The 57,671-nt window shown below is 41.6% G+C and carries 53 protein-coding genes (2 of these 53 only partly in view); 31 read left to right on the plus strand and 22 right to left on the minus strand.

Features of this window, described 5'->3' with window-relative positions; all coding sequences use genetic code 11:
- Positions 1-150 carry the 5' end (the start) of a transglutaminase domain-containing protein gene (locus R2S08_RS08750; protein WP_316834801.1) on the minus strand. The gene continues 1,833 nt to the left of window position 1, outside the view, so the window shows 150 of its 1,983 coding nt (coding positions 1-150); its start codon is at positions 148-150; its stop codon lies off the left edge, out of view.
- A 151-nt stretch (positions 151-301) separates the two neighbouring features.
- Between R2S08_RS08750 and R2S08_RS08755 the strand changes: the two genes are divergently transcribed.
- Both R2S08_RS08755 and R2S08_RS08760 read left to right on the plus strand, forming a co-directional pair.
- Positions 302-1,273 carry an exonuclease domain-containing protein gene (locus tag R2S08_RS08755; protein ID WP_316834802.1) on the plus strand — a complete coding sequence of 324 codons (972 nt, stop codon included), beginning with the start codon at positions 302-304 and terminating at the stop codon, positions 1,271-1,273.
- A 6-nt stretch (positions 1,274-1,279) separates the two neighbouring features.
- Entirely contained in the window at positions 1,280-3,154 is a 1,875-nt protein-coding gene (locus tag R2S08_RS08760) for a M1 family metallopeptidase (RefSeq protein ID WP_316834803.1), read from the plus strand.
- A 13-nt stretch (positions 3,155-3,167) separates the two neighbouring features.
- Here the strand turns inward: R2S08_RS08760 and queG are convergent, their stop codons facing one another.
- Positions 3,168-4,106: a tRNA epoxyqueuosine(34) reductase QueG gene (queG, locus tag R2S08_RS08765; RefSeq protein ID WP_316834957.1), complete on the minus strand. Its 939-nt coding sequence runs from the start codon at positions 4,104-4,106 to the stop codon at positions 3,168-3,170.
- Between the two features lie 82 nt (positions 4,107-4,188).
- On the opposite strand from queG, the gene R2S08_RS08770 reads away from it, so the two are divergent.
- Positions 4,189-4,395 carry a hypothetical protein gene (locus R2S08_RS08770; RefSeq protein ID WP_316834804.1) on the plus strand — a complete coding sequence of 69 codons (207 nt, stop codon included), beginning with the start codon at positions 4,189-4,191 and terminating at the stop codon, positions 4,393-4,395.
- Between the two features lie 4 nt (positions 4,396-4,399).
- On the opposite strand, the gene R2S08_RS08775 is transcribed toward R2S08_RS08770, so the two are convergent.
- From R2S08_RS08775 to pdxH, 4 genes are read right to left on the minus strand one after another with little or no spacing between them, the layout of a single operon-like run.
- Positions 4,400-5,908 (minus strand): bifunctional GNAT family N-acetyltransferase/carbon-nitrogen hydrolase family protein, encoded by a 1,509-nt coding sequence (locus R2S08_RS08775; protein WP_316834805.1) that lies wholly within the window; start codon positions 5,906-5,908, stop codon positions 4,400-4,402.
- Positions 5,909-5,958: 50 nt separating this feature from the next.
- Entirely contained in the window at positions 5,959-6,981 is a 1,023-nt protein-coding gene (gene ruvB, locus R2S08_RS08780) for a Holliday junction branch migration DNA helicase RuvB (RefSeq protein ID WP_133779777.1), read from the minus strand.
- Between the two features lie 30 nt (positions 6,982-7,011).
- Positions 7,012-7,902, minus strand: coding sequence for a 3-hydroxybutyryl-CoA dehydrogenase (locus R2S08_RS08785; RefSeq protein WP_316834806.1), 891 nt, complete (start codon positions 7,900-7,902; stop codon positions 7,012-7,014).
- A 25-nt stretch (positions 7,903-7,927) separates the two neighbouring features.
- Entirely contained in the window at positions 7,928-8,578 is a 651-nt protein-coding gene (pdxH, locus tag R2S08_RS08790) for a pyridoxamine 5'-phosphate oxidase (protein WP_316834807.1), read from the minus strand.
- A gap of 50 nt (positions 8,579-8,628) precedes the next feature.
- Here pdxH and R2S08_RS08795 point away from each other — a divergent pair, with 50 nt between their 5' ends.
- Positions 8,629-9,192: a YqgE/AlgH family protein gene (locus tag R2S08_RS08795; protein ID WP_316834808.1), complete on the plus strand. Its 564-nt coding sequence runs from the start codon at positions 8,629-8,631 to the stop codon at positions 9,190-9,192.
- Positions 9,193-9,201: 9 nt separating this feature from the next.
- On the opposite strand, the gene purE is transcribed toward R2S08_RS08795, so the two are convergent.
- Both purE and R2S08_RS08805 read right to left on the minus strand, forming a co-directional pair.
- On the minus strand, positions 9,202-9,690 hold the full coding sequence (gene purE, locus R2S08_RS08800) for a 5-(carboxyamino)imidazole ribonucleotide mutase (RefSeq protein WP_133779773.1): 489 nt from the start codon (positions 9,688-9,690) through the stop codon (positions 9,202-9,204).
- A complete protein-coding gene (locus tag R2S08_RS08805; protein ID WP_133779772.1) occupies positions 9,690-10,829 on the minus strand; it encodes a 5-(carboxyamino)imidazole ribonucleotide synthase in 1,140 nt (379 codons plus the stop codon). The genes purE and R2S08_RS08805 overlap by 1 nt, the downstream gene beginning before the upstream one ends.
- Positions 10,830-10,846: 17 nt before the next feature.
- Between R2S08_RS08805 and R2S08_RS08810 the strand changes: the two genes are divergently transcribed.
- The 6 genes from R2S08_RS08810 (at position 10,847) to R2S08_RS08835 (ending at position 20,152) form a co-directional block, all read left to right on the plus strand.
- Positions 10,847-12,076, plus strand: coding sequence for an NAD(P)/FAD-dependent oxidoreductase (locus R2S08_RS08810; RefSeq protein ID WP_316834809.1), 1,230 nt, complete (start codon positions 10,847-10,849; stop codon positions 12,074-12,076).
- Between the two features lie 57 nt (positions 12,077-12,133).
- Entirely contained in the window at positions 12,134-12,688 is a 555-nt protein-coding gene (locus R2S08_RS08815) for an RNA polymerase sigma-70 factor (RefSeq protein WP_316834810.1), read from the plus strand.
- 93 nt (positions 12,689-12,781) lie between these two features.
- The gene (locus tag R2S08_RS08820) at positions 12,782-13,801 is read left to right on the plus strand and encodes a FecR family protein (RefSeq protein ID WP_316834811.1); all 1,020 of its coding nucleotides are present in this window, start codon (positions 12,782-12,784) and stop codon (positions 13,799-13,801) included.
- A gap of 132 nt (positions 13,802-13,933) precedes the next feature.
- Positions 13,934-17,386, plus strand: a complete 3,453-nt coding sequence (locus R2S08_RS08825; protein WP_316834812.1) for a SusC/RagA family TonB-linked outer membrane protein — start codon at positions 13,934-13,936, stop codon at positions 17,384-17,386.
- A gap of 12 nt (positions 17,387-17,398) precedes the next feature.
- Positions 17,399-18,871 carry a SusD/RagB family nutrient-binding outer membrane lipoprotein gene (locus R2S08_RS08830; protein ID WP_316834813.1) on the plus strand — a complete coding sequence of 491 codons (1,473 nt, stop codon included), beginning with the start codon at positions 17,399-17,401 and terminating at the stop codon, positions 18,869-18,871.
- A 6-nt stretch (positions 18,872-18,877) separates the two neighbouring features.
- Positions 18,878-20,152, plus strand: coding sequence for a metallophosphoesterase family protein (locus R2S08_RS08835; protein WP_316834814.1), 1,275 nt, complete (start codon positions 18,878-18,880; stop codon positions 20,150-20,152).
- A gap of 210 nt (positions 20,153-20,362) precedes the next feature.
- On the opposite strand, the gene R2S08_RS08840 is transcribed toward R2S08_RS08835, so the two are convergent.
- Positions 20,363-21,481 (minus strand): AI-2E family transporter, encoded by a 1,119-nt coding sequence (locus R2S08_RS08840; RefSeq protein ID WP_316834815.1) that lies wholly within the window; start codon positions 21,479-21,481, stop codon positions 20,363-20,365.
- An 87-nt stretch (positions 21,482-21,568) separates the two neighbouring features.
- Between R2S08_RS08840 and mnmE the strand changes: the two genes are divergently transcribed.
- On the plus strand, positions 21,569-22,939 hold the full coding sequence (gene mnmE / locus R2S08_RS08845; RefSeq protein ID WP_316834816.1) for a tRNA uridine-5-carboxymethylaminomethyl(34) synthesis GTPase MnmE: 1,371 nt from the start codon (positions 21,569-21,571) through the stop codon (positions 22,937-22,939).
- Between the two features lie 19 nt (positions 22,940-22,958).
- Here mnmE and R2S08_RS08850 read toward each other — a convergent pair whose 3' ends face one another.
- Positions 22,959-23,885 (minus strand): AraC family transcriptional regulator, encoded by a 927-nt coding sequence (locus tag R2S08_RS08850; protein ID WP_316834817.1) that lies wholly within the window; start codon positions 23,883-23,885, stop codon positions 22,959-22,961.
- Positions 23,886-23,981: 96 nt separating this feature from the next.
- Between R2S08_RS08850 and R2S08_RS08855 the strand changes: the two genes are divergently transcribed.
- The 6 genes from R2S08_RS08855 to R2S08_RS08880 all read left to right on the plus strand — a co-directional run bounded on the left by R2S08_RS08855 (position 23,982) and on the right by R2S08_RS08880 (position 35,279).
- Positions 23,982-24,347: a nuclear transport factor 2 family protein gene (locus tag R2S08_RS08855; RefSeq protein WP_316834818.1), complete on the plus strand. Its 366-nt coding sequence runs from the start codon at positions 23,982-23,984 to the stop codon at positions 24,345-24,347.
- Positions 24,348-24,649: 302 nt separating this feature from the next.
- Positions 24,650-28,846 (plus strand): two-component regulator propeller domain-containing protein, encoded by a 4,197-nt coding sequence (locus R2S08_RS08860; RefSeq protein WP_316834819.1) that lies wholly within the window; start codon positions 24,650-24,652, stop codon positions 28,844-28,846.
- A 206-nt stretch (positions 28,847-29,052) separates the two neighbouring features.
- On the plus strand, positions 29,053-32,160 hold the full coding sequence (locus R2S08_RS08865) for a TonB-dependent receptor (RefSeq protein WP_316834820.1): 3,108 nt from the start codon (positions 29,053-29,055) through the stop codon (positions 32,158-32,160).
- Positions 32,161-32,181: 21 nt separating this feature from the next.
- Positions 32,182-33,633, plus strand: a complete 1,452-nt coding sequence (locus R2S08_RS08870; protein ID WP_316834821.1) for a RagB/SusD family nutrient uptake outer membrane protein — start codon at positions 32,182-32,184, stop codon at positions 33,631-33,633.
- Positions 33,634-33,787: 154 nt separating this feature from the next.
- Positions 33,788-34,723: a glycoside hydrolase family 43 protein gene (locus R2S08_RS08875; RefSeq protein WP_316834822.1), complete on the plus strand. Its 936-nt coding sequence runs from the start codon at positions 33,788-33,790 to the stop codon at positions 34,721-34,723.
- A 277-nt stretch (positions 34,724-35,000) separates the two neighbouring features.
- A complete protein-coding gene (locus R2S08_RS08880; protein ID WP_316834823.1) occupies positions 35,001-35,279 on the plus strand; it encodes a hypothetical protein in 279 nt (92 codons plus the stop codon).
- Between the two features lie 14 nt (positions 35,280-35,293).
- Here R2S08_RS08880 and R2S08_RS08885 read toward each other — a convergent pair whose 3' ends face one another.
- On the minus strand, positions 35,294-36,145 hold the full coding sequence (locus tag R2S08_RS08885; protein ID WP_316834824.1) for a class I SAM-dependent methyltransferase: 852 nt from the start codon (positions 36,143-36,145) through the stop codon (positions 35,294-35,296).
- Positions 36,146-36,811: 666 nt separating this feature from the next.
- Between R2S08_RS08885 and R2S08_RS08890 the strand changes: the two genes are divergently transcribed.
- The 5 genes from R2S08_RS08890 to R2S08_RS08910 all read left to right on the plus strand — a co-directional run bounded on the left by R2S08_RS08890 (position 36,812) and on the right by R2S08_RS08910 (position 42,970).
- Positions 36,812-37,609, plus strand: a complete 798-nt coding sequence (locus tag R2S08_RS08890; RefSeq protein WP_316834825.1) for an endonuclease/exonuclease/phosphatase family protein — start codon at positions 36,812-36,814, stop codon at positions 37,607-37,609.
- Between the two features lie 123 nt (positions 37,610-37,732).
- Positions 37,733-38,617 (plus strand): GLPGLI family protein, encoded by an 885-nt coding sequence (locus R2S08_RS08895; RefSeq protein ID WP_316834826.1) that lies wholly within the window; start codon positions 37,733-37,735, stop codon positions 38,615-38,617.
- Positions 38,614-41,247 (plus strand): carboxypeptidase-like regulatory domain-containing protein, encoded by a 2,634-nt coding sequence (locus R2S08_RS08900; RefSeq protein WP_316834827.1) that lies wholly within the window; start codon positions 38,614-38,616, stop codon positions 41,245-41,247. Before R2S08_RS08895 ends, R2S08_RS08900 begins: the two co-directional genes overlap by 4 nt.
- Positions 41,248-41,289: 42 nt before the next feature.
- A complete protein-coding gene (locus tag R2S08_RS08905) occupies positions 41,290-41,673 on the plus strand; it encodes a BlaI/MecI/CopY family transcriptional regulator (RefSeq protein ID WP_316834828.1) in 384 nt (127 codons plus the stop codon).
- A gap of 4 nt (positions 41,674-41,677) precedes the next feature.
- Positions 41,678-42,970: a M56 family metallopeptidase gene (locus R2S08_RS08910; RefSeq protein WP_316834829.1), complete on the plus strand. Its 1,293-nt coding sequence runs from the start codon at positions 41,678-41,680 to the stop codon at positions 42,968-42,970.
- Here R2S08_RS08910 and R2S08_RS08915 read toward each other — a convergent pair.
- Complete coding sequence (locus R2S08_RS08915) at positions 42,962-43,327, minus strand: iron chaperone (protein WP_316834830.1); 366 nt, start codon at positions 43,325-43,327, stop codon at positions 42,962-42,964. The genes R2S08_RS08910 and R2S08_RS08915 overlap by 9 nt on opposite strands.
- Positions 43,328-43,437: 110 nt before the next feature.
- Positions 43,438-43,653, minus strand: a complete 216-nt coding sequence (locus R2S08_RS08920; RefSeq protein WP_316834831.1) for a DUF6266 family protein — start codon at positions 43,651-43,653, stop codon at positions 43,438-43,440.
- Between the two features lie 289 nt (positions 43,654-43,942).
- On the opposite strand from R2S08_RS08920, the gene R2S08_RS08925 reads away from it, so the two are divergent.
- The 7 genes from R2S08_RS08925 to R2S08_RS08955 all read left to right on the plus strand — a co-directional run bounded on the left by R2S08_RS08925 (position 43,943) and on the right by R2S08_RS08955 (position 47,543).
- Entirely contained in the window at positions 43,943-44,641 is a 699-nt protein-coding gene (locus R2S08_RS08925; protein ID WP_316834832.1) for a hypothetical protein, read from the plus strand.
- A gap of 110 nt (positions 44,642-44,751) precedes the next feature.
- Positions 44,752-45,582: a glycoside hydrolase family 16 protein gene (locus tag R2S08_RS08930; protein ID WP_316834833.1), complete on the plus strand. Its 831-nt coding sequence runs from the start codon at positions 44,752-44,754 to the stop codon at positions 45,580-45,582.
- 85 nt (positions 45,583-45,667) lie between these two features.
- Entirely contained in the window at positions 45,668-46,219 is a 552-nt protein-coding gene (locus tag R2S08_RS08935; protein ID WP_316834834.1) for an RNA polymerase sigma factor, read from the plus strand.
- An 11-nt stretch (positions 46,220-46,230) separates the two neighbouring features.
- A complete protein-coding gene (locus R2S08_RS08940; RefSeq protein ID WP_316834835.1) occupies positions 46,231-46,551 on the plus strand; it encodes a hypothetical protein in 321 nt (106 codons plus the stop codon).
- A gap of 121 nt (positions 46,552-46,672) precedes the next feature.
- Positions 46,673-46,942: a hypothetical protein gene (locus tag R2S08_RS08945; RefSeq protein WP_316834836.1), complete on the plus strand. Its 270-nt coding sequence runs from the start codon at positions 46,673-46,675 to the stop codon at positions 46,940-46,942.
- 2 nt (positions 46,943-46,944) lie between these two features.
- Positions 46,945-47,079 carry a hypothetical protein gene (locus R2S08_RS08950; RefSeq protein WP_316834837.1) on the plus strand — a complete coding sequence of 45 codons (135 nt, stop codon included), beginning with the start codon at positions 46,945-46,947 and terminating at the stop codon, positions 47,077-47,079.
- 11 nt (positions 47,080-47,090) lie between these two features.
- Positions 47,091-47,543 (plus strand): Hsp20/alpha crystallin family protein, encoded by a 453-nt coding sequence (locus R2S08_RS08955; RefSeq protein ID WP_316834838.1) that lies wholly within the window; start codon positions 47,091-47,093, stop codon positions 47,541-47,543.
- 54 nt (positions 47,544-47,597) lie between these two features.
- On the opposite strand, the gene R2S08_RS08960 is transcribed toward R2S08_RS08955, so the two are convergent.
- The 7 genes from R2S08_RS08960 to R2S08_RS08990 form a co-directional block, all read right to left on the minus strand.
- Entirely contained in the window at positions 47,598-48,509 is a 912-nt protein-coding gene (locus R2S08_RS08960; protein ID WP_316834839.1) for a metallophosphoesterase family protein, read from the minus strand.
- 108 nt (positions 48,510-48,617) lie between these two features.
- Positions 48,618-48,914 carry a hypothetical protein gene (locus R2S08_RS08965; RefSeq protein WP_316834840.1) on the minus strand — a complete coding sequence of 99 codons (297 nt, stop codon included), beginning with the start codon at positions 48,912-48,914 and terminating at the stop codon, positions 48,618-48,620.
- Positions 48,915-48,917: 3 nt separating this feature from the next.
- Positions 48,918-49,358, minus strand: coding sequence for a DUF3592 domain-containing protein (locus R2S08_RS08970; protein WP_316834841.1), 441 nt, complete (start codon positions 49,356-49,358; stop codon positions 48,918-48,920).
- Positions 49,359-49,377: 19 nt separating this feature from the next.
- Entirely contained in the window at positions 49,378-49,617 is a 240-nt protein-coding gene (locus R2S08_RS08975; RefSeq protein ID WP_133779739.1) for a hypothetical protein, read from the minus strand.
- Between the two features lie 160 nt (positions 49,618-49,777).
- A complete protein-coding gene (locus R2S08_RS08980) occupies positions 49,778-52,075 on the minus strand; it encodes a GH92 family glycosyl hydrolase (protein ID WP_316834842.1) in 2,298 nt (765 codons plus the stop codon).
- 18 nt (positions 52,076-52,093) lie between these two features.
- Complete coding sequence (locus R2S08_RS08985) at positions 52,094-52,768, minus strand: basic secretory protein-like protein (protein WP_316834843.1); 675 nt, start codon at positions 52,766-52,768, stop codon at positions 52,094-52,096.
- 153 nt (positions 52,769-52,921) lie between these two features.
- Positions 52,922-53,947: a LacI family DNA-binding transcriptional regulator gene (locus R2S08_RS08990; protein WP_316834844.1), complete on the minus strand. Its 1,026-nt coding sequence runs from the start codon at positions 53,945-53,947 to the stop codon at positions 52,922-52,924.
- A gap of 96 nt (positions 53,948-54,043) precedes the next feature.
- On the opposite strand from R2S08_RS08990, the gene R2S08_RS08995 reads away from it, so the two are divergent.
- Together R2S08_RS08995 and R2S08_RS09000 are read left to right on the plus strand one after the other, a co-directional pair.
- Positions 54,044-55,360, plus strand: a complete 1,317-nt coding sequence (locus R2S08_RS08995) for a gluconate:H+ symporter (RefSeq protein ID WP_316834845.1) — start codon at positions 54,044-54,046, stop codon at positions 55,358-55,360.
- Positions 55,357-55,839, plus strand: a complete 483-nt coding sequence (locus R2S08_RS09000; RefSeq protein WP_316834846.1) for a gluconokinase — start codon at positions 55,357-55,359, stop codon at positions 55,837-55,839. Before R2S08_RS08995 ends, R2S08_RS09000 begins: the two co-directional genes overlap by 4 nt.
- Here the strand turns inward: R2S08_RS09000 and R2S08_RS09005 are convergent.
- Positions 55,836-57,149, minus strand: coding sequence for a BamA/TamA family outer membrane protein (locus tag R2S08_RS09005; RefSeq protein WP_316834847.1), 1,314 nt, complete (start codon positions 57,147-57,149; stop codon positions 55,836-55,838). The two genes, R2S08_RS09000 and R2S08_RS09005, sit on opposite strands and share 4 nt — an antisense overlap.
- Positions 57,150-57,304: 155 nt before the next feature.
- Positions 57,305-57,671: the 3' portion of a CHRD domain-containing protein gene (locus R2S08_RS09010; RefSeq protein WP_316834848.1), read on the minus strand. 173 nt of this gene lie beyond the right edge of the window; only the last 367 of its 540 coding nucleotides appear in the window; the start codon falls outside the window, past its right edge — the gene reads right to left on this strand; it ends in the stop codon at positions 57,305-57,307.

Genomic DNA, 57,671 nt, shown 5'->3' on the forward strand with positions numbered 1-57,671 from the left:
AATCACAATGGCATTAGCATTGCTATCTATGGGTGTGTTTTTTAGGTTGAGGTCATCGCCGTTAGGTTTACCGAAATCAAAATCCTGGGCAAACGCGGCAGGAAGGCCAAATACTGTACAGATCAGAAGGACTAAGAAAGGTGTTTTCATTGCTGAGCGTGGAATAAAGCTGCAATTTATAATTTTCTTGAAGATCCACGCTAAATAAAGTAGAAATTACTGAATGATTTTTACGACTTTTGGGAACTACTAAAACTGATCATCAAATGATCATATCTTTAAAATTGCAGTATTAATACCCATGAAATTAAATTTAAAACGCCCGCTTGCTTTTTTTGACCTGGAAACTACAGGTGTAAATGTTGGATCAGACCGTATAGTGGAAATAGCTATATTGAAAGCAATGCCGGATGGTACCGAGGAGATCAAAACACTGAGAGTCAATCCGGAGATGCCCATTCCACTTCAGTCTTCGCTTATTCATGGTATATACGATGAACATATTGCCCAGGAACGTACTTTTAAAGAAGTAGCACAGGAACTGGCCGATTTTATCGGAGATGCAGACCTTGCCGGTTATAACTCTAACCGTTTTGATATTCCTGTATTGCTGGAGGAGTTTCTAAAGGCCGGAATAGATTTTGATATGACAGACAGAAAATTCGTAGATGTTCAGAATATCTTTCATCAGATGGAACAGCGTACCCTTCGTGCAGCCTACAAATTCTATTGCGACAAAGATATTGTCAACGCACATTCAGCAGAAGCAGATATTACCGCAACATATCATGTACTTCTTGCTCAGATAGAGCGTTACAAAGACGCGGATTTTGAAGACAAACAAGGAAACATCAGTAAGCCTGTCCAAAACGATGTCGAAGCGCTGCATCTGTTCACGAATATGAATAAACCTGTAGACTTTGCGGGAAGAATGGTTTTCAATGAAGAAGGACAGGAAACGTTCAACTTTGGAAAACACAAAGGCAAAACCGTAGAACAGGTATTTGATATTGAACCAAGTTATTACGCCTGGATGAAACAAGGAGACTTTCCTTTATATACCAAGAAGAAACTTGAAGAAATCTGGACAAGATGGAATAAAAAGAAAGAACAGAATAAGGCACCCAAGCCACCGGTTGCTCCAAAAACACCAGTTGCTCCAAGGCCCAATTTTATCAATAACAACACCCAGCCAGCAGCAAAAAAAGATAAGCCAGCAGCAGAGGTGACCAACGATATGCTGGAACAATTAAAAATGAAGTTCGGAAAATAAGGAGTTATGAATAAACTTTCTCTTTCTGCATTTCTGTTCGTTCTGGCCTCTTTTGGCGCATTTGCCCAGCAAGGACTTCCTTTAAGACCGGAAATTCAGGCCGCCTATACCAAAGGTACCCGTTCATCAACAGGTAAACCAGGCCCCAGGTACTGGCAAAATACGGCGGGTTATGATCTTAAGGTCAATTTTGATCCGCAGAGCCGTTTGGTCAAAGGAACAGAAGAGATTACCTATGTAAACAACAGCCCAGATACCTTAAAGCAGATCTGGTTTAAGCTTTATCCCAATTTGTATAAAAAAGGGGTTGAACGCAAAACCAAATTTAACGAATCTGATTTAGGCGAAGGGGTACAGATATCGGCATTGAAGATTGGAAACCAGGTGATCGAGAAAAAAGCCATGGTAGAAGAAGGAACCAATATGTATACTGCTATCGCGGCACTCGCTCCGGGCAAAAGCATCAAAGTCAACGTTAGCTATAGTTACGTGCTGAATAAGGGATCACATATGCGTACCGGTCAGGTAGACGAAGGTTCTTATTTCGTAGCTTATTTCTTCCCAAGAATTGCGGTATATGATGATATTGAGGGCTGGAACAGATATCCTTACACAGGCGAAGAAGAATTTTATAACGATTTTTGCAGTTTTAAAGCAGAAGTGACCGTTCCAAAGGATTTCGTAGTATGGGCTACAGGTGATCTGAGCAATTCCGCAAGTGTTCTCCAGCCAGAGATTGCCGGAAGGCTGAAAAAGGCTGAGCAATCGGATAGTGTGATAGATGTGATCACCAAAGAAAACCTGGATGCAAGAAACGTAACCAAAGACAAGGCGCTGAATACCTGGAAATTTGAAGCTAAAAATGTAACAGATTTTGTGTTTGCGACCAGTGATCATTATTTATGGAAATCTTCAAGCCTTGTGGTTGATCCCAAAACTTCAAGAAGGACCAGGGTGGATGCAGCTTTCAATCCTTCTCACAAAGATTATTATGAAGTAATTGATTTTGCACGTAAAACGGTGCATGCCATGAGTTATGATTTCCCTAAATGGCCTTTTCCATATTCGCACGAAACGGTGTTTGATGGATTGGATCAAATGGAATATCCTATGATGGTGAACGATAACCCATTGGAAAACAGAGAAAATTCGATCACCCTAACCGTTCATGAAATCTTTCATACCTTATTCCCATTTTATATGGGTGTCAACGAAACGAAGTATGGATGGATGGACGAAGGCTGGGCAACCATAGGGGAGTGGCTGATCTCGCCAAGCATAGAGCCCACTATGGTGGACGAATATGGTGTAGCACAAACCGGTGCCACTTCAGGATCCAAAGATGACTCGCCAGTGATGACGCTGACACCGGATCTTAAAGGATCAGGAAGTTTTACAAATTCCTATCCTAAACCAGGTCTGGGTTATCTATTTGTGAAAGACTACCTGGGGGATGAGCTGTTTACCAAAGCACTACACCACTATATCGCACAATGGAATGGTAAGCATCCAATGCCTTATGATTTTTTCTATAGCATGAACGAAGGCTCAGGTAAAAATCTCGATTGGTTCTGGAACCGCTGGTTCTTTAGTGAAGGCGTAACAGACATGGCGATCAAAGATGTTGAGCTGACCAATATGGGTTATCTGATCAAAATTGAAAATAAAAGTGCCAAACCGCTTCCAGTAGATCTGAACCTGGAATATGAAGATGGGTCTCAAGAAAAAGTTCATAGAACCATCGGTGTTTGGGAAAAGGGCGATACCATAGCAGAAATTGATATTCCTACTTCAAAAGTTTTGAAGAAGGTAGTACTGGGGAGCGCACATGTTCCTGATAGAGATGGAAGTGACAATACCTTTCATGTAAAAGTAAAATAATAAAAAAGACCTCTTAGGAGGTCTTTTTTATGAAATCAATATTCCTCGTTAACCCCTTGAATTTGGTTCTTTTCACTGCAGAATTTTTAAATATTGTTTTAAAGACATCTTCAGTGATATCCATCCAGTCTTCCTTTTTCATTTGCAGCAGGTTTTCCTTTGGCTGGAACTGAGGTTCCGCATGAGGAACTGCAAATCGGTTCCATGGGCAAACATCCTGGCAAACGTCACAGCCAAACATCCAGTTGTCCATTTTATCACTGAAGTTTGCAGGAATTTCATCTTTCAGTTCAATGGTCAGGTAAGAAATACATTTTTTTGCGTCAATAATATAGGGAGACAAAATGGCCTCTGTGGGGCAAGCGTCGATGCATTTTGTACAAGTACCGCAATGATCTGTTGAAAAAGGCATATCTTGCTCCAGTTCCAGATCTATGATCAGCTCTGCAAGGAAAAAGAAAGAACCGCTCTTCTTACTGATGATATTGCTGTTTTTTCCCACCCAGCCAATGCCAGATTTTTTTGCCCAGGCCCGATCAAGCACAGGTGCAGAATCTACAAAAGCTCTTCCACTCACTTCTCCAATCTGCTCCCGGATAAACTCCAGTAACTGAAAAAGTTTTACCTTGATCACCTCATGGTAGTCGTTTCCAAAGGCATATTTAGAAATCTTGGGAGCATCCGGATCTGTTTGACTTTGTTCGGGGAAATAATTCAAGGTAAGAGAAACGACCGATTTGGCACCTTCAACCAATAGTCTTGGATCCAGACGCTTGTCAAAATGGTTCTCCATGTAGGCCATTTTTCCATGATGATTTTGGTTGAGCCATTTTTCTAGCCTCGGTGCTTCTTCTTCCAGAAACCCAGCTTTGGAAATACCACATTGCATAAAGCCCAGGCGCAAGGCCTCCTCTTTAATCACTTTGCTGTACCGGGAAGAATTATTTAACATCACAAAGCAAAGATAGGGTTTAGCCAGAAACCTTTTAGAACTTGATTTGTTTCTATATAAGAATCACAAAAAAAATAAAGTTATGGAACCCGACGAAACCAAATTGGGTGAGGGTCAGAATCTTCCTCATAAACCCGTAGAAACTAATTATTCAAAACATCAGGAAGACCCGGGGCCATCACCCCAGGCCGTTAACGAATATGATAAGAACGGAGCAGGTCCGATTTTGAAGTGGCTCATCCCAATCTTAGTCATTGCCTTATTGATCTATTGGTTAATATTCCGCTAAAAGATCATTTTAATAATTTAACCTGATAAAGATCACTGCGGCGGTCCTTTAATATCTTCACTGTGCCAAAATGGTGCAATTCATCCAAAAGATGTAAATCTACATCGACCACAAGCATCATTTCGGTATTAGGAGTGGTCTCCGCTTTTACGGCATTGGTTGGAAAAGCAAAATCCGAAGGGGTAAATACGGCCGATTGAGCAAACTGAATGTCCATATTGTTCACCTTGGGTAAATTCCCTACACAACCGGCAATGGCCACATAACATTCGTTTTCTATGGCCCTGGCCTGTGCACACCGACGTACCCGGGTATAACCGTTTTGTGTGTCTGTTAAAAAAGGCACAAACAGAATTTGCATACCCTGGTCTGCATAGATCCGGCTTAATTCAGGGAATTCTACATCATAACAGATCAGGATCCCGATCTTACCACAGTCTGTATCAAATACCTTAATCTTGTCTCCGCCCACCATTCCATAATATTTGAGTTCGTTGGGCGTAATGTGTATTTTCCTGTATTCTTCCGTTTTACCACTTCTATGGCACAGGTAGGTAGCATTGTAGAGCTTATTGTTTTCCAGAATCGGCATACTTCCGGAAATCACATTTACATTATAAGAAACGGCATATTCCTGTATCTTGGCTACAATTTCTTCTGTCAGCTCAGCCAGTTTGCGCATGGCCTCCATTTCCGGCAGATGGTTATAAGGCTGGAGAAGGGGAGTATTGAATAACTCAGGAAACATAATAAAGTCGGATTTATAGCCACTCACCGCATCCACAAAGAATTCAACCTGCTCATAAAAGCTTTCCATAGTTGGAAACAAACGCATCTGCCATTGTACCAGACCGATACGGATCGTTTTAGCAGAGCGTGCAGAAGCATCGACCCCCTGGTAATAAATGTTATTCCATTCAATTAAAGTCGCAAACTCTTTAGATTCGTGGTCGCCGGGAAGGTAGTTTTTTAGCACTTTCCTAACGTGAAAATCATTGGAAAGCTGGAAGGTCAGGGTAGGATCGTAAAGTTCCTTTGATTTCACCTTATCAATATATTGTCTCGGGCTCAGTTTATCGGCATGCTCGTGATAGCCAGGTATGCGGCCTCCCGCGATGATACTTTTCAGGTTCAGGCTTTCGCAAAGTTCTTTCCTTGCTTCATACAGTCTCCTCCCTAAACGCAGGCCACGGTATTCCGGAGAAACGAAAATCTCTATTCCATATAGCGTATCCCCATTAGGATCATGTGTAGAGAAAGTATAGGCACCTGTGATCATTTCATAGGTATGCTTATCCCCGTATTCGTCATAATCGACTATAATAGAAAGAGAACAAGCTACTACCTTATCATCTACCGCAATACACAGTTGTCCTTCAGGAAATAATTTCAGCAGTTTAGCTATCGTTTGTTTGCTCCAGATCTGGCCGCCGAGGGTATCGTAGGCTTGCAGCATGGATTCTTTAAGGTCGTTATAATCTTCTAAGGTAAGTTTTCTGAGTTCTATATTCATATATGTTTGTATGATGCCACCGGAAAAAAGCCGGTACAACATACAAACAACTAAAACAGTCTTCCTGTTTGGGCCTGGTACTGTCTTTTTAAATGAATATAAGCAGCTTCGGTCACTTCTCTTCCTCTTGAAGTGCGCATAAGGTATCCTTCCTGAATGAGGAAAGGTTCATAAACCTCCTCAATCGTACCCTCATCTTCACCAACAGCGGTAGCAATGGTTTTTAAACCAACAGGCCCGCCCTTAAATTTATCAATAATGGTCAGCAGGATTTTATTGTCCATTTCATCCAGTCCGTGTTCATCTACATTCAGTGCGGTTAAGGCAAAGCGGGCAATTTCTGTATCAATTTCACCATTTCCTTTGATCTGGGCAAAATCCCTGGTGCGGCGCAGTAATGCATTGGCAATACGAGGTGTACCTCTGCTTCGCCTAGCAATTTCATAGGCACCCTCATCCGTAATCGGTGTTTTTAAGATCTCAGAAGAACGTTGAACAATGGTGGTGAGCAATTTGGCATCGTAATAGGCCAAACGGGCATTAATACCAAACCTGGCCCTTAAAGGCGCTGTAAGCAACCCAGAACGGGTTGTGGCGCCAACCAGAGTAAATGGATTCAGTCCGATCTGCACAGAACGGGCATTCGGTCCGCTCTCCAGCATAATATCAATTTTAAAATCCTCCATGGCAGAATAAAGATATTCTTCAACCAGAGGACTTAAGCGGTGGATTTCATCAATAAAAAGAATATCGCCAGTTTCCAGATTGGTCAATAACCCGGCAAGATCGCCGGGTTTATCCAATACCGGTCCTGAAGTAACTTTAATCCCGGTATTCATTTCGTTGGCAATAATATGGGAAAGTGTGGTTTTCCCCAGACCCGGAGGGCCATGCAAAAGGACATGGTCCAAAGACTCTCCGCGTAGTTTTGCTGCTTTTACAAAGATCTTCAGGTTTTCCATGATCTTGTCCTGACCCGTAAAATCATCAAAAGCCTGCGGCCGCAATACTTTCTCTATATCACGTTCAACGGGCGTTAGATTTTCAGAAGAGGCATCAAGATTTTCATTCATGTTGTAAAGTTAATAAAATAATACAGCGGATTAACCGCGGAACTTGTCTGCAACTTTAGCTTCTTTTACTCCATTGGAATAATCATAGAAGCCCTCGCCCGATTTTACACCTTTTTTTCCAGCCATGACCATGTTGACCAGCAGTGGGCATGGCGCATATTTAGGATTTCCAAAACCATCGTGCAGCACTTTTAAAATGGCCAGACAAACGTCAAGACCAATAAAGTCGGCGAGCTGAAGCGGTCCCATTGGATGAGCCATACCCAGTTTCATGACCGTGTCAATTTCCTCTACGCCGGCCACACCTTCAAATAAAGTTTCAATAGCCTCGTTGATCATGGGCATCAGGATTCTGTTGGCTACAAAGCCCGGGTAATCATTGACTTCAACGGGTACTTTCTCCAGTTTTGCGGAAAGCTCCATCACCTGAGCTGTGGTTTCGTCACTGGTCGCATATCCGCGAATCACTTCTACGAGTTTCATCACAGGAACCGGATTCATGAAATGCATGCCGATCACCTTGTCACCGCGGTCGGTCACCGATGCGATCTGGGTAATAGAAATGGAAGAGGTATTACTGGCCAGGATTGCTTCTGGTTTAGCAAAGGCAGCTAAATCTTTAAATATTTTTAGTTTTAACTCCAGGTTTTCCGTCGCTGCCTCTACAATCAGATCGGCCTCGCTAACCCCTGTCTTCACGTCTGTAGAGCGGGTAATGTTATGGATGGTTGCTTGTTTCTGCATTTCTGTTAAAGTGCCTTTCGCTACCTGCCTGTCCAGATTTTTGTTGATGGTAGCCAGTGCTCTGTCCAGAGCTTCATTATTGATATCAATCAAAGTGACTGCATACCCGAATTGAGCAAAAGTATGGGCAATACCATTACCCATGGTACCGGAGCCAATTACTGCAATGTTCTTCATAGAATGAATATATATGGTTGTTTTTTTATGGTGCTAATCTGTTAATTGTCCAGTTTCCGTCTACCAGTTCATAACTGATCCTGTCGTGTAAACGGCTTGGTCTGCCTTGCCAGAATTCTATATGACTTGGTTCTACGATATACCCACCCCAGTGTTCAGGTCTTGGTATCTCGATATCTTTATATTTTTGAGTCAGTTCCTTTACCTTTTCTTCCAGTAATTCACGGCTTTCAATTACAGTACTTTGAGGAGAAGCAGAAGCTCCAATTTGGCTTCCTGTTGGTCTGGAATGGAAATACTGATCAGAAACTTCAGCAGATACTTTAGAAACCCTTCCCTCAATCCGAACCTGTCTTTCCAGTTCAGCCCAGAAAAATACCAGGCAGGCTTGCGGATTCTCTTCCATTTCTTTGCCTTTAGCACTATTGTAATTTGTATAAAAGGTAAAGCCGTTCTCCTCAAATCCTTTAAGTAATACGATTCTGGCCGAAGGCCGCCCTGAACGATCTGCCGTAGCCAAAGTCATCACATTAGGCTCATAAAGTTTCGCATTCATGGCGTCTTTAAACCATTTGGCAAACTGTTCAATTGGATCTCTGTCCACATCATCAGCCGAAAGCTCGGCGGAGCGGTAATCCTGTCTTAAGTTCTGTAAAGTTTCTGTGCTCAAATCCATACTACAAAAATAGGTTTTAGTTTAATCAAAATTATCCCTATTTTTCCGAAATGTTAAGTCCTTTAAAGCCATCTTCCGGTAAATTATTAATTTCAGAGCCATTTTTAAATGACCCTAATTTCCGACGTTCCGTAGTTCTTATTGCAGAACATGCGGAAGCTGGAACCTTAGGTTTTGTATTGAATCACAAAAGCGATCTGCTGGTTAGTGATTTGATTGCTGAAATGGAAAACGCGAATTTTCCTGTTTATTATGGCGGACCTGTAGCCACCGATACCATACATTTTATTCACCGCTGCTATGATAAGCTGAATGACGGTGAAGAAATCGCACCAGGAATTTACTGGGGCGGTAATTTTGAAGCCCTGACCATTCTGATGAACAACAATAGCATCAATCAGGACGAGATCAAATTTTTTATAGGATATTCGGGTTGGGGAGCAGAACAGCTGAAGAATGAGCTGGAAGAAAACACCTGGATCGTATCCGATCAATACCATCCAGATGTTGTATTTTCTGCAAATGAGGAAGAGGTATGGCGAGAGGCTATTATTAACCTTGGCCCTAAGTATGCTCATGTGAGCAATTTTCCTCAAAACCCCAATCTAAATTAGTTTTTGCTGTTAATGCTCCAGTTCAGCAGCAGTTTCTTCCACTTTTTTTCTAAGATCGTCTTTGTACTGCTGCATTTTAACCGCAAGAGCGTCATCAGCTGTAGATAGGATCTGTGCGGCCAGCAACCCTGCATTTTTTGCTGCATTTAAAGCAACGGTAGCTACTGGGATACCGTTAGGCATTTGCAAGATAGATAAGATAGAATCCCATCCATCAATAGAGTTTGACGATTTAACTGGTACGCCGATCACTGGTAAAACCGTAATCGAAGCGACCATTCCAGGAAGATGCGCCGCACCACCTGCACCTGCAATGATTACTTTTAGCCCTCTTGAAGCAGCTTCTTTTGCATAATTGAACATTCTTTCAGGTGTGCGATGAGCAGAAACGACAGTCATCTCGAACTCCACCCCAAAATCTTTTAAAATGTCGGCTGCATCCTGCATGATGTGTAAATCAGATTTGCTGCCCATTATTATGCCTACTTTTATGCTCATTATGAAATTACTTTTAAAGTTTGTTTAATATAGTTTGCTTTTTCGATTGCTTTCTCACGATTCTGATCTATAATGGTCACATGGCCCATTTTGCGGAAAGGTTTTGTGTATTTTTTGCCGTATAAATGTACGTATACGCCATCAATGGCCATGATCTTTTCCAATCCCTGGTATTTAGCTACGCCCTCATGTCCCTTTTCTCCCAGTAAATTGATCATCACCGCATTGGTAATAGAACGTGTATCTCCTAAAGGTAAGTTACAGATCGCCCTTAAGTGCTGTTCAAATTGAGATACATAATTACCTTCTATGGTTTGATGACCACTATTGTGTGGCCTTGGAGCGAGTTCGTTTACCAGGATCTCTCCATCTTTAGTAATGAACATTTCCACGGCCAGGAGTCCTGTAATGTTTAAAGCAGAAGCAATATTCTTTGCAATCGTTTCTGCCCGCTGTTGTATGTTTTCCGGATAGGTAGAAGGACTGATCAGAAATTCGACCAGGTTGGCCTCACTATTAAATTCCATTTCTACCATCGGGAAGGTCTTTACATCACCGTTCGGGTTTCTGGAAACGATCACCGCAATTTCCTTTTCAAAGTCGATCAGCTCTTCAATCAGACAGGGCCCTTCAAAGGCATTATCTATATCATGCTGACTTGAAATCTTCATTACACCTTTGCCATCATATCCATCTTTACGCTGTTTTAGAATATAGGGATAACCAAAGCTCGTATTGAACAGATCATCTTTTCCATTCACCAGCTGGAATGGAGCTGTTGGAATATCATTTTCTTTAAAGAATTGTTTTTGTACCCCTTTGTCCTGAATCAGGCGGATCACTCTGGATTGAGGGTAAACCATTTTACCTTCTTTTTCCAGCTGCTCCAGGGCTTCAATATTTACTTTCTCAATTTCGATAGTCAGCAGATCGGCTTTTTTTCCAAAATTATAAACGGTGTCAAAATCTGTAATGGAACCGCATTCGAAGTAGTTTGAAATGTGTTTGCAGGGAGCATCTGGATCAGGATCCAAGACCAGGCTGGTAACGTTGTAATTAATGGCTTCCTGTATCAGCATTCGCCCTAATTGTCCGCCGCCCAATATACCCAGTTTTAAATCACTTATTTGTTTTGCCATATCAATATGAAAAAGTTATGCTTATTTTGCACAAAAATAACAATATAAACGGATTGATGGATGCTGATGCTATAATTATTGGGGCCGGTGCCTGCGGATTGATGTGTGCAGTGCAGGCGGGCTTCCTGGGTAAAAGGGTGATTTTGTTAGAGAAGGGGGCACAGCCGGGTGCTAAAATCCTGATCTCAGGAGGGGGGCGGTGTAATTATACCAACCTGTTTGCCAGCGATGAACAATTCATTTCGGGCAATAAACATTTTATGAAATCAGCTTTCACTCAATGGACAGTAGAAGATACCATCAACTTTTTTGAAACTTATGGGATTACCGGGAAAGAAAAAACACTTGGACAACTTTTTCCAGACGATAAAAATGCAAAAGATGTTGTAGAAGTATTCACCAGCCTTTGCCGGGATATGGACCAGCAGATCAGGTGCGGAGCAGAAGTTACAGACATCAGTGCAAAAGGGGAAGGGTATGTTGTAAGCTATACCAAAGGAGGAAAGAGCGTTCAATTGCAATCCAATAAAGTTGTTGTAACTACCGGAGGTTTACCTATCCCTAAAATGGGTGCTACGGATTTTGCCCTTCGTCTTGCCCGGAAACTTGGTCTCCAATTGGTAGAAACAGCGCCGGCATTGGTGCCACTCACTATTACGGGAAAAGATGAGGAATGGTATGCACGACTTTCCGGTAATACGGTTTTCTGCGGGGTCAGTAACGATCAGATCTCTTTTGAGGAGAATCTACTTTTTACCCATTGGGGATTGAGCGGCCCATCTATTTTGCAGATCTCGTCCTACTGGAGAAAAGGAGAAACCATTAACATCGACCTGTTACCCGGCCATAATATTTCTGAACTTGTGGAGCAGGAGCGTAGCCATCAAGGTAAAAACCTTCTTTCTACCTTGTTCAACCGTTTCTATACCCGTAAATTCACCGAAGCGATGTCTAAATTTTTGCCTGTTGACAAGCCCGTTGCAGATTTGACCAAAGCTGAAATGGAATTGATCCACAACACCATACATCTTTTTAAAGTGAAGCCTGCCGGAGACAAAGGTTATGATAAAGCAGAAGTGATGCGCGGAGGTATCGATACCAACGAACTGTCTTCTAAAACCATGGAATGTAAAAAAATGCCGGGCCTCTATTTTGGTGGCGAGTGCGTTGATGTGACCGGATGGCTGGGTGGTTATAATTTTCAATGGGCCTGGGCAAGTGGTTATGTGATTGCACAAGTATTATAATTTAATATCCGCTTAATGTGAGGCTCACTTTACAGGCCTAATTTCGCCCTATATTTTATGGGGAATCACAGTACAGCCGGATCAGCAGAACATCATACACCGGTGTATGACCTGAAGACATTCGAAGATCTTTACCGGCGTATGTACCCCACGCTGATCAAATATGCTGTGTACATGGTCAAAGATGCAGAAGAAGCACAACTCCTTTTGAATGATGTTTTTATTGGCATATGGAAAAACAAGGTGCAAATTACCGAAGAAAAAGCCTATCTGTTCCGTTCAGTGAAAAATGCGGCCCTCACTTATCTTAAAAATTCCAGAGTGCAGTTCCGTATTCTGGAAGAAGAACAAATACCGCTGATTCCAGATCAAAATGCAGACCCCTTGCAAGCCTACCAGGAAAAGGACCGGAACCGGGCACTGTATAACCTGATCGATCAATTACCGGAAAGACGGAGATTGGTTTTTTACCTGTATAGAATTGACGGCTTTAGTTATAAGGAAATTGCAACTTTGCTGGATATTTCGGTGAGAACTGTAGAAGACCACCTGGTCAAAGGCTTTCAGTTCCTTCAGGAAAAGGTAACCCGCCACGAGGAAGAATTCAGGTAAAATCACTTAACGTATTGTTAATGGAATCTTAACCTATTCCGGCCCGTAGAAGCACCCGGTTTTATTGTCTTGTCTATAGTAAACAGGATAAGAATGGACCAAGAGATCTGGAAATTAATATTGTCACATGTATCGGGCGAGAACAGCGAAGAAAACGAAATACGCCTAAATGAATGGCTGGTCAAGGACCCTGTACATCAGCAACAATTTGAGCAGGCCTGCAGACTTTGGGCCGATACGGCCCAAAGTCCGGAACAAGGTGCATGGAAAGAAAGCTTTGCCCAAATCAAATCTGAGGTTGTGAAACTCGATTCGGTTAAAGCGACTGAAGAAAAAAGGTTGAAGGTCGTTTTCAAACGCTGGATTGCCGCGGCTGCAGTGTTGGGCGGAATGATTTTACTCGGTATATTTTTTCAAAACAGAAAACCTGTAGTTCAGGGTGAAGCTGCAGGCTGGATCACCGAAACTTCAGCGGCAGGGCAGATCCTGAAAGTACTCCTGCCCGACAGTACCGAGGTTTGGCTGAATTCAGGAAGTCGTATCCGTTTTCCTAAAAATCTACAAACAGCGGCCATCAGAAATGTTCAGTTAACCGGAGAAGGCTTTTTTAAAGTAAAGCGTGATGTGAAGCATCCCTTTATTGTAAAGAGTTTAAATCTTCAAACACGTGTGCTGGGCACCAGTTTCAATATTAAAGCCTGGGCAAAATACCAGCCTGAAGTTACGGTAATGACCGGTAAAGTCGCTGTGTCCAGGGATTCCGCAGGTACACAATCTGCGGCTATCCATCTTCTGCCCAATCAAAAAGCCGTCTATAACCATGTTTCGGGAAAACTTCATCAGGAAGATGTAGAGGAAGCAGCAGATGCAAATGCATGGATCAGTGGAAAGCTGATGTTCAATCAAACATCGGTACAAGAAGTTTTTGAAGCTATTGAGCGCAGGTACCAGGTACGCATACAGTCAGAACATGATTTTAAAGGCTGCAAGCTTACAGCAAGCTTTAAAAATATAGCGCTTGCTGAAGTTCTTCAAACTCTGAAAATTACGCTGGATATCAATTATACCATCAACAAACAAACGATCTATATAAAAGGAGGTAAATGTAACTAGACAGCTATTAAAAAAAATAGCCTCAGATGTTGACGCATCCAAGGCTAAGAATCTTCGCCATCAGGTTGTTGACGCAACCCGGGGGCATTAAAAATTTATTTTAACCCATCAATGATTAAAACACACAAAGTTATGAAAAAGTCCGCAGTGACTCATCAATTAATTTTTAAAGTAATGCGTTTTTTTATCCTCAGCTATGTACTGCTCTCTATAATGTTCGTTGCAGGACAGGCATCCCCTGTATATGCGCAGGGTTTAAACGAAAGAGTGAGCTTCAGCTTTAAACACGGTACGCTCACCGAACTGTTCAAAAGCCTGGAGAAAAAAACTGAACTCACCTTTGTTTACACCAATAAAGAGGTTCTTTTGAATAAAGAGATCAATAATCTAAAAGCAGAAAATGAGCCTGTTGGCGAGCTGCTGAACCGTGTATTGCTGCCTTTACAGTTAACTTACACCATTCAGAACAAACAGATCATCATTAAAAAGGCTTTTCGGGTCAAAGGAAAAGTTAGTGATGAAAAAGGATTGCCTGTACCGGGGGTAAGTATTTTGGAAAAAGGAAGCTCCAATGGTACAACAACCAACCTAAGCGGAGATTACAGTTTAAATGTACAACATCCCAATGCCCGTATCATTTTTAAGATGATGGGCTATCAAACCAAAGAACTGGAAGTCAACGGAGAAGCTAGTTTAAATGTCACCTTAGTTCCAGATGAAACAGCCTTATCTGAAGTCGTAGTAACCGCACTTGGCATAAAACGTTCTGAAAAAGCATTGGGTTATTCCATTGCTACCGTTAAAGGAAGTGATGTCAACACGGTAAAAGAAGTCAACGTGGTAAATTCACTTGCGGGGAAAGTGGCAGGAGTAAATATAGTGAGCACCGGATCAGATCCAGGATCTACGGCGTTGATCACCATCAGAGGACAATCCTCTATAGCCACCGATAACCAGCCGCTGTTTGTGGTAGATGGCGTGCCTGTTGCGCATTCTTTACGTACACCAGCAACTGTCGGGCGCTCTTCTGTAGACTATGGAAGTCCTGTAGCCGACATCAGTCCGGATGATGTAGAAAGCATTACGATCCTGAAAGGGGCCAGTGCAGCTGCCTTGTATGGCAGCCGGGCCGGAAGTGGGGTGGTGCTGATCACCACAAAAAGCGGATCAGCAGGAAAAAAAGGACTTGGGGTAAGTTTTAATAGCAATGCGATGTTTGATCAGGCCTGGATGTTTCCTCATTTTCAAAACCAGTTTGGCGCGGGTGAGTATACCGATGACCCGGCCGTTTCAACTTCAGATGCATGGGGCCCAAGACTAGATGTAGGAACCAAACACCTGCAATGGAACAGTCCTTTAGATGCGAGTGGAAAACCAGTGCCTACAGATTGGGTATCCCATCCCAACAATGCCAAAGACTTTTACAGAACTGGCTCTACTTACACCAATAATGTCGCTATTACAGGTAAAAATGCAGACGGTAATTACAGACTTTCTTATACCAATCTGGTCAATAAAGGTATCGTACCCAATACAGATCTGAGCAGAAATACCCTGAACCTGGCCGCTACTTACGTATTGCATCCTAAAGTCAAGATCAGTACAAATATTGGCTATGTAAAGAACAAAAGTGACAACCGTCCTTCCGCTTACAGGGAAAGTGTTACGCAAATGATTTACTCCATGCCTTCCAATATGAACATCAACGACCTGAAGAACTATTGGAAACCAGGGCGCGAGAATATCGAACAGTTCTCTCCGGATGATTCCGATAACCCGTATTTTGTGGCGAATGAGCATATTAATGGTTATGACAGAAATCGGTTGACCGGAAATGTACAAGCGATGATCGATCTGACCAAAGACCTGAGTTTTATGGTACGTACAGGCTTGGATATGTATAATGAGCAGCATGAAACTAAACGTCCGTTCAGTTCCAAACGCTTTAAATTCGGCGGCTATAGTGTCGACAACAGCTATTTTAGCGAGCAAAATTCAGACTTTTTGCTGAGCTATAAGAAAAACCTGAATCAGGATTGGTTTTTTGGTGTATCTGTTGGAGGTAACCAGATGAACCAAACAGCCAGAGGTACCGCTCAAGGTACAGAAAGCCTGAGTATTCCGGGTATTTATAACATCAGCAATGCCCAGGCGGGAACCATCAGCAATAGTTCGTACAAGTCCAGAAAACGAATCAACAGTTTATATGGTGTGGGGCAGGCCTCCTTTAAAGAGATGGTTTTTTTAGATGTCACCGGCAGAAATGACTGGTCCAGTACATTGCCTTCCCAAAACAATTCTTATTTCTATCCTTCAGTTTCCCTGAGTACTATTGTAACTGAAGTCTTTAAGATCAAATCCGACATCCTATCCTTTGCCAAAATCAGAGCGAACTGGGCACAAGTAGGAAGTGACACCGATCCTTATCAATTGTACAATACCATTCCTTTTAATCAGGACTGGGGCGATGTGAAAAGAGCAACGATTGAATTTAACCTGAAGAACAACTTCTTAAAACCCGAAATCGCGAGTTCCTATGAGTTTGGTGCAGATTTACGTTTTTTATCCAACAGAATTGGCCTGGATGTCACCTGGTATAAAACCAATAAACGCAACCAGATCATTAATATCCCTACCACCATTGCCTCCGGTGCGTCAAACCGCTTGATCAATGCTGGGAATATTCAGAACAGCGGATGGGAAATCGGTTTAAATGCAACACCAGTTCAAGGTGTTTTCAAATGGGAGTTCAGCGCCAATTTCACCAAAAACGAAAACAAAGTAATTTCACTGATGGAGGGCTTGCCGGAATATTCAATGGGTAGTGCCGATGGGGATAACATCCGTTACCTCATTAAAGAAGGTACCAAGATTGGTGATTTCTATACGCCAAGCTATACCAAGGTACCCAACGGCCCTAATGCAGGCGCAGCTTTGCTCGATAAAAACGGACACTATATCCGTAATACTGCTGAATATATTAAAGTAGGCAATTACAACCCGGATTTCACTGTTGGTTTGAACAATACGTTTACCTATAAGAATTTTACCCTGAACTTTTTGCTGGACTGGCGCAAGGGCGGTAATTTCTATTCTTACGTAGTGAAAAGTTTGCTTACTGCTGGTTTAACAGACAATACCCTGGTGGGAAGAGACGCCCAGACCGGTGGTTTGCCATGGACAGACTCGCAAGGATTAAAGCGTAATGATGGAATGATCATACCAGGTTATATTGCCAATGGCGATGGCACCTACAAAGAGAATAATGTAATCATTGCTGCTTCAGACTTTTACGACAATACGTATAATAAATTCTATGAGCGTTTAACCTACACTGCAACATTTATTAAGCTTCGGGAAGCCTCATTAACCTATGTATTTAGTAAAAACCTGCTGCACAAACTGCCCATCAGCAATTTATCGGTTTCTCTGATTGGCAGGAACTTATACACCTGGGCATCGAACGGATTGGGTTATGATCCGGAAACCACGATGAGCATCAGCGATGGTTTTAAACAAGGTGTTGGCCATTGGACCTTGCCAGGTACCCGCTCTTACGGTCTTAAATTCAGCTGTAACTTTTAATTTGTATACCCCATGAAACTTAAATATAAAACGATACTGGTCTTATTAATGACTGTTTTAGGTGCCTGCACCAAGGATTTTGAAGAGATCAATACCAATCCCAATTCTCCGGAAACCACCAATACCGAATTTTTAATGTCGGAAGTGGTTTTATCTACTGCCTATGCCTATCAGGAAAATGCAGTAGACAGAAGACCAGCTTCGGCAGCCAGATACCTGACTCTGGTGCGTAATACCGGGTACGATCTGCTGGATTGGGGGCCCGTAGACTGGAATGACATTTATGCTCGTTTATCGGTGAATAAAACCTTTCTCGAAACAGCGCAAAAACGGTCGGAGAACCAGTATATAGCCATCAGTAAAATCATGAAAGCCTTTAATTTCGGTTACCTGACCGATCTATATGGAGATGTCCCATATTCACAAGCGTTGAAATCAAAAGAAAGCAATATCATTTACCCGGAATATGACCAGCAGCAAAGCATCTATCCTGATCTTTTGAGAGAACTCCGGGAAGCCAATGATCTGTTGAAAGGCGCCAACCCGGAAATTAATGCAAAAGGTGATGTGCTGTTTAAAGGCAAAGCGCTTCAATGGCGTAAATTCGCAAATACGCTGCGTCTAAGAATGTTGTTGCGCATTTCCAAGGTTTATGCCCCTGCATTTACAGAAATGCAAGCCATTATTAATGATAAATCTTCTTTCCCGATTTTTGAAAGCAGTGCCGACAATGCGGAGATGGTCTATCTGGGTACTACGGCGGGCTACAGCTGGCCTGCAGGTCCTCTGGCTATGATCGATTTCGATTACCTGAAGACTAAGGTAAGTAAGGAGTTGGTTGATCGTTTGATCCAGCGTAATGACCCAAGGCTGGCCATTTGGGTGGAGCCTGTTAAAAGTACAGCAGGATCCACCGTAGATCAGAACAAATATGTTGGTGTGCCCAATGCTATAGATGCACCTTCAGCTTATAACGGGGGGGAAGACCATGTTTCTGTTTTCTCTAATACATTTTTTAGAAAAAACGGCGGTGCATCAAATCCTGCACTTAAAGCCAGCTTAATGACCTATACTGAAATGTGTTTTATTCTTGCCGAAGCTATGCAAAAAGGAAAGCTTAGTGTGCCTGGAGAAACAGCAGAATCCATGTACTACAAAGGGATAAAAGAATCCATGAGCAGTTATGGAGCCGCGGCGCCTGCTGGATATTTTGATCAGCCACTGGTTAAATATGATGGCAGCCTGGAGCAACTGATCACCCAAAAATGGATGGCCATGCTGTTCAAAGGCGCAGAAGGCTGGTTTGATCAGCGCCGGACCGGATTCCCTGCATTTGTAACAGGTCCGCTGGCTGCTGGCCGTGGTATCCCTAAGCGTTATATCTATCCTGATTCAGAAAGTGCCAAAAACAAAGTCAATTACCAGAAAGCCGTTTCTGTTTTCGGTGCAGATAACCAATATACCTTAATGTGGTATTTAAAATAAAACAAAATGAACAAGATCAAGATATATATATGTCTGCTGCTGATGGCTACCTTTTGGAAAGCTACAGCACAGGACTTTTCTCCAAAAGCTTTTCCAGACCGGGTTATTTTAACCTGGTCCGGAAATCCGTCCAGCACCCAAACCGTAACCTGGCGAACAGATACCACCATTAAAGCAGCCAAAGCCCAGATTAAAGCAGAGGATTCCAGTCCGGAACTGGAGACTGCGGTAGCTACACTGGATGCTGGCACCCAGACCTTATCCGGAGGACAGAACTATGCCACTGCAAATTACCATCATGTAATATTTAAAGGCTTGAAGCCCAATACCGTTTATGCCTACAGAGTTGGAGCAGGAGATTATTGGAGTGAGTGGTTCCAGTTTACCACGGCCTCGGCCCAGCCTGCACCTTTTTCTTTTATCTATCTGGGCGATGCACAAAATGACATCAGGTCTAAATGGTCGAGGGTCATCCGAAAGGCATTCTCTCATCAACCAGATGCGCGTTTCATCATTCATACCGGCGATTTGATCAACCGTTCCAATAACGACAAAGAATGGGGAGAATGGCATTACGGAGGAGGTTTCATCAATGGGATGATTCCTAGTATTCCTTCGCCAGGCAACCATGAATACGTTCGTGATGACCGAAAACAATTGATCCTCGATCCGCACTGGGGGGTGCAATACACCCTGCCAGACAACGGACCTAAAGGTCTGGAAAAATCTGTCTTTTACATAGATTATCAGGGCTTACGTGTTATTTCACTGGATTCACAGTTGATTACTTTGGATGAAACGGCCGAAAAATTGCAGTACGAATGGCTGGAAAATGTACTCAAAGAGAATAAAAACCTATGGACTGTGGTTACGTTTCACCATCCCATTTATTCGACCTCCAAAAGCCGGGACAATAAAGAGTTCAGAGAAAGGTTTAAACCTCTTTTTGACCGGTATCATGTAGATCTGGTACTGCAGGGACATGATCATACCTATAGCAGAGGGCAGAATTTGCCCCGGGGAATGTCTGGCAGGGATGTGAGCGGACCGGTGTACCTGGTATCAGTATCGGGTCCTAAGATGTACAAAGTAGACGGAAAGAAATGGATGAATGTATCTCTGGAGAACACGCAGTTGTTCCAGTTGATCCATATCGACGGGCAGCATTTGAAATTTGAGGCTTATAAGGCATCGGGACAATTGTTTGATGCTTTTTCACTGAAAAAGACAAACAGAGATCAGGCTGCGGCTTTTACAGACTTGAATACTGCAGAGAAATAAAATTGTGGTGTGTGGTGAAAATATGTTTTCTGATCTCTCTGGACCTTTCGCGAAGAGCTTCAGGCCCTGAGGTTCGATCATGAAAACATATTTTCTTGGGTGCAGACCGGGTATGGCGCAGATCGGGTATGGTGCATGCTGAGTGTGTGCAGAGTAGAGCAGATATAGTACAGAGTTGGATGGCGCAGGGCAACCAATTGTGGTGTCTTTTTATTTTTCAGTTCCTGATTTCATGGGCACAGTTTTTTTCTTCCGGAAAGCGGGAAAGGTCATAGGGCTCTTGGTTGGTCTTTCATCACCTAATAAGACACCCCATTGTTTAAACATGTCAGTACGGTCAAAGATCACTTTTAACACGGCGATCAGAGGCATAGATAAGAACATACCTGGCACACCTGCGATGCTGCCGCCAACAACAACGCCAAGGATCGCGACGAGCGCATTGATCTTTATTTTTGAGCCTACAATTCTAGGCATCAGGATATTGTTGTCCAGGAACTGAACTACTGCTATAACTATAAGGACGGTGAGAACGGGCCATAATTCAGTAGATGAAGTTAATGTAAGCATGACTCCGATAATATTACCGATTAAGGCTCCAACATAAGGAATCAGGTTAAGGATGGCAAAGATCACCCCGATGAGCAGCGCATGTTTAATGCCAAGGACTAACAATCCGCCACCTAACAAGATAGTCATATAGGTGATTTGAATAAGCAGTCCAACCAGGTAATTTTTAATGATGGATTCTGTTTCATAAATCGCGTCTTTTACCCTGGGATGATGGTCCGTTTTAAACCACATAAAGATAAAACGAAGCAAGATGTCTTTGTAGAAAAGCATCAGATAGATATAGATGGGCAATAGTCCCACAAAGATAAATACAGAGCTTAAGGTAACGGCAGCCCCGCTTGCAGCTGTGCCCGCATAAGACATCAGATCATCACTTTTTTTGTTGATGAATGCAACCTGTTCTTTAGTTGAATAGTCGCTAATGCTACTGATCCAGCTACTTAAAGCGTGAAGATGCTGTGATACATTCTTTTTGATCTGCGGGAAATCCGAGACAAGAATGCTGATCTGGGCGGAGAAAAACCAGCCGATCAGGCCCACAAATACAATTAATAATAAAATGGGAATAACGATAGCAATGGCTTCCGGGATTTTCCATTTTCTTAAGAAGCGGTAAACAGGGACCAGAAGTATACTGATGAAAAATGCCATAAGGACTGGCATGATGATGTTGCTGCCAATGACCAAAATGGTTCCAATGAGCACAATTCCTAATAATTCAATAGACCTTCTTACGGTGAGAGGGAGTTCCTGCATAGATAATGGTTAAATTTACAAAACTAACACCTTAAGCTACGAAATGTTTGGTTAGTTTTGTGCTTTGAGCACAACAAACACATTGAGATGATCACAAACGAAACTATAGTTGCCTTATCAACACCCCCGGGAATCGGTGCCATCGGCGTTATCCGTCTTTCAGGAAAAGAAGCTATATCCATCACCAACGCTGTATTTAGTGGTAAAGACCTGTTAAAGCAGAAATCACACACGATACATTTTGGGCTGATTAAAGATGGTGAACAGGTGATCGATGAGGTACTGGTGAGTTTGTTCATTGCGCCAAAATCTTACACTAAGGAAAATGTGGTAGAAATTTCCTGCCACGGCTCTAATTATATCATTCAGCAGATCATTTCTTTACTCATCAGAAAGGGGGCCAGCGCAGCTAAACCAGGTGAGTATACACTAAGAGCTTTTCTTAATGGAGGTCTTGACCTTTCTCAGGCTGAGGCTGTTGCTGATCTTATCTCTTCTGATTCTGCAGCTGCACATCAGGTAGCGATGAACCAGCTTCGTGGTGGTTTTAGTACAGAACTCAACTTGTTGAGAGAGCAATTGATCCATTTTGCGTCTATGATAGAACTGGAACTGGATTTTGCAGAAGAGGACGTAGAGTTTGCTAATAGAGATCAGTTACAGGAGCTGATTAACAAAATAACATTGGTGTTAAATCAGCTGATCCGTTCTTTCGAACTGGGAAATGTGATCAAGCAGGGGATCAATACCGTAATTGCAGGGCGTCCTAATGCAGGTAAATCTACTTTACTGAATGCGTTACTGAATGAAGAACGTGCTATTGTAAGTGAAATTGCAGGTACCACCAGGGACACTATCGAGGAGCTTTTGAATATTAACGGAATTAATTTCCGGTTAATTGATACCGCTGGAATCCGTGAAGCCACAGACACCATTGAAGCAATAGGCGTTGAAAAAACGATGCAGAAGATCAATCAATCTGCTTTGCTGGTCTATGTATTTGATGTAGTGAACCTGACTGTTCAGGAAATCAGGGAAGATATTGCGAAGTTATACCGTCCGGGTATGGCTTTTATAGCGGTTGCTAACAAGATTGATCTCTCTTACAACAATAAGCTCAAAGAACTTCAATTGCCTTCTGATATTCAATTTATCTCGATTTCTGCAAAACAGAACCAGCAAATTGAGGAACTGAAAGAATTGCTGTACAATACTGCAGTGGGAGATAAACTTTCAGATAACCATACCATGGTAACCAATATTCGTCACGTAGAAGCCTTAAGAAGGACGCAGACAGCTTTGGAGAGTGTAGGTCATGGATTGACTAATCCCGTTACTTCCGACTTCCTGTCGATGGATATAAAGCAAGCTTTGTATTACCTGGGTGAAATTACAGGACAAGTAACAACTGATGATTTACTGGAAAACATATTCAGCAAATTCTGTATCGGCAAATAAGCCGTCAAATCAAACAAACTCAACTTTCTTTACCACCAAAGGGCTTAACTCTTCTGTATACTGCGGGAGTCTGCCCGGTTTTTGATTTAAAGATCCGGTTAAAAGCAGCTTCCGACTGGTAGCCGCTTTTTGCTGCTATTTCGGAGATCTTGCTGTCGCCTGTCATCAAAAGCTTTTGGGCCATCCTGATGCGCCAGTTGGTGAGGTAGCTCAACGGTGTTTCGTGCATTAATTTTTTAAACTGGTTAAAGAAAACAGAGCGCGACATGCCGATCTCCGAAGCCAGCGATTCCAACGTCCAGTCGTTTTGAGGGGAGTCCTGCATTAATTTCAATGCCTTACTGATTCTGGGGTCATTTAATGCTGATAGATAGCCACTTTCGGGTGCTACTTGTTCCAAATAAGCCCTGATGACATGAACAAACATCATTTCCGACAAACATTTCAGCATTATACTACTACCAGGCCTTTCGTTATTAAGTTCTTCCAGCATGAGCTGCGCAACCTGTCTGACCAATAATTGGTTTTCTGTCACATATTGCCTGATATGAATAATCGGCGGAAGATCCTTTAAAAAAGGATGAAGTGGATGGTAATCAAATTCAAAATGGCCCGCGATCAGGATAGTTTTCTCGCCATCACCATTAAAAACCGGGATACCTGCCCGAAGGGCTTTCACAAACTCAGGCGAGGGCATACGCAGGCTCGTCGGTTTATCCGCTATCCAGTGGGCGCTCCCGTGAGGTACGAATATGAAGTCGCCCTCTTTCATTTCGATAACACGACCATCAGGTGAACCAACCGTACAGCTACCGCTCACCAGCCGCCAGAACTGCGAGTTTTCGTCCTTGATAATATCCAATCCCCAGGGAGCAGTTAAAGGGATTTTGTTATAAACAACGCTTTTGAGCCGCGTTGCCTCTAATACCGTGCTTAATGCGTCCATTGTTGTAAATTGATACGATTGAGCAAATATACAATACTTATTAGTGCTTTTAGTATTTATAGCCATGTTACCTTTGTACTATAAATCAAAAAGAAAATGACAACACAAGAATTAGCCGATCGTTACTATGAACTTTTCAAATCGAGACAGGTACCGGAAATCTACCAGCAGTTATACAGTGCGGACATTGTTTGTACCGAACCGGAACATGCACTGGTCATGGGTGTACCCACTGTAACTAAGGGTATTGAAGCGGTTTTAGCGAAATCGAAAGCCAGGCAGGAAACTATAGCAGAAGTACACAGCTTTTTCAGCAGCGAACCCGTGGTTGGTGGCGATTATTTCAGCCTGGCAATGGGTAGGGATATGACCCTGAAAAACGGACAGCGGGTACAATTAGCGGAAATCGCGGTCTTTGGGGTAAAAGATGATAAGATCATCACCGAGACCTTTTTCTATTAATCCAATTGTCCTCTGCAAGCATCCGGCTGCGGGAATTGGCCCACATCCGGATGCTTGCAGAGGACAATTCCTGTTCCACTATGATTGGTTTAGATTTTGATGGTATTGTGCGGATAATTCCAAAGAGTATTTCGCATGACGAGTACTTTTAATAAATCACTATTTGTGTATCTTAGCTAGCTATCATTAACCCTATTGAATGGCAAAGTCATGTATTTAGCAACCGTATTGATTTACGAATCAGGTAATCAAATTAACCAATGGAACCCTGTATCACTGGATTTATGTTCTTTATAATTTTCATGAAAAGGAGCTCAATTTTTCAGGTATTTATAAAGTATGGGATAATCTTTATTCTTATTCTTTCAGAAACCGAGTTCGTAAATGCCCAGCAAAACCCCTTAAGGTTTTCTTATCTGACTGTTGATGATGGGTTATCTCATACTGATGTCAAAGAGATCAGACAAGATAAGCTGGGATTTATCTGGATTGCTACCTTGTTTGGATTGGATAGATATGACGGGCATGCTATTAAAAGATTTTATAATACCAGCGTTCCTAAGAGTAATTCCTTCAGAAACCGGATCAGAAGCATGTGTCTGGATGAAAATGACCGGATTTGGTTGGGTTCTGAAGATGGTATTCAATTCTTTGATCCCCGTTCGGAAAGGTACACAGATGTTGATAACGAACAACACAATACAGGTAATAAAACGTACAGAGGGCTACTGGCCTTAAAAGGTAACTTATTGGCAACTCTTGCCGAAGATCAGTTCGGGTTGTTCAAGGTAAATGGCAAAATTCTCGTAAATATTGCATTAAAATACCCTCAGGGTGTCAGATTTACGGATATGATGACCGATGATGCAGGTAATATATGGTTGTCAAGTAACCAAGGTATCTGGAAGTTGGATAATTCATTTCATTTCAGACATTTTGTTGTTATTGATAGTTCAAGGCGTTATTTTAATACGTTAAGTAAAGTATTTCATAACCAGAAAAATCAACTGATCATAGTAGAAGGAACAAAATTAATTTTAACCAATGAGAACACTGGGTATTTACGGTCGCCCAAAGCATCCTCCGCTTTATCATTACATGAATTACAGCATATCCAGATGCCGGACTGTTCATTGATCAATGATATCATACAAGACAAAAAGCTGAATTATTGGGTTAGTACCGATGCTGGGTTATTCTTATTGGATAAGGCATTCAATATAAAACAGAATATTACCACGCATAGTTTTGTTAATAGCTTGAATACTAATTATTTGGATAAAATATTTATTGATCGCTCTGAATGCCTTTGGGTATGCACTTTTGGCGGTGGAGTTGATTTTTGTGACCTGAATTCGAAATTGTTCTATACCTTTCAACATAACCCAGAAGTTGCCAATACCTTATCCGGGAATCACGTTAGGTCGATCATTGAGGATTCCGGTCAGAAGGTTTGGATAGGTACCAATGCCGATGGCTTAAATGAGTATGATCTTAAGACTGCAAAGTTTACTCATTATGACAAGGAAAGCAGCAGCGTAAAACTAAAAAGTAATGAAATAGATGCTTTAGAATTAGACAATGACTATAATTTATGGATAGGTACAGATAAAGGTATTGATATCATTAACCAAAAAAGCAATAGTGTGTGGCGCCCTTCCGGTTATGAGAAATTTCCCGTTCATTCCATCTCCAGTTTAACAAAGGATTGTTACGGTAATATGTGGTTTGGTAGCTATTATAATGGCTTTGGCTGTATAACACATGATAAAAATAACGTTTACCAGGTTAAATATTGGGGCAGAGGATCAGGGTATCGGATGTGGGCAGACAAAGTTAAGCCAGAGTTGCTCATTTCAAGTATACATGGTCTTACGCGACTGCGTATCAATAGTTCAGGCCAGGTTATCAAAACTTACCAATACCGGGTAAACAACCAGCCCAACTCTTTAAGTTCTAATTACATTTTTCCTATACAAAACCAAAGTGACAGTACCTATTGGGTTGGTACCATAGGTGGTGGCCTGGATAATTTAATATTAAAAAAAGATAATACTTACCAGGTAAAAACCTACGGCAGCCAGTACGGCGTATTTAATGACGTTGAAGCCATGGAATTGGATGATAAAGGCAGGGTATGGATGGGTGGCAATGGTTTGGAGTGTTTGGATGTTCGCAATAACAAATTGATCAGGTTTGATAAAAATGATGGTTTACAAGGCAATAGTTTTAAAGTGGGTGCATCTTATAAAGGTAAAGATGGAAGATTGTACTTTGGAGGAACCAATGGTCTCAATTACTTTTTTCCGGATAGCATCAAGATAAACAAAATACCTGCTCATCCTGTATTTACCGATTTGATCATCAATAACAAAATTATTCATGTCGGCGAGTCTTCAGATGCAAAAAAGACACTTCCAAAATCGATCGGATACAGTAAGGAGCTGGTTTTAGATCATCTCCAGAATAATTTTGTGGTTACCTTTTCTGCAATGCATTATGCTAACCCTACTAAATGTCAGTTCAGATATAAGTTGATAGGCTTTGACAAAGAGTGGAAGTATACCACCGGAAAAAATCCAACAGCTGCGTACAGTAACCTTGATTATAGCGGCTACACCCTGGTCCTTCAGGCCACTAATAATGATGGACTTTGGAGTAGCGACAATGCAACACTGGCTATTGAAATCACTGCACCCTGGTATAAGTCGCTCCCGGCAAAAATTATTTATATGGGATTATTCCTTTCCGGCTTGATAGGTATCTATATTTACCAGGCCCGATGGTATAGGCTAAAAAGAGAGCTGGCTGTGCGTGATGTGGAGGAAAAGAAACGTGAAGAAATGCACCTGCAAAAGGAAGAGCTTTATCAACAGCAGTTGCAATTTTTCACCAATATATCGCACGAGTTCAGGACCCCGCTAACACTCATTATTGGTCCCTTAGAAAGTTTAATTAAAGAAAATGCCTATAACGCCTATCAGCATACCTATCAGATCATGTACCGGAATGCTAAAAGGCTGATCAACCTGATTAATGAGCTGATGAATTTTAGTAAGGTGGCAGACAGCGCCGTTAAACTCCGGGTAACACAGATCAATCTTTTTGGATTTGTTGATGTGCTATTTAATGAATTTGATGAGCTTGCCGGGAATAAACAGATGGTTTATACCTTAAAACTTGCAGAGCAGTACGCCCCGATCTGGCTTGATCAGCAGATTGTAGAAAAAATATTATTTAACCTGCTAAATAACTCATTTAAATATACGGCTGCAGGAGGCCGGATCACCCTTGATGTGTTTTTTTCTTTTGACGATTTTAGGCCAACTTATGATGCTGAGTATCGTTTATTAAATGAACATCGTGCCGGATCATATATATACTTCAGGGTTACTGACACAGGAATTGGTATTTCAAAAGAATCCATTAGCGAGATATTTGATCGTTATTATCGAATCAGTAATAATCACTTGGGGTCAGGGGTAGGGCTTGCACTGGTAAAGAGCTTGACCTTACTGCATAAAGGTGATATATATGTTTATAGTGAGCGTTATAAAGGGACCGAAATTATTATTGCGCTCCCACTTGGAGAGTCAAATTATTCATCGACTGAAAGAATTGGTCATGATTGTAATCAACCGGCAAATATGCTGGAGAAAACTGACCACACAGAAATCCTTACGTCTGATCAGCCTGAGCCACCAAAGGAGAAGGAAACCGACTTGAAGATCCCTGCTAAGCAACATATTTTGCTGGTTGAAGATAATGACGAGCTCAGATGTTTTTTAAAGAATATGTTGGGGCCGCACTATTTAGTATATGAAGCGGTTAACGGAAAAGAGGGCCTTGACCTGGCTATAGAAACAGTTCCGGATTTAATAATCAGTGATGTGATGATGCCGGTTATGAATGGGGTTGAACTGTGTAAACAGGTAAAGGAAAAATTTGAAACCAGTCATATCCCTTTTTTGATCTTATCAGCAAAAGATGCCTTGGAAGCCAGACTGGAAGGCCTTGAGTCTGGTGCTGATTATTATTTTTCTAAACCCCTAAGCATCGACTTACTGCTATTAACTATACATAACCTGTTTGAGCAAAAACAGAAATTGAAAATAAAGTACACTAAAGATTATTATTCAGAAGCTACCGAATTAGTTCATTCGACTAAAGACAAAGCTTTTTTAGATAAATTAATTAAGCTGATTGAAACCAATATTCAAACACCTGAACTGGATGTGGATTACATTTGCCGGCACATGTTTACCAGTCGTTCCAAGCTTTATCAAAAAATAAAAAGTATTTCGGGCCAGTCCATCAATGAGTTTGTGAGGACTATCCGATTAAAAAAAGCTGCCCACATCATGACCCATGAGGATGTGACCCAAATTGAACTCATTGAACGAATTGGGATATTGAGTGTATCTTACTTTCAAAAGGCGTTTCGGAAAGAATTTGGAAGAACACCTTCTCAATTTATAAAAGAGGTTAAAGCAGGTTAAGTAAGGGTTTAAATAGCTAAAGACTCCATAATGCCCATTATGGAGTTTTTTTAGGCTATTTGAGCGCATAATATGAACGTTACAGCGCACTCACCGACTGGTTTTTTCTATTTATTTGTATAAACCAATTGTTATCACCGGGCTATTTGAATTAACAAATCTTAGCCCACGGTTACAGTAATATCCGATAACCTAAATTATTTATTATGAGTAAAAACTTACATTCCATTAATGGGGCTTTATCCATTAAATTATCGCTGATTGCCAGTCCTGGACAAAGGTTTCGGCGGGCAAAGCTGACTGTTTTATTTGCCTTGTTATTTGTATTCTATTCATTTACTGCCGGCGCTCAAACATCGAGCATTTCTGGTGTAGTGAAAGATGAAAAAGGCATTACACTTCCTGGAGTTAGTGTACGGATAAAAGGCACGACAATTGGGCAAGTCACCGATAACAGCGGTCATTATTCTATCAAAGTGCCATCAGGAAATACTATATTGGTATTTTCTTATATCGGCTACCTGAAGCAGGAAGTCGACATTAACAGTAGGGCTACAGTAAATATTACCCTGATGTCGGATAGTAAAAACTTGTCTGAGTTGGTTGTTATAGGTTACGGTACCCAAAAGAAATCTGATGTAACCGGTTCCTTATCTAGCCTGTCATCGAAGGATTTTAAGGATCAGCCGGTTACCCGGGTTGACCAAGCTTTGCAGGGCAGGGTTGCAGGGGTGCAGGTGGTTAGCAACTCCGGAGCGCCGGGTGGTGATGTTAAGATCAGGGTTAGGGGATCCAATTCAATACTTGGAGACAACAATCCGCTTTACGTTATCGATGGTTTTATAGGGGGCGATTTTAATAACCTGAATCCTGATGACATCGCTAATATTGAAGTTTTGAAAGACGCTTCAAGCACAGCGATTTATGGTAGCCGGGGAGCAAACGGCGTTGTTTTAATAACAACCAAAAAAGGAAATGCAGAAAAACAGGAAATAACCTTTACGCCTGTTTTTTATTCATCAAGGGTTATCAAGAAAATGGATCTGCTAAGCGCAGCTGATTTTGCTGCCACGGTAAATGCCCGAAATGTAGCTCTTGGTATATCACCTTATTTTACCCAGACACAAATAGATGATTTTAGGGTTAACGGCGGAACCAATTGGCAGGATGAGGTTTTTAGAACAGCGCCAGGACAGGAATACAAACTGGGCTATTCTGGCGGCAATGTCAAAACACAATTCTTTATTTCAGGAGACTATTTAAATCAGGATGGTATAGTTATCAATTCAGGCTATAAGCGCTATGCCCTCAGATCAAATATTAATTCACAGTTTTCAGATAAGCTAGCCACCAGACTTAATATTTCAGCTATAAGGAGAGAAACACTGAATACAAATAACCAAGGTACCGGTGGCTCTGTTAACCAGGCTTTGGCATGGGCACCCACCACACCGGTAAGAACGGCCGCCGGAACATATACCCTTGTAGATCCACTGGGCTCTATTCGCTTCAATCCGGTGGCTTTGGCAAATGACGTGGAAAACATTATTAACAACTCTAATATAACTTTAAACGGAGGTGCAAATTACCATTTTTTCAAAGACCTATCTTTAGACGTAAGCTTTGGGGTTGATTATCAAAATATACAGGGTAAAAACTATTCCGGGCCTTCTGTAACCAATAACATTCCAAATGCCAGCCGTACATCTACAGAATTGTTCAACCTGCAAAATACCAATACGTTAAACTATTCGCACCTGTTCAATAACGTGCATAGCTTAAATATAACTGCGGTATTTGAGCAGCAGAAATATACATCAACGGGGTTTAGTGCAAATGCTAATAACCTTACATTTGCTAACCTGGGCTATGACAACCTTTCCTTGTCTACTACACAGTCTGCAGGTTCTGCGTATTCAGGATCATCTTTAATTTCTTATTTAGGGCGGATAAACTATGCTTATAAAGAAAAGTATTTGCTTACTGTTTCTGTCAGGCGGGATGGATCTTCAAAATTCCAGCCCACTAACCAGAATAGTACATTTCCTTCAGTTGCTGTAGGATGGAAACTTTCTGAAGAGCCTTTTATTAAAAAACTCAATCTTTTTGACACATTTAAAATCAGAGGGAGTTGGGGCTTAACAGGAAGCCAGGCTATTAACCCATATGCTACACTTTCAACTTACCTGAGTGATGCTTTTTCGGCCGCCAATAGTTTTAATAATACGTCGGTTTCTTCAGGGATCGTACTTGGTAATGCTGCCAATCCGTTCCTCAAGTGGGAAACAACACAAGCAGAAGATGTGGGTCTAGATTTGTCACTATTTAACAGCAGGCTGAGTTTTACCGCTGATGCCTATGTTAAAAATACCAGGGACTTGCTTTTGTCCCTTCCGTTGCCTGCTTATGCCGGCGGGGGAAACATTATTAGTAATGTAGGGAAAATGAAGAACAGCGGTCTTGAATTTAACATTGGAGGTACACCTGTACAATCAGGTAAGTTTACCTGGTCAAGTTCATTTAATATAACATTTCAAAAAAACCTTGTTAAAAGCCTAGGTTCATTAACCGGCGTGTTTTCAGACAAAAGCGTAGCAAACGCTGGAGCCGGCCTGTCTACGCAACCTGAATTTATAATTAAGCCAGGCTATGCGCTTGGGTCATACTGGGGATTGAAATACCTGGGAACCTGGAAACCAAATGAAGCAGCTGAAGCTGCAAAATATGGCAATAAGCCGGGTGATTCACACTACCAGGATCTGAACGGTGACCAAGCCATAAATGGCAGTGATTTTCAGATCATCGGAAACGGTACGCCTAAACAATCGCTGGGCTGGAATAATACTTTTACTTATGGTGATTTCTCCCTAAACGTATTTGTGCAGTCGCTGTTGGGCTTTAGTAAGTTGGATTACTCTTATGCAAGTTCCATAACCGCCAATGCAGATGCCAAGCAAGCGACCAACGTAGGGGTTTTGAACAGATATATACCCGGCGTTAATGAAACGTCAAATATACCCGCATTCAGTTCTACCAATAAAGATTATTTTGAATCAAGTCGTTTTTTGGAGAGCGGAAATTTTGTAAGGCTAAAAAACTTAAATATTTCTTATCACCTGCCAAAAGGAACTATCAAAAATGTAGACCTTAAAGTATTTGTAGGTGCAACTAATCTATTTACGATAACCAAGTATAAAGGATTTGATCCCGAATCTACCAATGCAGGTTCAGGCTCGGACGTTACCCAAAGCATTGATTTTGGGTCGTATCCCAACTCTAAGACATTTAATGCAGGTGCAGTATTCAAATTTTAAACTTATTGAAAAATATAAATTATGAAAAATATTTTAATTATAATCATCGTTTTATCCATAGTGAGCTGTAAAAAAGCGCTGAAGGAAGACCCCAAAGGGCAAGTCGTAGGCACGCAGGCACTAAGTACTGTATCCGGTTTAAATGCAGCATTAGTTGGTGCTTATAAGCCATTGTCAACCACGTGGGTAAGCGGCTTTACCACGGCAGCGATATCTGCTGTGTTAATGGGTTCAGATGACCTGACCACTCATCCGGCCAGCAATAAAGCCGACCTGCGGGAGTTTGATCAATACCATGTTTCCAATCTTAACGGAAGGATGCTCAATATCTGGAATGGCTGTTACAAATCCATACAAGGCTCCAATAACATCATTAACAATTATAAATCAACAACAGGAGATGCAGGAACCATTGCCCAGATTGTGGGCGAGGCTTACTATCTGCGTGCCCTTGATTATTATTGGCTTGTTAGATTATGGGGAAAAATCCCATTGATCACTTCAGAAGTTTACAGTCCGGAAGTTTTAAAAGTCAGCCCGTCTTTTCCTGCAGATGTGTATAAATTAATAGAAAGCGATCTGCTGAATGCCGAAAAAATGATGCAGAATAAAAAGATCGATGCCGGAAGAGCTTCAAAAGGTGCGGCATCAGCTCTTCTTGCAGATGTTTATCTTACAGAGGGTGGCTGGCCCATTAATGATAATTCAAAATATGCGTTGGCTGCTGCTAAAGCGAAAGAAGTAATTGACAATAAAGCAACCTATGGTTTTGATCTGGTATCTGATATAAGCACTTTATGGCAGAATACCAGACTAGGAACAACGACTTCAGAAGAGGTTTTTGCAATACATAATTGCGGAACCTGTAACTGGTTTAATGCCAACGCACTTTATGGGTCTTCTGCAATGCCTGGAGAAGAAAACGGGTGGGATGACTATTTTGCAGAAATTAGGTTTTTTAATGATTTCCCGGCGGGGCCAAGAAAGGACGCCACCTTCCATACCGTAATTAAAAAAGCTGATGGTACCACCATTCCATGGCAGAGCAACGCTGTAAAACACCCTTATTACGAGAAGTTCAGGGCACCTGTTGAGGGTAGTACCGATGGTTCAAATGCTACCGTTCAAATGATGCGCTATGCACATGTTTTATTGATATATGCCGAAGCACAAGCCCGGAGCGGTACTCTTAATGATCAGGCCTACGCAAGTATTAATGCGGTGCGTAACCGTGCCGGTTTAGTAGCTTTGAGTGGTTTATCAGGTGCAGATTTTATAAAAGCAGTGATCAGTGAAAGGGCATGGGAATTTGCTGGTGAATATACCCGGTGGTTTGATATTACTCGTTTGCAGCTATTGACGCAGGTTATTGCCAGTAGAGATGCTTCAGAAAACGTACCGATTGGAACACCACAGTATTATTTGCCTATCCCATCTGGTGATCTTCAATTAAACCCGAATTTAAGAAATTAACAAACTATAACGCTGAAATGATTTTTGATTGGAGTCGCAAGGGCTGCGATTCCAGTCAAACTTGTATCCTGATCATATAACTATCTAATATAAAATGAAATATATCTTGCTTGTCACTTTATTAATAGTATGCAAAAGTTTGGCTTTTGCCAACATGAAACCTATCGCCGATACACTTGCAAATGGGAGTATATTACTTGATACCGATGGTAAACCTGTTAATGCGCATGGCCCAGGTGTAATGTACCATCAAGGGGTTTATTACCTTTTTGGCGAAATTAAAAAGGGAAAAACCTGGCTTGTTCCCGGCCAGAACTGGGAAGATTACCGAGTTTCGGCAGGCGGAATATCCTGCTATTCATCTACCGATCTGAAGCATTGGAAAAACAGGGGGATAGCCTTGAAACCCGAAGTTGGTGACCCTGGTAATGATCTGGATACTGGAAGGGTAATAGAACGACCTAAAGTGATCTACAATGCACGCACGAAGAAATTTGTGATGTGGATGCACATAGACAAAAATGATTACAACTATTCGAGGGGTGGAATTGCGATAAGCGATAATCCTGTTGGTCCATATCAATACCTGGGAAGTATAAGACCCAATAACCAAATGTTAAGGGACATGACCTTGTATAAGGACGATGATGGGAAAGCTTATTTGATCTACTCGTCTGAAGATAACAATACCATGCATGTTTGCCAGCTGAGCGATGATTATTTAAAGCCAACAACAACCTATGTAAGAATATTTGAGAATAAAAGGAGAGAAAGCCCGTCTATTTTTAAAAATAAAGGAAAATACTATTTGATCACTTCGGGGTGTTCTGGCTGGTCGCCGAATGCTGCATCTTACGCAGTTGCAGATCATGTTATGGGACCATGGAAAGAAGAGGGGAATCCGTGCAAAGGGGCAAACGCGGAGGTGACTTTTTTCTCGCAGGGGGCGTTTGTATTGCCTATAGTGAGTCAACCCGGAAAATATATTTTTATGGGAGATTTGTGGAACAAGACAGATCTGGAAAAATCTGCTTATCTATGGCTGCCTTTGCGCATAAATGATGGTAAGGTCGAGATCTATAACCCATAAATTGTTCTATCCTAATTTAGAAATATAGTGATGATAAAACAAGAATGCTAAAGTTGATAGCTGTAAATGTGCTGTACCCGTCTATGAGATTTTATACTTTACAGCATATAAAGATACATCTAAATAAAAACATCATATAATTTTTATAAATATTTGATTAATTGGTTAATTTGAAATATTGATATATGATTTGTTTTGTTGAAAAGTCCATTATTCTGAAGTCAGACTCAAACTATTATGGTTCATGATTGTTGTATTTGTAATTAAAACATGAACTATGGAAAACAGGGAAAATGAAAAAGAAGAGAATGAATCTGCAGACCGTATCATTCTTAACGATGATGCAACATTCGAAAATGAATCTGTTGACCCAGGCTTTGAGCAAAGTCTGGATACTGGAGTAAAACCAAAGGAGAGCAAAGATTCTGATCAAAGCAGTAAGTCCAAGGAAAAGTTAGAAGACCAGAAAGCCGAATCGGATAATGGCCCTGAAGATGATGCATTAAATTATAAAAATGACAGAGATAATGGTGCCTATAATCCAAAGAACATTTAGCAAAGGATACGCTTCTATTTATGAGCAGAGATGACCAGTGCAGCATAATTAAGCTTTGCTTTACCGGATTTGTTCTTAGCCCGAAAAGATCTCTCTGTCTGCAGCTGGATGATCGCCCTGGTCTTTTCATCTACAGCTGACATCGCTGCAACAATAGGAGCAGCTACATCCAGCATAATCTCCCAATATCGCTCAAAGCTTTCATAATCAACCGTAGAACTGATACGCTGAGTGCTGATGTCCTTAAATCCAGTTAATGAAAGGAGTTCCTCCATCTTTCTGGCTGGTGCGCAACGAAACATACCCGGGGCTCCGGGTAATGGTGGAGGTAATGTAACGTGTTTTTTAATGGCATCCATAATCGTAGTCACCCAATCGTTTTGCTCCGGTCCATCCCATACACTCAGAGAGATGCGGCCTTCCGGCTTTAAAACCCGGTGCAGCTGGGTCGCCGCTATTTCCATCGAAGGGAAGAACATAAAGCCCATGCGGCAGCTAACTGCATCAAAACTTTCCGTTTTAAATGTGAGATCACCAACATCTGCTGCACGTGTCTCGTAATTTTTTATTTTCTTTTTCTGGGCATTGGAATGGGCAATCAGCAGCATATCTTCCGACAGATCTATCCCGGTGACTTTTCCATGTGGCAGTTTTGCTGCAATAGTCAGACCAGGTTCGCCTGTGCCAGTAGCAACATCGAGTACATGTTCATTTCCTTTCAGGTGGAGGTTTTCGATGATGGCCTCGCCCATTGGCCTAAGGAATTCCATGTTAAATGTATCCCATTTTTTCCAGCCCGGAGAAAATGTATTCCATGACTGTTTTTGTTGTTCACGGATTTGTTCTATTTGGTGCTCACTTTCCATATGGTTCGGACTCAGAATATAAATTTACTCATTAGCCGTTTAAATTTAATGGTTAATGAGGTTGTTGTGATCTGAATATGGAAAATTGTATCGTTTGGGTTACACAATAAGGTATTCTCCAAATCAATCATGGCTCAATAAGATAACGCTAAGGCTGATTTTAGAGCGCAGCGCTGTTCTGGATCTCTTCCTGTGTCATTGGTGTATACACAGGATAATCCTCGATGGATGGGTATTCTAAATAAATCGACATATCTTTAGGTATTATTATTTCCTAATATAAGCAATAAAAAGGGCAATTTGTTTGGGTTGACGGTAAAAATGTTATTGCAGGATCGTTATGTTCTTTTGACCGAATTTGTTAACTTGTATCATACATCTATAATTTAACTTGCTATGAAAACAACTCAATACTTTAGCCTTGCTTTATGCCTGCTGTCTTTAAACTCTTAACGGTGATCATCTGTCCTTAAACAAGGCTAGAATGGCTCCTTTATCGCGTTTTAAGGCCGTTAAATAGAAAGATTAACATAAAATATTGTATCCCGGTTTCTGTGTTGGCATATTGAAGTTTAACTAAGTTTAAGCAAACGGTTGCGCAGGCTTGCAGTTGTTGCTCCGCTGATTTATTCTTAAAATAGCTATACAAAATAACCACATATGAACATGAAAACAACATTTTATCGTTTGGCCTTGCTGGTCATGATCAGCTTCCAGACGAATCTAACCATTGCCCAGGAAATTAAGGTCATGACCTATAATATTTATCATGGCGAAAAGAACTATGACAACGGAAAAAGCAATCTGAAAGATATTGCACGGGTCATCAATGAATACAAGCCTGACTTTGTAGCCATGCAGGAAGTGGACAGTATGACCAACAGAACTGCCGGCTTTAATGGCGGGGTTCCCAAAGATCTGGTAGAGGAATTGTCTAAACTGACAGGAATGCATGGCTTTTTTGGAAAAGCAATGGATTACAGCAATGGTGGATATGGAGAAGGGCTGCTTTCCAGACATCCGGCTATTTTAAAAGTTTATCACCTTCCTACGCCGGCAGGTGGTGAGGGGAGAGCAATGATCACGGTGAGCTCCACACTCCCTAACGGAAAGAAGATTGTATTTGGAGGAACTCATCTTTGTCATGAATTTGAAAAGAACAGAGTAGCACAGACTGAAAAAATCGTCGAACTGCTTGCCGCTTCCAATCTACCGGTTATTCTTGGCGGAGACTTTAACATTACACCTGATACCCAACCATACCAGATTCTTACTTCAAAACTTCAGGATGCGGCTGTGGCATATGGCGAGCCTGCACTTACTTTTCCATTTGATAAGCCGAGTGAAAGAATAGACTATGTTTTTCTAAGCAAAGGCAAGTCCTGGAAAGTGACGGATGTAAAAGTGATCAAATCTGATGCTTCTGACCATATGCCAGTGTTGGTTACCTTAAAATTAAACTAAGCGGCCTGGAATGGCATAAGTCAGCTGTTCCCGCTGTTTTTAGTATTTCGTCTAAAATTTTAGACGAAATACTTGTTTGTCTAAAAACATAGACGTAGATTGCATGATATAAACCCATCATGTATGAAACCCTTTCTATTTATTGCAAGCTTATGCAGCCTGACTTTATCTGTCTTCAGTCAGCAAAGAATATCCATCAACGCCCAAAATTCAAACCCATCAGAAAAGAAAGCTATTGATAAAGCCTCTCTTCGGTGTGTTTATCTGTTTAGTAAAAGGAAACCAGACGCCAACCAGCCTTATCGTTCTGATCAGATGGTTCTGGAAATAGGTGAGCGTTTCTCTAAATTCTATGATCCGGCACGGCAGCAAAGAGATTCCTTGCTCAATGACCGGATGAAAAATACAGATCCATCTACGATCAAAAGTATAAATGTATTTAGAGCTGAATCCGCTAAGGATTTATCGAATATGCCAGGAACTGTTGGCTCAGGTTCGATGGAAGGAGAGAGCTACCAGATCGTTAAAGATAAACAGACCAGTAAACAAACCATTCTGGATTATGTAAGTGTCATCGCTGATCGTTTCAAGTACACAGATGAGCCGGGAAAACTGGATTGGAAAATCTCCGGTGAAACCGATACCGTGCTGTCCTATACCTGTCAGAAAGCTAGCCTTCATTTTAGGGGAAGGGATTATATTGCCTGGTTTAGTACAGATATTCCGGTAAGCGATGGTCCCTGGAAATTTAACGGCTTGCCCGGACTGATTCTTAAAATCGAAGATACTGAAGGTTTGTTTGCTTTTAAATTGGTTGGATTGGAGCAGCTATCGACACCTTCACCTATTCTGATGGATGATTCCAGGGCTATTGTATGTACCAGGCAGGAATTTGAAAAGCAAAAGAAAAAGCAGGGGGCAGGCATGCAGATCAATTTAACTGCTGGTGTAATGACTATAGCCGAAATGCCGGGTAAAGTGGATCTCCTTCCTATGGAAAAAGAATGAGAAAGTTATTTCTCCTTATGTTGTGCTATGGTGCTTTTTCTGCCCATGCACAGACCACGATCAGCGGCACGGTCAGTAGTAAAGCAGAAGTAAAAGAACTGGCAGGCGTGAGTGTTAGCGTGAAAGAAAAAAATGCCGCGGGGATGCTGGCCTTTGTTCTTACAGGAGATAAAGGGACTTATAATCTGAAATTTAAGAGTCAGGCAGATAGTGTTATGGTGGTCTTTTCGGGGTTTAACCTCAAAAAGGAGTTCATTATGCTTGCCAATAAAACTCAGCACTTAGATTTCAGTATGACCCCAGAGTCCATTAAACTTAGAGAAGTTAAGGTAAAACTGCCTAAAATCAGGCAACTGAGTGATACCCTAAACTACAATGTAGAGGCATTTTCTGATAAAAATGACCGGACCATAGGTGATGTTTTGAAAAAGATGCCAGGCATTCGGGTTAATGAGAATGGTTCGATCACTTATAACAATAAACCCATTAATAAATTCTACATTGAAAGTAAAGATCTGTTACAGGGCAGGTATGGCCTGGCGACCAATAACATTGAATTTAAGGACGTAGCGACAGTACAGGTACTGGAAAATCACCAGCCCATAAAAGCCTTGAAAGATAAAGAGTTTACTGATGAGGGCGCTATCAATTTAAAACTAAAAGACACGGCAAAAGGCATACTGGTGGCCAATACCCAGCTGGGCATCGGTTTGTCACCCTTATTATGGAACAATGAATTGGTGACCACTTATTTTGATAAGAATAAACAGAGCATCAATACCTACAAAGGGAACAACAGCGGCAATAATGTTGTGGCTGAAATGGCTTATCTCTATCCGGGAGCCAATTTTGCAGGGAGCCAGGGCGGTATGCTCTCCATACAATCGCCCTCGGCCCCGGCAATCAGCGAGAAGCGTTATCTTTTCAATCAAAGCCATACCGGTTCAGTAAACCAGCTTTGGACTTATGGTAAAGACCTGCAGCTCAATGCCAATATCAATTATATCAATGACCGGCAGGAAAAAGAAAGCTATACACGTTCGGTCTATTACCTGCCAGGCGATAGCCTGTTGACCATTGAAGAAGGTTTAAAAGCTATTGAACACAGCAATACTGTAGAAACAAACCTGCAGCTCAATGCCAATACAGACAGGTATTACCTCGATAATGCCTTTAAATTGAGTGGGAAATGGAGCAGGGAAGAAGGGGCGGTACAGGATATTCTCCAGGACCTGAACAAACCAGTATTTAAGGTAAGTAATGTTTTTAGCCTGATCCGGAATTATAAAAAGTCCACCATCCGGATGTATTCTTCTAATGCTTACACCAGCAATCCTCAGGACCTGAAGGTACACCCAATGTTGTATCCCGATCTGTTCCCTGGTGCAGAAAGTTCCGGATTTATAAAGCAAGTGCTCAGGCAGGGACAGTTTTCTTCGGCCAGCAAGTTTGTCTATGGTTTGGACAAAGGGCCCTGGAAACAGAATTATGCCCTCGGTTTTAATGCGAATGTTCAGACGCTGAATTCTAAACTTCAGGCAGGTAATACTTCAGGTGAACAGGCAATTGTTCCTGATTCACTGCGTAATAGCTTAAATTGGAATACCTTTGAGTTTTACCTGAGTCCGGATTATATCTATAACAAGAACCGGCTTCGTATAACAGCAGGAGCTCCATTGGTTTATACCTTTTTGTACAGCCATAACCGTATAACTGCACTGGAAAAAAAGGTGCGGCGGTTATTTTTCAATCCTTCTTTGAACATCAGATATGAACTCAACCTGCTCTGGAATATTTCTGCCTCCGCCCTTTACGGAAATGAACTTGGTGGAATAGGGAGCGGGTTAACGGGGTACCTCATGTCATCCTACCGCAGTTTGGTGAGAAATGAAAGCGAATTGCCGGAACAAAAGAAACAATCTTACAATTTTAACCTCAGCTACCGCCATCCATTACATGCCATTTTCTGGAATCTGTCGGCCAGTTATATCAAGAACAGTATGAACTTATTATATGGTTATAACTATGAAGGAATAAGAAGTTTAAAAGAAACCTATTTAATTCCAAATATATCAGAAGGTTACACTTTTTATAGCAGGTTGAGCAAAGGGCTGGACTTCCTGTCTTCAACCCTGGCGCTGGAAGTGGACTACAGCAAATCGAAAGCGGTACAAATCAGCAATGGAGAACTGATCAGTTTCACCAATCAACGCTTTGGCTTAAGGCCAGAAATATCCGGTAAACTGGGTAAATGGGTAAGTTTATCTTATCGTTTCCAGTACAGCAGGAGCATGAACAGGGTACCGGGCGATCAGGGTAGGTTTGCGCCCATCAGCAACGCCGTACAGCGCGGACAACTGAATTTTTTCCCGGTTAGTGGTCTTACACTTAACCTTGGATTGGAGCATTTTTATAACAGCGTAATCATTTCCGGAACCAAATCGCTCAACTTTGCTGATGTGGGCGCTAAATATGTATTTAAACGCATGGAGTTTAATCTGGAATACACCAATATCTTAAATGCCCGTCAGTATGTCTCTGCGTCTTATACAGACATCAGCACTTTTTATACCGCTTACAAGCTCAGACCAGCACAGGTACTAATGAAGGTCAGGTTTAAGATTAAATAATTGTTTGTTTGTCTATAAAATTAGTCATACATTTATGATGCTATGGAAAAAAATGCACAGTTAACAAAAGCCGAAGAACAGATTATGCAGGTGTTATGGGATTTGGGTGAAGGCACGGTTCAGGATATCCGCGACAGGCTGGAGGAGCCCAAGCCAGCAAGAACCACAGTATCTACCGTACTGACTATTCTGGAGAATAAGGGCTTTGCCTCCCACCACGGACAGGGCAGGATCAACAGATATGTTCCATTGGTCGCAAAAGAAGCGTATTCCAAAACACAGTTATCCGGTTTACTGAAAAATTATTTCGGTAATTCATTTGCTGCAATGGCCTCTTTTTTTGCAAAGGAAAATAATTATAGCATCGAAGAACTGGATCTTTTGCTTAAAGACACCCGTGAAGAACTGAAAAAGGAAAAAGAATAGTATTATGGAACAGCTGGTCATCTATCTTTTAAAATCTGCATTGTATACAGTGGTATTCCTGGGTATATACTGGTTTTTTCTCAAGAACGAGACCTTTTACAGGTTTAACCGCTGGTTCCTGTTGCTGGGCTTGCTCGGTGCTTTCGCTCTTCCTTTTTATACCTATACTTATCAGGTACACCTGGTTTCATCCCTTAGTCTGAGCGGTTCTGTTTCAACGGCAGCAATACAGAAAGATACCGGATTTCCTTTATGGATATATGTGCTGGCTGGAACCTATCTGACAGGCATTTGCTTTTTAATGCTGCGGCATTTGACGGGAATGCTTAAAATTCAGCAGGTTATTGGGAAATATGGTTGTACCTCATCAGACGGCTTTAAGCTGATAGAAACCCCGGAATTCAAGTCTTCATTCTCCATATTTAACTATATTATTATGGATAACAAAGTCCATAGTTCCGCGTTGGAAAAGAGATTGATCCTGGCGCATGAACTGGCGCATGTAAAACAAATGCATTGGGTAGATCTGTTATTGGGGCAGCTGTTTTGTACGCTACAATGGTTTAATCCTTTTGCCTGGATATACCTGGACCGGATGAAGCAGAATCATGAGTTTTTGGCAGATGAGGCTGTATTGTTGCAAGGACATTCCATAGCTGTATATCGCGCTACACTGGTTAACCATACGCTGGGGACCCAGGTCTTTGCTCTGGCCAGTTCTTTTGCTCAAATGGGTCAGTTGAAAAGAATAAAAATGATGATGAAGCCTGCTTCCGGCTCATTGAGGAAATTTGCAGTTTTGCTGGTTTTACCAGCCATGACATTTTTTCTGTGGGCATTTGCCAAACCAGAACTGATCATCAGCCCCCTCCCTGTTTCTAAGATCGCTCAACCAAAGGTCGTTCAGGAAAAGCCTGTAACGATTGCTGTTCAAAAGAAAAAAATAGCTCCGGCAAAGCCTAAATCAAGGGAAAGAGCACCTGAAGAATCAAAACCAGCTGAAGCACCTGTTTTTACCGCTTCTATCCCAGCAGATTCTGTTGTGAAATCGGAATCTGTTGTTGTAAAAATACCTGAAGTAAAAAAAGAGCCATTGGTATTTGTTGACGGGGTAGAAGTGAAGTCGATGAATGGTTTGAATCCGAACGATATCGAGGCAATAAACGTGTTTAAAGATAAATCAGCTATGGCCGAATATGGTGAACGGGGCAGGAACGGAGTGATAAAAATTGAAATGAAAAAGGCAAAACGACCAGTCTCTTTTAATCCACCGCAGGCAAATATGTCATCACTTTAAATTTTGGTTCACCCTGAACTTTACGATTTTGCTGATCAATGCGAACGGAAGTACCTGGTCGATCGGAAACTGTACTGACCCTTTTGCACCTTTATAACCAGAGAGTTCTTCCTTGTAGGCTTCAAGTCCGGATGGGGTAGGATAAAACCCAATATGCTTTTTGTAAGCAGCAAAATGAACCAGATTTCCCTTAAGCGTAAAAGTTGGAATGCCGTATTTGATGGCTTCTTCTGCATCAGGCGCTGCTTTTTGGATGGTCTGCCTGAGTTCCTGCAAAATCGCCTGAACCCCCTCTGGAAAACCTGAGATATAGTCATCTATATCCTTTGCCGAATTACTTTTGATTGTATCTTTCATCTGAATATCGTTTTTAACGGAGTGATTCAAATTTACCATTCCTGTTTCAAAAATATTGTACGTAAAAACGACAATAAAAGGGGGAATTGAGACAGATGATCACTACTTGACTATAGCTCTATTCTTCCTGCGTAAATGCTATTTGAAACTTGCTCTCTATCATCAGAAATGAAAGCAATATAAGCTTCAACAGATTGGTCAATCTCGTCATTACTATTGGATTTTTTTACCGGCTGGATCTCCAGAATATCTTCTCCTGCAGAACGCCTGGCACTACTTACGGTGTAAAAGGCATTATTATTAGTTGGCAAATAAGCAACAAGCATAGCTGATCTCTAAATCGATGATGATGCAGTTCCGGATTTGAGATCTGATTTTTGTTTTAACTTTTTAACATCCTATAGTTCATATGTTTTGCTTTTGCTAAAAGCAAAAGAATAGCAGGAGAAGAGCAAAAGGAAAGCAAAAGAAAAACAAGAATAATTGGGTTTTATTCCTAACCCAGAACTGTCCGTTTACAGGCATGAAATCTTTGCAAAAAAGAATTGTAAAAAACGGTGTGGAATTTTGAAAGGTGGCGCATCTAAAAATTATACACGACTAAAACAGACCGAAATGGAAGAGAATAAGATTACAAATGCCCAATTAAATTTCACCTGTCATCAGGATTGGAACAATATGAACGACCAAAGTGATGGCAATAGGTATTGTAGCTCCTGTGAGAAAACGGTTTACGATCTGACTGATAAGAATGTAGCCTATTTTATCCAGATCATGCAGGAGAACAACAGCAATGTATGCGGTAGGTTTTCTACAGATCAATTGGAAGCAGGCCAATTGCCTGAAGAAAATTCCCGTTGGAAAAAATGGGTTATTGCTGCAATGGTTTTCGTAGGTATGGGCTCTTTAATGACTAAAGTCAATGCGCAGGAAAGTAAATTAGGTAGAATCCTGAAGCCAAGTACGGATTGTCAGAAGACAGTTGAACAGCAACCGGTCTTGATGGGTAAAATTGCCATTATACATGATCCTGTAGACGATGTTTTATATGACTACCTGATTAAAAACTGTAAAATCTCCACATCTGCTCAAGGTAGGCTTATTGTCACTTTTAACCTGAAACAAGATGGAACGATAGATCATCTTGCTGTTAATGAGCATTTACCCAGGACAGTGAGCGACGAGGTTTTAAAAGTAATTAGAAAAGTGCCAATTGCCAGATTGGTCAAAAAAGAAGTACTGCAACAATCTGCAAGACTACATACTTTGCATTTAACTTTTGAAAAGGGAAAGATGCTGGATAACCGTTATTAATTTGGGCATTTGATCAATAAAATCAAGAAATTGCTTTTTCTATAGTAATGAACATGCTGAGAACATTAACTTTGATTTCATATCAATTGCCTGTTTATTTTATTAAAAAGATGATGACTAAATTTCTAAATGTGCTCTGTTATGCTACAGTTTTATTGGCTTCCTGTAAAGTGTTACCTTCTGTAGTTGAAAATAAATATGTCTATATTCAGAAAGAAGGAAGAGTGCACAGCAAATGGAAGCTGGTGTGGGAAGATGATTTTAACGGCGCTGCACTTGATACCAGTAAATGGAGCAAAATTCCGGCAGGTAAAAGTGACTGGGATAAGCACATGAGTAATCATCCTGATTGTTATACTCAGGCAGATGGCAAATTATACCTTAAAGGCATTAAAAATCCGGATACTTTAAAAGACAACAGACCCTTTTTGACTGGAGGAGTGTATACTAAAGGTAAATTTGCCTTCCAGTATGGTAAAATTGAAATTCGTGCAAAACTGGGATGCGCGCAAGGAGCCTGGCCGGCGATATGGATGCTTGCGGAGCAAGATAAGTACGGGAAATACCCTAAGAATGGGGAAATCGATATTATGGAACATTTGAACTTTGATAATATCATTTATCAAACCACGCATTCCTATTATACGCTCAACCTGAAACAAACAGATAAACCTCCGCATTCCGGAAAAGGGAAACTGGACATCAGTGAATTCAATACTTTTGGATTGGAATGGTATCCGGATAAACTGGTGTTTACTTTAAATGGAGTAGAAACTTTTCGCTATCCGCGCATTACCGGTGTAGATGCCAGTCAATGGCCTTATGATCAGCCTTTTTACGTGATGATTGACCAACAGTTGGGTGGCAGTTGGGTAGGAAAGGTGAAACCTGATCAGTTGCCTGTGCAAATGGTTGTTGACTGGGTAAAGGTTTACCAATAGCTTTTAGTAGAGATTAAAATAAATTCCATTGAATTTAAAGTAATCTTGATTCTCATTCGTTTACTCACTTAACAAACAATAAGTAGTGCCGAAAAAAGATTCTCAAAATATCATCCGTGCGGTTGCAGATTATGGAAAACGTCTGTTTAGTTTTATCCGTGGCCGTGTACATACCGATGAGGATGCGGAGGATATTTTGCAGGATGTATGGTATCAATTGAGTAATCAGCCAGAGGTAGATGCAATTGAGCAGATTAGTGGCTGGTTGTATCGGGTTGCCCGGAACAAGATTACCGATAAGTACCGTAAACAGAAAGATGAACTGCTCGAAGATCTGAGTTATGAGGACGAAGATGGTGAAATCAGTTTTAAAGAGATCTTATTATCTGATTCTGATACGCCTGAAGATGAGAGTCTTAAAAAGCTATTCTGGGACCAGCTTTTTCTGGCGCTGGAGGAACTGCCCGAAAATCAGCGATATGTATTTATCCAAAATGAACTGGAAGAGCGTACCTTTCATGAGCTTGCAGAGGAGACAGGTGAAAACATCAAAACTTTAATTTCCAGAAAGGGTTACGCGGTGAAACACCTGCGCAGCCGCTTACAAAATTTATATCAGGAATTTATTAATTACTAAATTTGTGGGAGATGATGAATAGAAATTTTAACAGAGGCAGAAAGTTCTTGTTCTTTATTCCGGCAGCTGTATTGATTGCAGCAGTTTTGGGATATGTGGTTATGTTTCTTTGGAATTGGATTTTACCAGAGGTTGCACATACAGGTAAATTGAATTACTGGCAGGCCCTTGGCTTGCTGGTTTTATGCAGGATCCTGTTTGGTAATTTTAAGCCCGGTGGTCCGGGCAGGGGATTTGGGCGTCGTGGATCCGGCATGCGGGATAAATGGCATGATATGACTGGTGAAGAACGCTCCAGGTTTAAGGAAGAATTTAGGAAGAGATTCAGATAAGATCTTATTTCATAGCATACAGAGCCGGCTTTTTGCCGGCTTTTTTGGTTTAAAGATATTTTTTTTAATCATTTAAAGTAAAACAGTTTGCTGTCCGTCTTCCTAAATAAAACAAGATAAAATGGAAAAAATATCTAGATCTATAGGAATGGGGATGGTGCTTGGAGCGGCCCTGTTCTTTGTACCAGGCATATTTGCATTTGTACTGGCGGCAATGGTTTTCGGAATTGCGCTGATTGCCGTTTTCAGACGACCTAAGCGGGAATTCTTCAGGAACAAATTTTCGGATTATGGACACGGGTACCAAAAGATGGTACCCATAGATAATCAATGGTACAGACCAGGTGTAGCACAAAAGGGTTTAGTAAGGGATATTGATATTAACGATTAGTCATGATGAGAGCATTCAGAATAGTATTGACACTGCTTGTTGCAGGAGCAACCTTTTACGGATTAAATGCATTGGCGGTGCAAAAAGGGTATCCAGACCGGCTGGATTTTAAAATGAACATAGTAAATCACCATTAAAATAAGAAAACATGTTTAACGAACATAGACATCATTCATCAAGAATGCATAGAGGCTGCGGCCGTAGAGGAGGAAGATTTGGCGGACCATTTGGAGCCCATTTCAGAGGTCATGGACAGGATTGGTTTGACCAGGATACCAGAAGGGTACCTGCAAACATTGAAGAAACAGAAAATAGCTTCATTGTCCATCTTTTTGCGCCTGATTTGGTTAAGGCACACCTAAAAGTAGCCACAAAAGACGATGTGTTAACCATCAGTTATACTCCGGCAGAAAATGAACTGACAGAAACGAAATTCAGCAGAAGGGAGTACAGCAATGGTGCTTTTGAAAGGTCTTTTGTTTTAAATGGAAAGGTATTGACCGAGGATATTACTGCCGGTTATGCCGACGGTGTATTGAAAGTGGTATTGCCTAAAGATCCTGAAACCAATATTCCGGGGCAGGATATTCCTGTAGACTAGGATTTGTTTCCGGTCTTTTTATTAAGCCCCGGCCATTTTTGGACCGGGGCTTTTTTAGTAATTTACATAAGATTCATCAAACGTACCGTCGGCATACAGGTCCAGAAGTCCGTAACCTGGGGCGGTTTCTCTTTTATTGCCGTTCCACCAGGCTCCGCTTACCGCGCCGTTGCAGATATAGGTTACACCGTTATAAACCACTTTGTCTCTCAGGTGTATATGACCGCTGAGGCATAGTTTTACATTAGGATACTGATGGAAAAGTTTAATGATTTTGGCTGTATCGGTATGCATATCTCCACCAAGCATTTGCCATTTGTTTACAATGTCATCTTCTATCATTAAGGTAGCCGTTAAGATAGGGATGTGCGACATGATCAGCACAGGTACATTTGAAGGCGTATTCTTTAATTCGTTTTCCAGCCAGCTGAATTGGGCATCGCCCAGTTTTCCGATGTACCAGGTGCCATCAATATCCAGGTGAACACTGTCAAGCAGGATAAATTTCCAGCCGTTTTTGCTGAAGCTATAATAAGGATTGGCGAGGTGCAGCTGGTCCATTGCATATTGCTTGCCGTAAATAGCCTGGGCCTTGTTGTTTTCATCCCACCAGATGTCATGATTGCCAAGGCAATACTTCACCGGAATACTGCATTCTTGTTGCAGGATATGATGGGTCAGTTTCCATTGGTCATTAATGGTACTGAGTTGTTCTTTGTTCATGTCAAAAACGATATCACCGCCATTCAGGATCAAATCGGCCTTTGGAGATTGCTGCTGAACGTGATGAAGGCATTTGGCATATCTGGCCGGGGCATCCAGGTGATTTTTAAGGTGAACGTCGGTGAGATGGGCAATGCGAAGTACTGGTTTTTTTTCAGGCGATGATGAACCGAAACTGATCGATGGGGCCAATAGCAAGCCTCCGATACCGCCAATACTCTTGAGTACTGATCTTCTTTTCATAGATGTATAAGGAGCTAAATTTTACGTTTGAGTGAATGGCTAAAGCACGCACCCCGCGAAATTAAGCAGATTAGATTTGCTTTTAGCGTAGGCTATGTTATGAATATATTAAGTGTTCAGGTATCCCCGAAGCAGGAAATACCCCAGTCCGGTAATGGTTAAAGCCATTCCCAGGCCCATGAGCAGGATGATCCAGTTAAACAGCCCGAAATAGGTCATTGGTCTGGCTTCTTCTGGTTTTCCAGGCGGATATAAGGTATCGCCATCCTGAATGTTTTCTTTTAATTCAGATACCCTTCTTTCGACCCGTTCGCTGTTTTTGACAAAGGCGATTTTTGCCTTTAAGGAATTGACTGAAATGATCAGCAATAAGATTCCGGCTAAGAGGAGGGCTATATAGATCATATCTCAGGAATTTAATGGAGATTTTTGCAGGTGATTCTTTAATAAATATTGACCTGTGGCAATGGTCAGTAAGAATACACCAAAGGCCATGAACACAATTGTCCAGCTGAAAACACCGAAATAAGTGAGCATTCGGGCAGAATTCGGATCTTGTGGATTGTATACGAATATGGCCTGCTCTCCAATATCCCAGCTGGGAGGGTTGGTGGAAGAGGTATGGAAATAAGTGAATTCCTTGTTGTCTTTTGTTTTTATTTTGAAAACCGGAGAATAGCTTGTGCCGGTATCTCCTCCGGTTAGTTCTTCAAGACGGGTAACAACGCCTGATGCCCGATCGCTTTTTTTTAAGAATTCAAGGGTATCCTTCAGTTTATATAAGGAAAGAGCAAGCAGAATGCACCCTGCAATTAATGAAAAAATGGGATTAAATTTCATTGGAAACATGGCCGTATTTTTTGTTTTACTACGGCGCTTGTCGGCTTAGCACTTCGAAACTGCCGTATAGGGCCATTTCAGCCGTATGGTGTACCGAAAGGTTAAGTTTCAATCTCTCGATGAGTTCTTTTGCCCCGGCAATACTTTGATGAAGGTTGTTGGTGCCTCTTACCTCTATGCCACGGGTTAATGTCTTGAATTTTGAAGGCTCAAATTTGTCAATGAAACGTTGAAGATCTGCGCTGAGTAAAGTATCTTTTTGTTGCATATGTTTGGATTTTATACAGCAATAATGTTCAGGAGGGGCGGAATGTTTGAAATAGATTTACACAAGATGGAGGTTATCCACATCTGGTGCCTTAAGAGTTTAATTTTCAGTAATGTAAAAAGCCTCCCTTTTTTGTGGGAGGCCTTGAATGTTCAGGTATTTATTTGTGTTTGTTATCCATATAAAAGGTGAGCTCGCCGCCATTCATAATATCGGAATGGCTGATGGAAGGACTGGTGAGTACTTTGCCGTTTAATATCATTTTTTGAACATATACATTTTTTGGACCCTGGTTCTGTACATGTATGGTAAAGATTTTTCCGCTTTCGAGATTGATGGTGGCGCCGTCTACTGCCGGGCTGCCGGTAGCGTATTGATCTGATCCGGGTGCAACAGGGTAGAAACCCAGTGAACTGAAGATGTACCATGCACTCATTTGTCCGGTGTCATCATTTCCACCTAAACCATCGGGTGTTGGTTTGTACATAATAGGTAAGATCATACGGATTCTTTCCTGTGTTTTCCAGGGTTTGTCTGTCCAGTTGTACAGGTAGGCCACGTGGTGAGAGGGTTCGTTACCATGTACATAGTTTCCAATGATCCCATCTCTGGTGATGTCTTCTGTTTCCTCGAAGTATTTATCCGGCAGGTGCATGGTAAATAAAGAATCCAGGTAGGTCGTAAATTTTTTGTTGCCGCCCATGAGTTTGATCAGTGCTTTTGGGTCCTGAGGAGCAAAAAGGGTATAGTTCCAGGAGTTACCTTCAATAAATCCTTCGTTGATGGTGCTCAGGGGGTCGAACTTTTTACGGAAAGTACCGTCATTGAGTCTTGGGCGCATAAACCCGGAGGCTTTATCAAATACGTTTTTGTAATTTTCAGAACGTTTGATGAATTCCAGGTAGATATCGTTCCTGTTGAGTTTTTTGGCCAGTTGGGCAATAGCCCAATCGTCAAAGGCATATTCAAGGGTGTTGGATACGGAAATACCTGTTTTTTCATCAGGAATGTAACCCTTATCTATATATTCACCTATACCTTCATAGTCTCTTTTTCTGGCGGTGGCTACGCAGGCATCCAATGCTTTGTTCAGGTTGAGGCCTGGGTTGATGTTTCCTTTGATGATGGCATCGGCCAACACGGTTACACTATGGTAGCCGCTCATGCACCAGTTTTCATTTCCGGAATTGGACCATACAGGCAGCATATGTTCTGCGCTTTGATCAAAGTGGGCCATCATACTTTGTACCATGTCGGCATTTCGCTTAGGCTCAATGATGTTGAACAGGGGATGCAGGGCGCGGTAGGTATCCCAAAGGGAAAAAGTAGTGTAATTGGTAAAACCCTCGGCTTTGTGTACGTTTTGATCCAGGCCTTTGTACTGCCCGTCAACATCCATATAAACGGTCGGATTGATCATGGTGTGGTACATAGAAGTATAGAAGTTCTGTTTGATCTCTTTATTGCCACTGATCTCTATTTTGTGCAATTGATTTTCCCAGAGTTCCTGTCCATCGTTTTTCACTTTTTCAAAATCCCAGCCTGGAATTTCTGTTTGCATGTTGTTCATTGCGCCTGCCATGCTTACAGGAGAAATGGCAAATTTGATCTTAATCTTTTCACCTTCTTCTGTTTTAAAGTCGAAATAGATCCTGATCTGTTTGCCGGCTATTTCAGGAAAGTTTTCGGTTTGACCGAATTTGCCCCAGAAGCCACGGTATACTTCTTTTTTATCATATTTTTTGTAACCGGATTTAACAAATGGCTTGTTAAACTGCATGGCAAAATACAAGGTCCTCGTTCTTGCCCAGCCGTTGGTTTGTCTATAGCCGATTACTGTGGAGTCGTTGAGTATACGGAGATAGGTCCAGACGTTCTTATCCTCGTAGTTATATATGCCTGCCATCAGGTCTAGTACAATATGTGCCTGATCAGATTTTGGGAAAGTATATTGGTGAAAGCCTACTCTGGCACTGGTGGTCATTTCTGCAGTAATGTTGTGATCATCCAGTTTTACTTTGTAGTAATTGGCCTGACTGATCTCATTCTGGTGAGAAAAGCGGGAGCGGTATCCGCTGCCGGGCTGATCAGCAGTACCGGGGTTGAGTTTTAGTTTGCCTGTAGTGGGCATAATTAAAAAATCGCCCAGATCAGAGTGTCCTGTGCCACTGAAATGAGTATGGCTGAAACCGCAGATGGTTTTGTCATCATATTGATAACCTGCGCAATACTTGTATACATCCGGATTGTATTTGCCATTGAGCTCATAGCTGATGGTATCTGTTTCCGGGCTCAATTGTACCATGCCGAAAGGTATAGTAGCACCCGGGTACACGTGGCCCATACGTTGGGTACCAATAATCGGGTTTACATAGGGTACCAATTTTTCAGCCTTTTGAGCTTGTGCCTGCCCGTAAACCACAGGACTTAAGAGTAGGGCTAAGAGAAGTTTGTTCATCTGTGTATAGAATGTTGATTAGGATAATTCAGGATGGGCTGCATACGCTGTCCATAGTTCATCCAGGGTTTTACCTGTCTCTTTTTTCCAGCTGTTATCGGTAAAAGTATGTTCGCGTAATTGTTTGTCGAAGGTTTTGACCAGACCTGGTTTTACACTTTTTTCCAGCCAAACCAAAAAGCGCGCTGTAGTACGATAGGCATTACTGTAATGTTGTGTTGGTTTAAATGCAGGCAACTCCCAGTGTGCGCCAGCGTTGTCTACTCCGAATGTATACCTGGCATAATCTGCAATGCCTTCGGTTAGCCAGCCTGGGCCGCCGCTGTTGCCATAATCCTGTACAATGTGCATCACTTCGTGGGTCACTACATCGATGTCCACAGGGTGTTTTGCCATATATTTTGAACTGTATACTACTCTTGCATTGGCCGTTGCCGCTACGCCATCGTAGGCGGTATCAATCACGAATGTAATGTCTTTGGCTGTTTTTTTATTGTACTCTTTTTCCAGTTTCGGATAGACAGTAAAAAAGGTTTCAATCAGTCTGGCCTTTAGATGCTGATCAAGATTTGCATCCTGGTTGATGAAGGTGAGCTTGTAACCTTTTTTTTGAATGACTTCAGTAGATTGTGCGTGAGCAAAGGAGCTGCATGCGATTGCCAGACAGGTGGTTAGTAAAAAGTTTTTTTTCATTTTCTGGGTTGTAGCGGTTTAAATGGTATTCCTGGTGAAGGTTTGATAAAACGTTTTATCAAAAATGGTAAAAAAAATCCTTTTTTTAAAGATTAAAAGTAAATCTATAAAATAATTTTTGAATTAAATGAAAGGTTTCATCGCGCTAAACCACTAGGTAAGGCTGGATGTAGATCCGCGTTTGATAATTTCTGCCGGGATTTGAAGTTTGATGTTTGAAACATCAAAACTGCGATCGTTTAAACTTGACATCAACAGGTCAATAGCAGATTTTGCAATTTCGTAAGTGGGTTGTTTTACAGAGGTGATTCCCGGAGGATAAAGTTCAAATAATTCATGATCATCGAAACTCATGACCCCTAAGTCGACAGGAATGTTTAGCTTAAGTTCGTTGATGCTTTTAAGGCCTATGATGCCCAGGTAGTTAGTGCTGAAAAAGACAGCGTCCAAATTGATTTGTCTGGTTAAAAATTCCTTGACAGCTTCTACGGCTTCTGTTCTTTCACTGTTGTAGGATAAGTTGAAAACCATATCCGGATCTTCTGTGAGTCCATTTGCTTTTATGGCTGCCTGGTAACCCATTAACCGTTCCTGTAACTGAACAAGGTCCAGATCTGGTGTTACAAATCCAATATTTTTATACCCGGAATCGGCAAGGAACTGGATGGCCTGATAAACGCTGTTGTAATTGTCAACCAATACATGGGGGATATCGATCCCGGGAAAGTAACTATCGATGAACACAACGGGTTTTTCGTTGCTGATTAACTTTTGTATTTCTTTCTCCAGTCCTTTGATGGGCGTAATAATGTACCCGTCGACAAGTTGGTTGGAAAGCATTTTGATCACATTCTTTCCTTTTTGAATGTTGTTGTCTGTACTGCAGTACACTACACCATAACCTGCTTTTTCAGCCTCGTATTCAATAACTTTGGCCATTGTACCAAAAAAAGGTCCACTAATGGTTTCTACAATTAAACCAATCACTTTGGACTCTCCTGTTCTCAGGCCAACCGCCATACGGTTAGGCTCATAACCATTTTCAAGGGCTACATCTAGTATTTTTTTTCTTATATCTGCGCTGATGCGGCCTTTGCCGTTTAAGACAAAAGATACAGTGGTTATGGAGGTGTTTGTCAGTTTTGCAATATCTTTTATGGAGATCTTCTTCTTAATCATGGTAACGGTACATTTTTTAAATATATAACAATTGCTTAAGGTGTTTAATAAAAAATTGAACATAATATTTACCTTACATTTAAAATACTGATAAATATGTTGTTGACAATTCTGATTGGATGTGTGTTGTTATTGCTTTGTTTGATCCTGGTCTTTAAGATCAATGCTTTATTTGCTTTGATCGTCACTTCTATCGCTGCCGGGCTTCTTCAAGGCATGACAGGCACTGCAGTTGTCAAATCTATAGAAGAGGGCATAGGCAGCACACTTGGGCAACTGGCCTTAATTTTAGCCATGGGTGCTGTGATTGGAAAATTGCTGGCCAACGGTGGGGCAGCGCAGCAGATCACAACGCACATGGTCAGGTTTTTTGGGGTAAAGAATCTGCAGTGGGCCATGGTGGTTACGGGTTTGCTGGTTGGAATTCCTTTGTTTTATAATGTGGGTTTTGTGGTACTGATCCCTTTTGTATTTATGATTTGTGCGTCAACGGGTTTGTCTGTTTTGTATGTAGCTATTCCTTTGCTCACCGCACTCTCGGTTACGCATGGTTATTTACCCCCACATCCTGGTGCTACGGCAATTGCTATTTTATACAAGGCAGATATAGGCAAGACGATGATGTATGGCGGACTGATTTGTATTCCGGCTATTGTTATTGGCGGGCCTTTGTTTTCAAGAACCTTAAAACAGATTAAACCAGATCCGCCAAAGGGGCTTTTTAACCTTGAATTTCGCCCGGAAAATGAACTGCCTAGCTTTGGCATCAGTTTGATAACGAGCCTTCTCCCTGTTTTTTTAATTGGCCTGGCAACAATTACACAGGCTGTATTGGAAAAAGGTTCGGGCATGGGTTCCTTTATTGCATTTATAGGCCATCCGGTTATTGCTTTATTGATCTCTACTTTTTTCGCCATTTATACCATGGGTATAAGGCAGGGGCAGAAGATGAAAGACTTGATGGATCAGGCAGAAGAAGCCTTAAAAAGTATTACGATGCTGTTGTTTATTATAGGCGCGGCAGGTGCATTTAAGCAGGTACTTGTAGATGGTGGAATTGGAGATTATATATCGAAGCTGGCTTTGGCTTTGCCATTTTCGCCATTACTGCTGGTTTGGTTCATTGCCGCTGCGATACGGGTGGCTTTGGGTTCTGCGACGGTTGCAGGTTTAACTACTGCGGGGATAGCGATTCCTATTATGCAATCTACCCATGTGAGCCCTGAATTGATGGTTTTAGCTACTGGTGCTGGGAGTTTGATGTTTTCTCATTTGAATGATCCGGGCTTCTGGATGTTCAAGGAGTATTTTGGCCTGAGCATCCGCGATACCATCAGGTCCTGGTCTTTAATGGAGACCATTGTGTCTGTAGTCGGTTTAATAGGAGTTTTGATCTTGAATGTGTTTATATGATATATATATTTATTGGAGTTTCGGGTTGTGGAAAGACCACGCTGGGTAAATTATTTGCAGAGCGTATGCGGATTCCTTTTTATGATGCCGATGATTTTCATCCGGAATCCAATATTCAAAAAATGAAAAATGGAATCTCTTTGAACGATGAAGACAGAGCACCCTGGCTTCAGGATCTGGCCCGGCATATCGTTTTGTGGAATAGATCGGAGGGAGCCGTACTTGCCTGTTCCGCATTGAAGGAGTCGTACAGACAAATATTAAGTGCAAATGAAGGCATACAGATCAAATGGGTGTTTATACAAGCAGACTTTAAGACGTTAGAACAGCGTTTAGTGAATAGAAAAGGACATTTTTTTAATCCTTTACTTTTAAAATCTCAATTGGAGACACTGGAGCCGCCTGGTTATGGCCTTCATCTTTGCGCAAAGGATTCATTGGATCGACAGCTGGAGCAACTCCAGATACAAATTGGTTAAAAGGCCTCATTTAAGCCCAGAAAAAAACCACGTGCACCGTAATTGCCAAATGCGTAGTCCAGGCACAGATTGGTTCGGGTGGCTTTATTAAAGAGTACGCGCAAACCTGCACCTCCTCCCGGCTGCCATTGCTGGAAAAGCTTTGTTCCCAGATCATCATTGGCGGTCTGGATGTTGAAAAATGTAACCCCGCTCAGAAATTTGTTCCTGGTTATTGGAAAACGGTATTCCAGTTCGGAGTAAAAATACTTTGTGGCCTTAAAATAGCCTACGGTATAACCTCTTCCGCTTCTGAAGCCTGTATCTTTACCAGTGCCAGGCAGTTCGAGATAAGGCAGAGCACCGCTGATCAGATATGAGCCCCAGTTCCAGAAGGCCAGCACGTGTTCCGGGTTTCTTTCGGAAAGGCTCCAGTATTTCCTGAAGTCAGTGTTAAATTGCACGGCACTTTTGGTGCTGCCCATCCAGGTTTGGTTGACCCGGAAACCTGCATCGGCATACATTCCCTTATAGGCCCGGTTTTGATTGTCGCGGGTGGTATACTGCAGGTTGAACAAAAGTCCATTGGAGGAATAGTGGTCGCGGTCAAATCCATGTCTGTCGCTGTAAATATTATAAGGGGTCAGATTGCTGGTATCTGCTTTATTTTCAATCTTTCTTCTGACATCGAAAGAAACTCCTGCGCCAACAAAAAGATTGTCGAGAATTTGCTTGTATACTTTTTCTCTGAAATTATAGTAGAGGGCGTGAAGGACATAGCCTTTACGTCCGGGGTCGCTTAAAATCAAATCCTCTTCGCTATCGGTCGCGGCGCGTCCGATACCTAATCCAAAATCTGGTGTCACCGTTTTTGCAACGACCAGGCTTCCCTGAAAATTCCACCGGTTCCCGGGGGTGTAGATATTATGGCTTAGATAGAAGTAAATAATGCCTTTTGTAGTAATGGAGGCGGAGGTAGCTGCGATAGACATCAGCGTGTTGGGCTCATGTCCCAATACACGTCCTGCAACAGCTTTTATGCCTATTTGTGCGCCTATACTGGGATTGTAAGCGAAATTAGGCATGGGTGTAATTCCTGATTTTTTGTGCTGCAGATTTGGCTTTTTATTGGGGTGCAAAATATGGTGAAGCAAGTCTGCAATATCATATTGTCTGTTTGTACTGTCTGCGGGTTTTTGTTTTTTCAGACTATCCCTTTGTAAAGAATCCTTTTTTAAAGAATCCAAGGAAACATGGCTTTGACTATAAAGATAACCATTCCAGGACAGGCATAAAGTCAGAGATAGAATTTTCAGAGATTTGAATTTCAAAATTTACAGGTTATTTGTTTATCAGATAGTTGTCTGTTTTAAAACCCGGAAATCTAGAAAAAGTTTTATTTCATGAATAAGTACCGCTTCACTGGATCAACAGATGGATCAACTTCCGGCACAAATGAGTCGATCCATCTGTAGATTAAAGGCAATTAATAACCGTTACCGCCACCACTACCAGTGCCTGTGCTGGTGTTCATAAGTGTGATATTTGCCCTCATTTCTCCAGTCGGGAATGTCGAGCTATGGATATTTACATACCATTTTCCAGCTAAAAGCTGTGCAGCTTCTGTGTCAGTTAATGCTCTTGTTGTACCTGAAAGTGATCCTGAGCTGGCGGATGTAAAGCCAGTAATCTCTATCACAATTGGGGAACTTGTGGTACTGCCGCCGGTATCTGATCCGTGAAAGTGCATGCCTGTTGTTGTTGCTGTACTAGATCCGAGCTGCCAGTTGAGTGTATAAGTTATTGTTTTGGTATCTGAATAATAAGTGATGTTGGCAGTACCTGTGCCTGTA

This window comes from Pedobacter nutrimenti (genome assembly GCF_032678445.1).
Classification (GTDB): Bacteria; Bacteroidota; Bacteroidia; order Sphingobacteriales; family Sphingobacteriaceae; genus Pedobacter; species Pedobacter nutrimenti_A.

What these genes read in the sequence shown, in the direction of transcription:
- pdxH (WP_316834807.1), bottom strand. Translation starts at nt 8,578, where the DNA reads ATGGATTTGAGCACAGAAACTTTACAGAACTTAAGACAGGATTACCGC.
- R2S08_RS08785 (WP_316834806.1), bottom strand. Translation starts at nt 7,902, where the DNA reads ATGAAGAACATTGCAGTAATTGGCTCCGGTACCATGGGTAATGGTATT.
- R2S08_RS08815 (WP_316834810.1), top strand. Translation starts at nt 12,134, where the DNA reads ATGGGGAATCACAGTACAGCCGGATCAGCAGAACATCATACACCGGTG.
- R2S08_RS08810 (WP_316834809.1), top strand. Translation starts at nt 10,847, where the DNA reads ATGCTTATTTTGCACAAAAATAACAATATAAACGGATTGATGGATGCT.
- R2S08_RS08855 (WP_316834818.1), top strand. Translation starts at nt 23,982, where the DNA reads ATGACAACACAAGAATTAGCCGATCGTTACTATGAACTTTTCAAATCG.
- R2S08_RS08945 (WP_316834836.1), top strand. Translation starts at nt 46,673, where the DNA reads ATGGAAAAAATATCTAGATCTATAGGAATGGGGATGGTGCTTGGAGCG.
- R2S08_RS08940 (WP_316834835.1), top strand. Translation starts at nt 46,231, where the DNA reads ATGATGAATAGAAATTTTAACAGAGGCAGAAAGTTCTTGTTCTTTATT.
- R2S08_RS08920 (WP_316834831.1), bottom strand. Translation starts at nt 43,653, where the DNA reads ATGCTTGTTGCTTATTTGCCAACTAATAATAATGCCTTTTACACCGTA.
- R2S08_RS08900 (WP_316834827.1), top strand. Translation starts at nt 38,614, where the DNA reads ATGAGAAAGTTATTTCTCCTTATGTTGTGCTATGGTGCTTTTTCTGCC.
- R2S08_RS08865 (WP_316834820.1), top strand. Translation starts at nt 29,053, where the DNA reads ATGAGTAAAAACTTACATTCCATTAATGGGGCTTTATCCATTAAATTA.
- R2S08_RS08770 (WP_316834804.1), top strand. Translation starts at nt 4,189, where the DNA reads ATGGAACCCGACGAAACCAAATTGGGTGAGGGTCAGAATCTTCCTCAT.
- R2S08_RS08795 (WP_316834808.1), top strand. Translation starts at nt 8,629, where the DNA reads ATGTTAAGTCCTTTAAAGCCATCTTCCGGTAAATTATTAATTTCAGAG.
- R2S08_RS08830 (WP_316834813.1), top strand. Translation starts at nt 17,399, where the DNA reads ATGAAACTTAAATATAAAACGATACTGGTCTTATTAATGACTGTTTTA.
- R2S08_RS08960 (WP_316834839.1), bottom strand. Translation starts at nt 48,509, where the DNA reads ATGAAAAGAAGATCAGTACTCAAGAGTATTGGCGGTATCGGAGGCTTG.
- R2S08_RS08825 (WP_316834812.1), top strand. Translation starts at nt 13,934, where the DNA reads ATGAAAAAGTCCGCAGTGACTCATCAATTAATTTTTAAAGTAATGCGT.
- R2S08_RS08885 (WP_316834824.1), bottom strand. Translation starts at nt 36,145, where the DNA reads ATGGAAAGTGAGCACCAAATAGAACAAATCCGTGAACAACAAAAACAG.
- R2S08_RS08875 (WP_316834822.1), top strand. Translation starts at nt 33,788, where the DNA reads ATGAAACCTATCGCCGATACACTTGCAAATGGGAGTATATTACTTGAT.
- R2S08_RS08955 (WP_316834838.1), top strand. Translation starts at nt 47,091, where the DNA reads ATGTTTAACGAACATAGACATCATTCATCAAGAATGCATAGAGGCTGC.
- R2S08_RS08905 (WP_316834828.1), top strand. Translation starts at nt 41,290, where the DNA reads ATGGAAAAAAATGCACAGTTAACAAAAGCCGAAGAACAGATTATGCAG.
- R2S08_RS08870 (WP_316834821.1), top strand. Translation starts at nt 32,182, where the DNA reads ATGAAAAATATTTTAATTATAATCATCGTTTTATCCATAGTGAGCTGT.
- ruvB (WP_133779777.1), bottom strand. Translation starts at nt 6,981, where the DNA reads ATGAATGAAAATCTTGATGCCTCTTCTGAAAATCTAACGCCCGTTGAA.
- R2S08_RS08915 (WP_316834830.1), bottom strand. Translation starts at nt 43,327, where the DNA reads ATGAAAGATACAATCAAAAGTAATTCGGCAAAGGATATAGATGACTAT.
- R2S08_RS09000 (WP_316834846.1), top strand. Translation starts at nt 55,357, where the DNA reads ATGATATATATATTTATTGGAGTTTCGGGTTGTGGAAAGACCACGCTG.
- R2S08_RS08850 (WP_316834817.1), bottom strand. Translation starts at nt 23,885, where the DNA reads ATGGACGCATTAAGCACGGTATTAGAGGCAACGCGGCTCAAAAGCGTT.
- queG (WP_316834957.1), bottom strand. Translation starts at nt 4,106, where the DNA reads ATGTTAAATAATTCTTCCCGGTACAGCAAAGTGATTAAAGAGGAGGCC.
- R2S08_RS08965 (WP_316834840.1), bottom strand. Translation starts at nt 48,914, where the DNA reads ATGATCTATATAGCCCTCCTCTTAGCCGGAATCTTATTGCTGATCATT.
- R2S08_RS08910 (WP_316834829.1), top strand. Translation starts at nt 41,678, where the DNA reads ATGGAACAGCTGGTCATCTATCTTTTAAAATCTGCATTGTATACAGTG.
- R2S08_RS08990 (WP_316834844.1), bottom strand. Translation starts at nt 53,947, where the DNA reads ATGATTAAGAAGAAGATCTCCATAAAAGATATTGCAAAACTGACAAAC.
- R2S08_RS08840 (WP_316834815.1), bottom strand. Translation starts at nt 21,481, where the DNA reads ATGCAGGAACTCCCTCTCACCGTAAGAAGGTCTATTGAATTATTAGGA.
- mnmE (WP_316834816.1), top strand. Translation starts at nt 21,569, where the DNA reads ATGATCACAAACGAAACTATAGTTGCCTTATCAACACCCCCGGGAATC.
- R2S08_RS08835 (WP_316834814.1), top strand. Translation starts at nt 18,878, where the DNA reads ATGAACAAGATCAAGATATATATATGTCTGCTGCTGATGGCTACCTTT.
- R2S08_RS08980 (WP_316834842.1), bottom strand. Translation starts at nt 52,075, where the DNA reads ATGAACAAACTTCTCTTAGCCCTACTCTTAAGTCCTGTGGTTTACGGG.
- R2S08_RS08805 (WP_133779772.1), bottom strand. Translation starts at nt 10,829, where the DNA reads ATGGCAAAACAAATAAGTGATTTAAAACTGGGTATATTGGGCGGCGGA.
- R2S08_RS08820 (WP_316834811.1), top strand. Translation starts at nt 12,782, where the DNA reads ATGGACCAAGAGATCTGGAAATTAATATTGTCACATGTATCGGGCGAG.
- purE (WP_133779773.1), bottom strand. Translation starts at nt 9,690, where the DNA reads ATGAGCATAAAAGTAGGCATAATAATGGGCAGCAAATCTGATTTACAC.
- R2S08_RS08890 (WP_316834825.1), top strand. Translation starts at nt 36,812, where the DNA reads ATGAAAACAACATTTTATCGTTTGGCCTTGCTGGTCATGATCAGCTTC.
- R2S08_RS08950 (WP_316834837.1), top strand. Translation starts at nt 46,945, where the DNA reads ATGATGAGAGCATTCAGAATAGTATTGACACTGCTTGTTGCAGGAGCA.
- R2S08_RS08895 (WP_316834826.1), top strand. Translation starts at nt 37,733, where the DNA reads ATGAAACCCTTTCTATTTATTGCAAGCTTATGCAGCCTGACTTTATCT.
- R2S08_RS08970 (WP_316834841.1), bottom strand. Translation starts at nt 49,358, where the DNA reads ATGTTTCCAATGAAATTTAATCCCATTTTTTCATTAATTGCAGGGTGC.
- R2S08_RS08930 (WP_316834833.1), top strand. Translation starts at nt 44,752, where the DNA reads ATGATGACTAAATTTCTAAATGTGCTCTGTTATGCTACAGTTTTATTG.
- R2S08_RS08860 (WP_316834819.1), top strand. Translation starts at nt 24,650, where the DNA reads ATGAAAAGGAGCTCAATTTTTCAGGTATTTATAAAGTATGGGATAATC.
- R2S08_RS08995 (WP_316834845.1), top strand. Translation starts at nt 54,044, where the DNA reads ATGTTGTTGACAATTCTGATTGGATGTGTGTTGTTATTGCTTTGTTTG.
- R2S08_RS08755 (WP_316834802.1), top strand. Translation starts at nt 302, where the DNA reads ATGAAATTAAATTTAAAACGCCCGCTTGCTTTTTTTGACCTGGAAACT.
- R2S08_RS08880 (WP_316834823.1), top strand. Translation starts at nt 35,001, where the DNA reads ATGGAAAACAGGGAAAATGAAAAAGAAGAGAATGAATCTGCAGACCGT.
- R2S08_RS08760 (WP_316834803.1), top strand. Translation starts at nt 1,280, where the DNA reads ATGAATAAACTTTCTCTTTCTGCATTTCTGTTCGTTCTGGCCTCTTTT.
- R2S08_RS08975 (WP_133779739.1), bottom strand. Translation starts at nt 49,617, where the DNA reads ATGCAACAAAAAGATACTTTACTCAGCGCAGATCTTCAACGTTTCATT.
- R2S08_RS08925 (WP_316834832.1), top strand. Translation starts at nt 43,943, where the DNA reads ATGGAAGAGAATAAGATTACAAATGCCCAATTAAATTTCACCTGTCAT.
- R2S08_RS08985 (WP_316834843.1), bottom strand. Translation starts at nt 52,768, where the DNA reads ATGAAAAAAAACTTTTTACTAACCACCTGTCTGGCAATCGCATGCAGC.
- R2S08_RS08775 (WP_316834805.1), bottom strand. Translation starts at nt 5,908, where the DNA reads ATGAATATAGAACTCAGAAAACTTACCTTAGAAGATTATAACGACCTT.